The sequence below is a fragment of the Streptomyces sp. NPDC057002 genome (assembly GCF_042673825.1).
Taxonomy (GTDB): domain Bacteria; phylum Actinomycetota; class Actinomycetes; order Streptomycetales; family Streptomycetaceae; genus Streptomyces.
In genome coordinates this window covers 1-56,452 of record NZ_JBHURZ010000006.1, presented here as the reverse complement: position 1 = coordinate 56,452, position 56,452 = coordinate 1, and the positions used below count along the sequence as shown (strand labels likewise).

Here is a 56,452-nt window from a genome sequence, read left to right as displayed (position 1 = left end):
CTCCACCGGGGAGAGGGGGACCGGGTCCCAGTCCCGGTGGTGGATGCGCGTACCGAAGCCGTACCGGCTCACCGCCCGCCCCTCGGGCCGTGTCACCAGCCAGTGCAGCCGGCGCATGGGCGCCGTCCCCCGGTAGTACCAGCGGGCGGGCGCGCTGACGGACACCACCGCGTCCGTGCCCGCCTCGTACAGCGCCGCGTACCGCAGCACCACCGACCCGCCCATGGAGAACCCCACCGTCGCCACGCGCGCGTGCCCGAGTTCCCGGGCCCACCGCACGGCCACCGCCAGGTCGAGCACCTCCCGGTCCCCGACCGTGGACCGCCCGCCGGACGCCCCGTGACCCCGGAAGGAGAAGGTGACGACGGCCCCGTACCGGGCGAAAACCTCGGCCACCCGCCGCACGTGCGGCCGGTCCACGGCACCCGTGAAGCCGTGCGCGACGACGAACACGGGATGAGCGGAAGGCGTCCCGGAGACGTCGTATACAGCGGTACCCGGGTCGTATACGGCGTCGATCGTCACGCCGTCGGCAGTGCGCAAAAAAGTCCGCGCCGGAGTCCGCACGGGCGTTCTGCCGCTCGTCTCGGAGTTCGGACGAACGGTGGAACGCGCCACATGACCTGCCCGACCAGAGCTCATGTGGGCTATTCTGCTGGGCAGAGGACTCGGGCAGCGACGCCCCCGGGTCCTTTTGTGCTTTCGGAAGCGTTGTATACGAAGCGGGAAACCGCAGGTGTACGGGCCTTCGGGATCGCAGAGCTGTGCTGTGCCAACAAACGTCCTCGCAGGGACCGAGGAGGAACCAGACATATGAGTTCTCTGCTGCTCCTGACCAACGCCCTCCAGCCGTCGACGGAGGTGCTCCCCGCCCTCGGCCTGCTCCTGCACAACGTGCGAGTGGCCCCCGCGGAGGGCCCCGCCCTCGTCGACACCCCGGGTGCCGATGTCATCCTCGTCGACGGCAGGCGCGACCTGCCGCAGGTCCGCAGCCTGTGCCAGCTGCTGCGCTCGACCGGACCGGGCTGTCCGCTGATCCTCGTCGTCACGGAGGGCGGCCTGGCAGCCGTCACCGCGGACTGGGGCATCGACGACGTCCTGCTCGACACCGCCGGCCCGGCGGAGGTCGAGGCCAGGCTGCGGCTGTCCATGGGACGGCAGCAGATCGTCAGCGACGACTCCCCGATGGAGATCCGCAACGGCGACCTGTCCGTCGACGAGGCGACATACTCCGCCAAGCTCAAGGGCCGGGTCCTCGACCTCACCTTCAAGGAGTTCGAGCTCCTGAAATACCTCGCCCAGCACCCCGGCCGCGTCTTCACCCGCGCCCAGCTGCTGCAGGAGGTCTGGGGCTACGACTACTTCGGCGGTACGCGCACGGTCGACGTCCACGTACGACGGCTGCGCGCCAAGCTCGGGCCCGAGCACGAGTCGCTGATCGGCACCGTCCGGAACGTCGGTTATCGATTCGTTACGCCGGAGAAGGTGGAGCGCGCCGCCGAGGAAGCGAAGGCGAAGGCGGCCAAGGCAAAGCAGGACACCGCGGACAAGTCGGCCGCCCTGGATGCCGTCGAGGCCCGCGCGAAGGCGTAAAGAGGCGTATTGCGGTGCCCACCTGGGCATCGCTTTCCGCGAGGGTGTCTCCGGACGGCGATCGGGATATCGTACGGAACCTCCTTTACGCCCTGCCCAGAGCCGGTATATCCGCGTAGACTCCGCGCGTGGCCAAGGTGACTCGGGATGATGTGGCGCGGCTGGCAGGGACTTCCACTGCCGTGGTCAGCTATGTCATCAACAACGGACCCCGGCCGGTCGCCCCGGCCACGCGCGAGCGTGTACTCGCCGCGATCAAGGAACTGGGGTACCGGCCCGACCGCGTGGCCCAGGCCATGGCGTCCCGGCGTACGGATCTCATAGGCCTGATCGTGCCGGACGCGCGCCAGCCCTTCTTCGGGGAGATGGCGCACGCGGTCGAACAGGCCGCGTCCGAGCGCGGAAAGATGGTGCTCGTCGGGAACTCCGACTACATCGGCGAGCGCGAGGTCCACTATCTGCGGGCCTTCCTGGGCATGCGCGTCTCGGGGCTCATCCTCGTCAGCCACGCGCTCAACGACCTGGCGGCCGCCGAGATCGAGGCCTGGGACGCCCGGGTCGTACTGCTGCACGAGCGGCCCGAGGCCATAGACGACGTCGCCGTCGTCACGGACGACCTGGGCGGCGCCCAGCTCGCCGTACGCCACCTGCTGGAGCACGGCTACGAGTACGTGGCCTGTATGGGCGGCATAGCGGAGACCCCCGCGGTCGGCGACCCGGTCTCCGACCACGTCGAGGGCTGGCGCCGCGCGATGGACGAGGCCGGCATCTCCACGGAAGGCCGCCTCTTCGAGGCCCTCTACAACCGCTACGACGCCTACCAGGCCGCCCTGAAGATCCTCTCCGGCCCCGAGCGCCCGCCCGCGATCTTCTGCTCCACCGACGACCAGGCGATCGGCCTGCTGCGGGCGGCGCGCGAGCTGCGGATCGACGTCCCCGGCGAGCTGGCGGTGGCCGGGTTCGACGACATCAAGGAGGCGGCGCTCACCGACCCGCCCATGACGACGATCGCCTCCGACCGTTCGGCGATGGCCCGCGCGGCGGTGGACCTCGTCCTCGACGACGGCCTGCGGGTCGCGGGGGCGCGGCGGGAGCGGCTGAAGGTGTTCCCGTCCAGGTTGGTGACGCGGCGGTCCTGCGGCTGCGCGTAGCCTCCGGCGACCGGCGGCAGGGCGTCTTTATATCGGGCATACGAGGTTCTGTCGGGCTTCTCAGGGAGCACTCAGGCAGCTCTCATGGTCGGGCGACAAGCTCAGTTCCATGACCGAGAGCTTCCGCAGTGGCGAGTACCAGAACCCTTACGAGGGTCAGCAGCAGGCCCCGGTGAACCCCGAGTGGCCGCCCCCGCCGGCGCACGCCCCGGCTCCTGCTCCGCACGCTCCGAACGCTTCGATGAAGCGCCGCCGTGGCCCCGTCGCCCTGCTCGCCGCAGTGGCGATCGTCGCCGCGGCGATAGGCGGCGGCACCGCCTACGGCATCCAGGAGCTGACCGGCAACGACACCGTCGCCTCCAGCTCCACCAGCACCAACGTGGTGCCGTCCAGCCAGAAGGGCACGGTCTCCGGGGTCGCCAAGGCGGTCAGCCCGAGCATCGTCGAGATCAGCGCCGACTCCAACGCCGGGTCCTCCACCGGCTCCGGCGTGATCATCACGGGCGACGGCGAGATCATCACCAACAACCACGTCGTCGCCGGTGCCTCGCAGATCAAGGTGACGACCGACGACGGCAAGTCCTACACCGCCAAGGTCGTCGGCACCGACAGCAAGAAGGACCTGGCGCTGATCAAGCTGGAGAACGCCTCCGGTCTGAAGACCGCGACACTCGGCGACTCGGCCGGGGTGGGTGTCGGCGACCAGGTCGTGGCGATCGGCTCCCCCGAGGGCCTGACCGGCACCGTCACCAGCGGCATCATCTCCGCCCTCGACCGGGACGTCACGGTCTCCACGGACGAGAGCCAGGGCCAGGAGCAGGGGCAGGGGCAGCAGGGCGGCGAGTGGCCGTTCGAGTTCGGCGGCCGGGAGTTCAACGGCGACACCGGCTCGGACACGACGACGTACAAGGCGCTCCAGACCGACGCGTCCCTCAACCCGGGCAACTCCGGCGGTGCGCTGATCGACATGAACGGCAACATCATCGGGATCAACTCCGCGATGTACTCGGCGGCGGGCGCGTCCTCCTCCGCGGCGGCGGGCAGCGTGGGCCTGGGCTTCGCCATCCCGATCAACACCGTCAAGGCCGACCTCGCCACGCTGCGGGCCGGCTCCACCGAATGAGCTCGTCGAGCGAGTAGACCGAGTAAGGAGTACGGCGATGATCCAGCAGATCGCGCACACGGAGTCCGGCGGCGATCCGGCAGCGGTCGGACTGGCCCTGTCGGTGGCGTACGAGCTGCACGCGCCGACGGGCCGGGCACCGGAGGTGGCGGCGGCGACGGCCAAGGCGGCCCGGCGGGCGGGCCGGGCAGCCGCCCGACGCCGCACCGCACGGGCCTGACGCTCCTCCCGGCACCGCCCGTGCTCGTGCGAGGCTGAGAGCGTCAGACCGCCCCGCCCCTCCCCTTCACACCCGAGGACCCCGAGCCCATGAGCCCCGCAGACGGCGACCGTGACCCCCAGCGCATCCTGATCGTCGACGACGAGCCGGCGGTACGCGAAGCACTTCAGCGCAGTCTCGCCTTCGAGGGGTACGGAACCGAGGTCGCCGTCGACGGCGCGGACGCGCTGGTGAAGGCCGAGGCGTACCGGCCCGACCTGGTCGTCCTCGACATCCAGATGCCCCGAATGGACGGCCTGACCGCCGCGCGCCGCATCCGCTCCACCGGCGACACGACGCCCATCCTGATGCTCACGGCCCGCGACACGGTCGGCGACCGGGTCACGGGCCTCGACGCGGGCGCCGACGACTACCTGGTCAAGCCCTTCGAACTGGACGAACTCTTCGCCCGCATCCGTGCCCTGCTCCGCCGCAGCTCCTACGCGGCGGCCGTGGGCGCGGGCAACCCGGCCGACGAGGACGCTCTCACCTTCGCCGATCTGCGCATGGACCTCGCGACGCGCGAGGTCACCCGGGCCGGCCGCCATGTGGAGCTGACCCGCACGGAGTTCACGCTGCTGGAGATGTTCATGGCACACCCGCGCCAGGTCCTCACGCGGGAGCAGATCCTGAAGGCGGTCTGGGGCTTCGACTTCGAGCCGTCGTCGAACTCCCTCGACGTCTACGTCATGTACCTGCGCCGCAAGACCGAGGCGGGCGGCGAACCGCGCCTCGTGCACACGGTGCGCGGTGTCGGATACGTACTGCGGCCGGGCGGCGCGGAGTGAACAAGGTCGTACGCCGGTTCCGCTCCCTGCCGATCCGGTCCCGACTGGCGCTGCTGGTGGCGGCGGCGGTGGCGTTCGCGGTGGCGGCGGTGTCGGTGACGTGCTGGTTCATCGTGCAGGGGAAGTTGTACGACCAGGTGGACGGGGACTTGAGGTCGTCGTTCCGGACCATCCAGGCCGACGACTTCGACGCGTTGACGAAGACGTGTCCCCAGAAGCCGTCCAGCACACTCGGCGGGGCACCTCGGCCGCAGACCTACGCGCAGGTGGTCAGGTCCGACGGCAAGGTCTGTCTCTTCAGCAACCTGATGCCCCAGGTCAAGGTCACGAACACGGACAAGGACGTGGCCAAGAACCCGGACCCGGAGGTTGCCAAGCTGCGCAACGGCACCGACAGCGACGGCAATTCGGTACGTGTGCTGACCACGGCCGTGGTCGTGAAGAACGGCCCGTTCCAGCAGGGCGTGGCCGCCGACTACGCCCTGGTCATCGCGGTCCCCCTCAAGGGAACAGAGTCCACGCTCAACGAACTGGCGCTGATCCTGCTGCTGGTCTCGGGCGTAGGGGTGTTCGGCGCGGGAGCGGCCGGCCTCACGGTCGCCAGGGCGGGCCTCCGCCCGGTGGACAAACTCACGGAGGCCGTCGAGCACGTGGCCCGCACGGAGGACCTGGACATCCGCATCCCGGTCGACGACGCGAGCGACGACGAGGTGGCCCGCCTGTCCCGCTCCTTCAACTCGATGACGTCGGCCCTGGCCAGCTCCCGAGAACTCCAGCAACAGCTCATCGCGGACGCGGGCCACGAGTTGCGCACACCGCTCACCTCATTGCGTACCAACATCGAACTGCTCACCCGCAGCGAGGAGACGGGCCGCCCCATCCCCGAGGCGGACCGCAAGGCACTCCTGGCGTCGGTGAAGGCACAGATGACGGAACTGGCCGCACTCATCGGCGACCTACAGGAACTCTCCCGCCCGGACACGGGCCAGCACTCGGGCCGTACCCAGATCGTGGCCTGGCACGACACGGTCGAGTCGGCGCTACGGCGAGCGCGGCTACGCGGCAGCCCCGAGCTGACGATCACGGCGGACGTCCGGCCCTGGTTCGTCCGCGCGGAACCCTCCTCCCTGGAACGGGCGGTGGTCAACATCCTCGACAACGCGGTGAAGTTCAGCCCGGAGGCCGGCACGGTCGAGGTGCGGCTGGTGGCCGGTGTGCTGTCGGTCCGCGACCACGGCCCGGGCATCCCCGCCGACGAACTCCCCCACGTCTTCGACCGTTTCTGGCGCTCCCCGAGCGCACGGGCGCTGCCGGGCTCGGGCCTGGGCCTGTCGATCGTGGCCCGTACGGTGCAGCAGGCGGGCGGCGAGGTGTCCCTGTCCCACGCGGAGGGGGGCGGCACGGTGGCGACGGTACGACTGCCGGGGGCGGCTGTGCCCCCACCAGAGGACCTGCCCTCGTCCTGAGGTCGGGGGTGGGTCGGCTACAGCACATCGAACGAAACGGTCGGGGCCGCCCGCTTCTTCGCCAGTGTCGTGCTTCCACGAGCCGAGTAAAGGGCGCTCCGCGTCGCCTTCGGCGATGGCCCTCCGGGCCACCCTTGACTCACCTCGCTCCAGCACGAGTGAGAAACGAGCGAACGGCCCGAAAAGGCGGGTGGCCAGGGCAGACGGCCCCTTCGGTCCGCCAGTCGGCCGCTCGGCGATGCGGGGCGCATCGGGCGGAGTGGCGGCACGCCGGGTGGGCTCGGCGGCTTGCGGTGGTGTGATGCGAGGAAGTGGAGCATTTGCGCCACGGCTAACCCTGCCCACCTGTGCTCATGCGCTCCCCAGTGGTCCGAAACGCTCCACTCACTGCCTCGAGCCCCCTCCCAGCGCTCACCCACCCACTCACCGATCGCCGCTAAGCCCACCCGGCGTGCCTGCGAGGCGCGACCGCGCACGTCAACGCCGGTCAGCGAGGCAACGGGCCGAAGACCGCAAACGGGCCTGGCCACCCGCCTTTCCAGCACGACACTGCCAAAGAAGCGGGCGGCCCCGGCAGTTACTTGGTGACGTGCGTACGGATCAACGCCTAAAGGCTGTCCGCAACTGCGGGAGCGTGAGGAACGGCCCCGGCTTCGTGGACATCAGAGGAAGAGAAATTCGACGTCCTTCGCGACGCAGAGGTCTGATCTGCTGGAGACACCTCACAAGGGCCGGATCATGATCCTAGAAGCCGCCGCAAGGCGAGCAGAGTCGTTCACCCTCCTATTCAATGCCTGCAACACCACAAATAGGCAACTTCGCTGGAAAATGAGGCGAATGCAACCAAGATACCGTGACCCAAAAATCGTGACGCGCTTCACATCCCATACGGAGCGTGAGCGGAATATATCACTCCGTCGCCCGACTTGCCCCCTTAATCCCATTCTTAGATAACCGCGAATACATCAGAGAGTCGCCAGCGGTAAGCGAGGCTTGACCGGCGAAGTGCCGAAAACACTGGCCGAGAATGAACTCCCGGTATACAGTTCTGATCACCGCCGGGAATTGTCCATCGCATTGCATGTCTGTGCGACGACAGGATTCGCGCGCCATGGATAGGGGGTTCCTGCGCATAGCGAGATCCAACGGTTTTGTGTTCTGTGAGACCCAATGACTCAATGACCCAATGGGGGAAAAATGTTTCGCAAGCTGCGCATGCGCCATCTCGCCACTGTGGCAATCGCCATTCCCACCGCAATGATATTCGCTTCCGGTAGTGCGCAAGCCGCCGGAAACACGACCCTTGTCTATACAGCCGATGGGGGCAGCATTATGGGAGGAAAGGCGATCCTGTTTGGCAAAGCAAGCCCGGAAAGACTTCAGGCCTGCGATACAGAGACGGACGGCCACAGCGTCTACGCCCTAGTGACGTGGAACGATAACGGTCCTCACGGTGCGGAAATCGTAGACTCCGATGGATCGTCAGATTTCTGCGATAACAAGCCCGGGAACATAAAGGCGGTCAACATACCGGAGGGAACTGGGGTCCGAGTTACGGCGTGCCTTTATGAGTCGGCATCCAAGCAAAAGTGGGCCTGCAACACCAAGACAGGCGAGGCGTGATCAGAAGCCTATCCGCCGGCGCTAACTCAGACCCGTCCAACTGAAGCACATATTCGCCACTGAAACGGAAAAGGAACGGCTATGGCTAAATCGTTCACCCGGATTGCAGTTGCCGGCGCATCCCTCGCCTTGGTCTACGCTGGATCTACGCCGGCCTGGGCTGCGGATGTGTCAGTTCAGTGGGAAAATAAGGTGATATCCCTTTCTGCTGGGCGAGGCGACATGGCCTTCCACGACGATGGTGACGTTTTCGAGGTCTGTGACACCAAAGCGGATGGCGCGGGTGTCACTGGCTCTGTGTACGAGAGGGACCCCGTAACGCTGAATGTCAAGAAGGTCCGGTCCGTCAGTGATGGTGGAGACGCTGGCTGCGGCAAGATCAGCGACTACGACGTCGGCAGATGGCAGGTTTACATGCTCCTTGACAGCCATGCTGCTGGTGTACCCTCCGTAAAATCAGGGTGGTTCACCGAGTAAGCCACAGCGTCAAGGCTCTCTTCAGCGGTCGGCCGCCAGTGGAATGATCCGCGAGGGTGCGGATCCGATACGGCGGGGCCGGCCGTGGGGACTGTCCCTGGAAGACCGGGGGTTGCTGGTCGCGGCGTACTGGCGCACCAACCTCACCCTGCGCCAACTCGCCCCGCTGTTCGGCATCTCGAAGTCAGCGGCCGACCGGATCGTCGATCACCTCGGACCAGCTCTCGCCCTCCAGCCCCGGCGACGGTTCCGCAAGAACACCGTGCTCATCGTGGACGGCACGCTGGTCCCTACCCGCGACCGAACCGTGGCCGCCTCCAGCAAGAACTACCGCTACTCCACCAACCACCAGGTCGTCATCGACGCCGACACCCGCCTCGTCGTCGCCGTCGGCAAGCCGCTGCCCGGCAACCGCAGCGACTGCCAGGCCTCCGGAGCCAAGGCCACGCCTCCCACCGCACGGTCCGCGCTCGCACCGATCATGCCTTCGCCCGCCTGCCGTTTGGCGGGTTGGGACTCGGCAACTGTTCCGCAGCATACGGGGCAGGGGGAGATGTGACTGAAGACCCAGAGCGTCGACAGAGGTCCGAACGGGCATCGGCCATCGGATGTGTGATGGGGTTCGCAATCCTGGTGGCAGCGGTCGCATGGACGATGATCTTTGGTCGCTAGCGTGTGTTCGGTGAACTCGCTTTAATCGAGGGCGCTTTGAGCGCGAGTCCGGTCATGGCAACTCAGGCTGAAGCCACTGCCGCCTAAGGGATGACCCGGCAAATCCGCCAGCTGTTGATCAGTGACACCAGCCCGGACGGACCGCTATTCGGGCCACAGGAATCCGAGCATGCCTGACGAGTCGATGTCCCCAGCCGTCACGGTCATGGAACCCACCGTTGCCGCCGCTGTCTGATGGAGCGGGTCGACCATGACTTCCGGAAGCGCGATCACATCGCCGGCGGTCCCCTTCTCCATCGACTCCGCTGGCATCAGACACAGCGCAGGCATGTGCAGCCAGTCCCCAGGTGTGTGAGCGACGTTGTCGACGAGGCGGTGGATGGCTTGCCGCCCTTGCGCCAGTGCGACTACCGCGCTGGTGTCGAGAATGATCACGCTGCCTTGGCCCGCGGGGTGTGCATCTTCTCAGCGGCCATGGCATACACATTGGCCAGGACGTTCGGCCCTTGGTCGAAAGGCTGCTCCCCTGGACCGGCGACGACGGCAAGGCCTGCTACCTCTCCACCGACGACCCCCACAGCCACCTCTCGCAGCTCGCCGATGACGTCGAGGCCGCTCAACTCGCCTCCGCCGAGCAGGTGCTCGGCACCCGATAAAGCAGGACAAGCCCGCCCGCCAGCTGTCAATGTCCTGTCGTACCCACCAGTACCGCAAACACCCGCACCCGTTCTGACATCTTCACTGCCGTCACAGAACGACAAGCAGGAGTGAGCGACCCCCATGCGTCTCATTCGTAAGTCAACTCTCAAGAAATGCGGCCTTGTTGCCGCTTCCACCGCCCTCGCGATGACCGGTCTGCTGGCCGGCGCGGGGACCGCCTCCGCCGGGCCCGCCGGGGCGACCAACATCCGGGGTGTCGACCCCGGTGACACCGACCGGATGATCGAGCGGCTGTGCGGTCAGGAGACGAGCCTGACGGGCGTCTACGGCGCCCTCAACGTCGACACCGGCGAGTTCAAGACCCAGGACGAGTATCTGCGGGACGTCTTCGGGCTGTGGAAGCCCGCCGGGCCGTGGGAGCTGTTCCGCGGCTGGTGCGGGTACGCCGAGGCCTCGACCTGGTCCATCAAGGGCGACACCGTCCGCACGTCCCGGTGGATCGGCAACAAGGGCTCCGCCGATGACAAGGAGACCTTCGTCAGCAGCTACAGCACCAAGACGTTCGCGAAGAAGAGCGTCGGCGGCACCATCAGCCTCTCCCTCGCCAAGAGCATCTTCAGCGGGAGCGTGGGCGGCAGCGCCGGCTACGAGTGGGGCTGGGAGAAGGAGTCCAAGTTCGAGACCCGGAGCGAGAAGAGCATTCCGCCGTGCCGGCAGGTCGCCGTGACCTGGACGCCGTACCAGCGCGTGGTGCGCGTCAACCCCGTCTTCCACCTCGAGGACTACCAGTGGGACAAGGGGGATGGGGACCGGACCGTGCACAGCTGGCGTGACCGGGGGTACCAGACCATCTACTCGCACGGGTATTACATCGACGGCATCTCCGACAAGCTGCTCCCCAGCGGGCAGCCCGACGGCCGTGAGGACAAGGTCGAGGAGAAGCTCGACCCCACGTCCTGCACCAGCTGACGACTCGGCAGAACCCGGCAACCTTTCCGTGCGGGGCGGCGACCCATCTCCGGATCATCCCCCCGCACGGAACGGATTCGCCGAATGACTGAGCAGCCGCGCAGCAACCCCCCGCTCCGGCCCCGGCACCGGCGCCGCAGAAGCCACACGGCCCTGGCCGTCACGGTCCCCCTGGCCCTGACCGCCGCCGGCACCCTCGCCTACGGCACCGACCTCGGCGTCCTCGGCGGCACCGGCCGGCAGGCCTCCGCCGCCGCCCCGGCCTGGGCCGCCGACACCGCCGACGGCTTCGCGTCCGTCAACTCCCTCGGGCAGAACGGGACGTACGGCGGGCGGGACGGCAAGACCGTCACCGTGAAGACGCAGGCCGAGCTGGAGAAGTACGCCACCGCCGCCGAGCCGTACGTGATCGTCGTCGCCGGGACCATCGCCATGAACCCGGTCGGCAAAGAGATCAAGGTGCGGTCCGACAAGACCATCGTGGGCCAGGGCACCTCCGGGCACATCGTCGGCGGTGGGTTCTTCCTCGGGTCCGGCGTGCACAACGTGATCATCCGGAACCTGACCATCCGGGACGCGTACCAGGGTGTGTGGAACGACAAGGACCATGACTTCGACGCCATCCAGATGGACGGTGCTCATCACGTCTGGATCGATCACAACGATCTGCGGCACATGGCCGACGGGCTCATCGACGTCCGCAAGGACTCGACGAACGTCACCGTCTCCTGGAACAAGCTGAGCGACAACAACAAGACCTTCGGCATCGGCTGGACCGAGAACGTCAAGACCGACATCACGATCCACCACAACTGGATCCGCGAGACCGAGCAGCGCAACCCCTCCACCGACAACGCCGCCCACGCCCACCTCTACAACAACTTCCTCGAGGACGCCGCGGGCACCGACATCAAGTCGTCGTACGGCAACTACTCGCGCGGCGCGACGAAGATGGTCCTGGAGAACTCCTACTTCCAGGGCATCAAGAACCCCGTCATCAAGGACAGCGGCGCCGCGATCGTGCAGCGGGGGAGCGTCTTCTCCGGGACCAGTGGAAGGAACGAGAGCGGCGGGAGCGCCTTCGATCCGAAGGCCTATTACCCGTACAGCCTCGACCAGGCCGCCGACATCCCCTCCATCCTCCGGTCCGGTGTTGGGCCCCGTTCCTCCATCGGTACGACAGCCGCCGCCTCCACCAAGGCCGCCGCCGCTACCACCCTCACCGTCGCCGCCGACGGCAGCGGTCAGTACCGGACCGTACAGGCCGCCGTGAACGCCGTACCGGCGAACAACCCCGCCCGCGTGGTCATCGCCGTGAAGCCGGGGACGTACCGGGAACTCGTCAAGGTGCCGTCCAACAAGCCGCACGTCACCATCCAGGGCACCGGCGGCAGCCGCAAGGACACGACCATCGTCTACAACAACGCGGCCGGCACGCCCAAGCCGGGCGGCGGTACGTACGGCACCGGCGGCAGCGCCACCGTCGCCGTCGAGGCCGACGACTTCCAGGCCCGGAACCTGACCATCTCCAACGACTTCGACGAGAAGGCCAACCAGAGCCTCAGCGGGCATCAGGCCGTCGCCCTGCGGACCGCCGCCGACAAGGTGTTCCTGGACGGGATCATCGTCAGCGGCGACCAGGACACGCTGCTCGTCGACACGGCCGCCAAGGACCGGCTCGGGCGCGTCTACGTCGGCAATTCCTACATCGTCGGCAACGTCGACTTCATCTTCGGGCGGGCCACGGCAGTCGTCGACAAGTCCGTCATCACGCTGAAGAAGCGCTGGGACGGGACCTCGGCCGGTTACGTCACGGCTCCCAGCACGGCCGCCGACCGCAAGGGCATCCTGATCGCCAACTCCACGGTGAACGGCGATGTGTCGAACGGCAGCTTCTTCCTCGGCCGGCCCTGGCACGCGGGCGGGGACGCCTCGCTCGATCCGCAGACCACCGTCCGCAACACCAGCCTCAGTGCCGCCGTGAAGTCCACGCCGTGGACCGACATGAGCGGCTTCTCGTGGAAGGACGACCGGTTCGCCGAGTACAAGAACTCCGGTGCGGGGGCGGGCGGTGCGAGCAGCAACCGGCCGCATCTGAGCGATGCGCAGGCCGCCGGCCAGGAGGTCGCGGACTGGCTCGCGGGCTGGACGCCTTCGGCGTCCTGACGGCTCCCTTCCGGGTCCGGCTGACAAGCGGCGCCGGACCCGGAAGGGTCACCATGCCGATCCATTGAAGGATCCTTACTGCTACTGCTACTCCTACTGCTTCCAGGCGTAGTGCAGCCGGTCCAGGCCGCTCTGGTTGTTCACCGTCAGGCTGAGGTTCGTGCCCGTGCCCTGGAGCGTGGTGAGGGAGTAGGTGTCACCGTTGCGCAGGCCGGGCCAGTAGACCGAGCCCAGGCCCAGCTCCCGGATGGTGTCGGTCGCGGCCTGTATGTACGCGATCTCGTTGGAGGTGCCCACCGGGCCGTTGTAGTCCAGGCCGGTGGTCATGGAAGCGCCGAACTCGTCGAGGATCGTGCGCGAGGCGCAGTCCCCGATGCGCGACTTGAAGTCCGCCTTCCACTGGTCGACGCTGGTCCAGTCGGTGTGCCAGAAGCCGTAGTTGTGCAGGGCCAGGCGGGTGCCCTTGAGGCGCGGGTCGGCGCAGACCGGCTTGACGTCCTCGCTGTACTTGTAGCCGCCGATCAGGATCCGGTCACGGGGCACGTTGCGGTGGGTGTTCACCCACGTCGCGGCGACGTCGGTCCACTCCTGGGCGGTGTAGCCGAACGGCTCGTTCATCGGCTCGAAGTACACCTTGGAGTTGCGGGCGTAGGCGGAGGTGATCCGCGCCCACATCTGGTTCCAGGTGGCCTGGTCGTCGATCTTGCCGTCCTTGGCGTTGTCGGCCTCCCAGTAGCCCAGGATGACCTTGAACCCCTTGGCGGTGGCGGCGTCGATCGCACCCCGGTACGACTTCCAGAAGGGGCCGTTGACCGAGGTCGGGTTCACCGGGAGCCGGACCGTGTTGGCGCCCAGCTTGGAGAACCCGCCGATGATCGCCTTGGACTTGGCGTAGGTGGTGGCGTAGCTGTCGGTGGTGGACAGGCCCGAGGGCACGACCGCGTCGTCGGCGTAGTTGTCGCGCGGGTCGGCCCAGTTGACGCCCTTGAAGTCGCTGACGGGCGGCGGTGTGGCGGGACGGGAGGCTGGCGAGGCGGCAGCGGGGGAAGCGAGCGCTCCGCCGAATGCCGTGACGCAGGCCAGCAGCGCCCCCACGCAAGCTGTCCCGCGATGGTTCTTTTGAGACACGACATCCCCTTCTGAGCATGTGCGAAGGTGAGCAGCCCGCAGTCGGACCGCTCAGTGGAGCACGAAACTAGAAGGAGACTCGAACAGAGGTCAACACATCTGCACACAAAGTTTCACCCAGGGATCGGCTTCGGGCCCCAGGCTTCGGACTTCAGGTGTCAGGAGGACTTCTCCCCGTCCGAGGACGACGAGGACATGTCCTCCAGGTTCTTGCGCGCCTTGTCCGAAAGCTGCTTCTTCCCGGCCAGCACCTCCCGGTAGTACTGCGCGCCCTTCTCCTTGGCCATCGGGAAGTCCTCGTCGAACTCCTCCGCCTCGTGATAGGGGTCGCCCTGCTTGGTCAGGGCACTGCGCATGGCCTTGCCGGCCCCCGGGAACCTGCGCTCCTCGGACTCCGTCATGATCCCGTAGAGCATGGCGGCGGCCCGCTTCTGCGTGGCGCTCATGCCGGCGACGGCGTCCTCGTCCAGCGCCTCACCGCGCGCGGCGGCCGCGACCATGGGCTCGTGCTCGGCGTCCAGCGCCTGGACCAGCTCGTTGTACGTGGTTCCGAGGTCCTCGCTCCCCGGGTGCTGGGCCTTCTTGTTCGACGTGATGTACGGGCCGGCCCCTCGCCCCTTGTTCACCGTGTACGGACCGAAGGGGCTCTGCCCGGGTCCGTAGGTGGGCGCCGCCTGACCGCGCTTCTCCGCCCGCTCGTTGGCCCTGCGCAACCGGCTCAGCCCGTCCATGGGCTTCTCCTCGGCCGGGCCTTCGCCGTTGCCGCCCTGAGGCATGCGCTGAACCGCGACAAAGGCCGCGTTTCCGGCGGTGCGCTGGAGGGACATCGCCGCGTCCGGTGTCAGCTGCCCGCCGGCTGCCAGCCGGGCCGCCTGGGCGCCGTCCTCATGCGGCCGGAGCAGCGGCCGGTGGGGGTGTCCGGCCCGCGCGTCCGCCTCGGATTCCGGGGACCTACCGTGCCTGTGCATCCGCATCATCCTCGCCTCGGTCCGGTACACCGTCATTCTCGGAGGTACGCAAGGTACGGGCAGCGACCGCGCGGACAGACTTTCGGGCACGATCCCCTGCTCGGAAGGGGCCCCGGCGCCGTCAGCCGCCCACCGACAGCCCCGAGCCCGACAGCCGCACCCGGATGCCGTCCTCCTCGACCCGTACGTCCTCCAGCCGCACGTCCCCCTGCTCCGGCTTGGGCAGTTCGAACGCCAGGGCGAGACGGTCGGCCAGGACCGGGCGGGTCAGGCCCGACAGCTCGCCGAGCAGGTCGGGGTCGAGGCCCAGGCGCTTGAGCACCTCGGGGTTGTTCAGGGCCAGGTCGATGAGGTTGAGGCGTTCGGCTTGGCGGGCGAAGCGCGGGGAGCCGGTCAGCTCGGCGAGCTTGCCGTCGTCGGCCAGGGCCTCGTTCACGGTCGCCTCGGGCACGCCCATGCGCTGCACGATGGCCGGGACCGACAGCAGCGCCTTGGCCTTCTGGGTCTCCCGGGCCAGGTCGGCGGAGGCCTTGGGCGTCAGATGCAGTCCCTCCGAGGCCCGCTTGCCGGGGCGGTAGGTGGCGAGGTCGCCGATGTCCAGGCGCATGCCGCCGATCTCCGTGGCGATGCCCCGCTCTCCCTGCCGCTGGATCCGGGCCTCGGCCCGCAGCTTCAGGTTGTGCCCGGCGACCGGCAGGGTGCCGCGCGCCCGCACCCGGTCCCGGCCCTCGCCGGTGAACGTCACCTGGGAGGCGCCGAGTTCGCGGTTGAGGTCCGCGAAGGACAGCATGACGTCCCCGTCGAACCGGGGTACGTCGGCGCCGCGCACTGAGGTCAGGCCGTCGGCGTTCAGCCGTACGTCGTGGGCCGTGGCCGACACCTTCGCCAGGGAGACCCGGTCGGCGGCGACGTCCGGGACGGTCACCTTCACCGACTCCAGCCGCTTGTCGGCGAGTTGGGTGAGGAAGGGGAAGCCGCCGATCTCCACCTCGGGCGCGGCGGCCAGGTCCAGGCGGTCCTTGAGGGTGTCCGCGGCCCGGTGCTCGGCGTACAGCACCGCCCAGCGGTCGCCGAGGGCGGCGAAGGAGGCGAGAACGACCAGGCCCACCACCGCCTTCACCGCGAGCGGCAGCCCGGCGAAACGATTCTTTCGACGTCGGCCGCCGCGGCGGTGGTCGGGCGGCGACCACTCCGGCTCCGGCTCGTCCCGCTGCTCGGCGTCCTCGCCGAGGAAGTCCTGCAGAGGGGTCGCCTCCAGAGGCCCGTCGTCGAGTGCGCCGAGTTCGTCGTAGGGGTTGTGGGGCTGTTCGGAGCGGTCGTCGGGATGATGCGTGTCTATGCGGTGGGGGGTGCGCATCGTCTCATCCGACCATGCGCACCGCCCCACCACGCAACCTGAACCCCACCTATGCGATTTACTTCACGATGGTGATGCGGTCCGCCTTCGGCGGCGCGATCGGGTTCGACGCCGAGGAGTTGGCCGTCAGGTACTGCTCCAGAGCGGCCAGGTCGTCGAGGCCGACGACGTCGTTCGTGCCCTGACCCAGCGTCGGGAAACCGTCCCCGCCGCCCGCGAGGAAGCTGTTCGTCGCGACACGGTAGGTGGCAGCCGGGTCGATGGCCTTGCCGTCCAGCTTGACCGAGTCGGCGACCACCCGGTCGGCACCGGACTTGGTGAGGTCCAGCGTGTAGGTCAGGCCCGACGACACCTGGAGAACCTTCGGCGCCGCCGCGTTCGGGCCGGTCACCTGCTCCTTGAGGATCTGGATCAGCTGGGCGCCCGTGAAGTCCTGGAGGTTCACGGTGTTGGCGAACGGCTGGACCGTGAAGCCCTCCGCGTAGGTCACGACACCGTCGCCCTCACCGGCCTTAGCCGCGTACGTCAGAGGCGCGCGGATACCACCGGGGTTCATCAGGGCCAGGTCGGTCTCCGGGTCGAGCTGCTTGCCGTAGGCGAGCTGGGCGTCGGCGATCAGGTCGCCGAGCGGGGACTCGCTGCCGGTGTTGCCGATGTCGCCGGAGATGTAGCCGATCGGCTTGTTGCCGATGGGCGCGGCCAGCGTGTTCCACTTGCTGATCAGCTGCGTCATGTCGGGCGCCTTGGGGACGTCCCGGGTGACCACGCGGTTCGCCGACTTCACGGCCGTACGGGCGATGTCGCCGGTCTTGCGGTCGTAGGTCAGCGTGGTGTCGGTGTAGAGGCGGCCGAAGGACGCGGCCGAGGTGACCATGCGGGGCTTGCCCGACGGGTCGTCGATCGAGCACACGTAAGCGTTGTGGGTGTGGCCGGTGACCAGCGCGTCCACCTGCGGCGTGACGTTCTTGGCGATGTCGACGATCGGCCCGGAGACGCCGTCGCCGGCGCCCGGGGAGTCACAGTCGTAGTTGTACGACGTCGACGCCGGGAAGCCGCCCTCGTGGATGAGGGCGACGATCGACTTCACGCCCTGCTTCCGCAGCACCTTGGCGTACTTGTTGATCGTCTCGACCTCGTCCTTGAAGGAGAGGCCCTTGACGCCCTCGGCGGAGACGATGTCCGGGGTGCCCTCCAGGGTCACTCCGATGAAGCCGACCTTGACGTCCTTCTTCTTCCACACCCAGTAGGGCTTGAGGATCGGCTTCTTCGTCTTCTCGTCGAGGACGTTGGCGGCCAGGTAGGGGAAGTCGGCGCCCTTGAACTTCTTGTCCGTGTAGCAGCCGTCCTTCGGGTGGCAGCCGCCGTTCTGCAGGCGGGCCAGCTCCTTGGCGCCCTCGTCGAACTCGTGGTTGCCGACGGACGTGACGTCGAGGTCGAGCTTGTTCAGCGCCTCGATGGTCGGCTCGTCGTGGAAGAGCCCGGAGATCAGCGGGGAGGCGCCGACCATGTCGCCGCCGGCGGCGGTGACGGAGTACTTCTCGCCCTTGCGGGCCTCCCGCAGATGCGTGGCCAGGTACTCGACGCCACCCGCGTCGATGGTCTTCGTCGTACCGTCGGCCTGCTGCTCGGTGACCCGCCCGGAGGAACCGGCGGGCGGCTCCAGGTTGCCGTGCAGGTCGTTGAACGACAGCAGCTGGACATCCTGGTAGCGGCCGGGCCAGTGACCGCCCTTGCGTTGGTCCTCGCCGGCGCTCGCCGACCCCGGCAGCCCCGCGGCGGCCAGCGCGCCGACGGTGACGACACCGGCGGCGATTGCGACGAAACGGTTCGTACGACGTCTACGGCGCTCCTGGTGCACCGATGCCGGTGAAGTGGCTGGCATACGCCCCCCTGTGGGTCTGCTGCTGGTTGTTCGGACAGTGATGTAGTCCGGGCGCAGCCTAGAGTCAACGCGCGTAGCGCGACAGGTGTTTCGTGGTTACATCTGCGTTGCTTCTTTGCCGCCGTTTTCCCGGTGGGGCGCCGTACCCTCGTACGCATGACCAGCGACGACACCGTACGGCCCGGACGCCCCCGCTCGATCGAGACCCTTGCCGCGCTCTCCCCCGAGCAGACCGAGGCCGTGCTCGGGCTGCTCGCCGAGGCCGCCCGTACCGACGGGCAGCAGGCGGTGTCCGAACAGGGCCGGTTGCAGTTGCGCGGCGGCGAGCGGGAGGGCGTGGCCCATCTGCTGCTCACCGTCGACGGCGAACTCGTCGGCTATGCCCAGTTGGAGGACACCGACCCGGTGGAGCCGCCGGCCGCCGAGCTGGTCGTCCACCCCGGGCATCGCGGGCACGGGCACGGGCGGGCGCTCGGGTCCGCCCTGCTGGCCGCGTCGGGCAAGCGGCTGCGGGTGTGGGCGCACGGCGGCCACTCCGCCGCCCGGCATCTCGCGCAGGTCCTCGGCCTGACCTTGTTCCGTGAACTGCGCCAGATGCGGCGCCCGTTGGCCGACTTCGACGCGCCCTACCCGAGGCTCCCCGAGGGCGTCAGCGTCCGCGCCTTCGTCCCCGGTCAGGACGACGCGGCCTGGCTCGCCGTGAACGCCGCCGCCTTCGCCCACCACCCCGAGCAGGGCTCCCTCACCCAGCGGGACCTCGACGACCGCAAGTCCGAGCCGTGGTTCGATCCGGCCGGTTTCTTCCTCGCCTTCCGCGGCGACGAACTCGTCGGCTTCCACTGGACCAAGGTCCACGCCGAGGAGGGCCTCGGCGAGGTCTACGTCCTCGGTGTCGGCCCCGGTGCCCAGGGCGGCGGCCTCGGCAAGTCCCTGACCACGATCGGCCTGCGGCATCTGGCGCGGCACGGCCTGCCGACGGCGATGCTCTACGTCGACGCCGACAACAAGGCGGCCGTGACGGTGTACGAGCGGCTGGGCTTCGAGACGCACGAGGTGGATCTGATGTACCGGACGGAGACCTGAGCCGGGCTCGGGCTCAAGGCCGCTGCGCCCACGACGGACGCCAGGTCTCCCCCTCGGTCGGGCGTGGGCGCGTCGCCAGCAGATGGTCGCGGAGGGCGGCGAGGCCGGGATGCGCGTTGTCCGTGTGCCACAGGAGGGAGTGCGGATAGACCGGCATCGGGTCGCGCACGGGCACGAGGCGCAGGTCATGGCCGGTCGGCCAGACGAGCGGGGTGCGTTCGCTGAGGAACGTCGCCAGGGTCGGGGAGCCCGCGATGGTGTCGAGGAGGGCCTCGATGCCGAAGTTGGGGCCGATGGTGTCGATGGTCGGGCCGAAGGTCGCGGCGAGTTCGTCGTAGTACGCCGCCCACTCCGTGCCGGGCTCGTTGCCCGGCATCCAGATCCGGTGCCCGGCCAGTTGCGCGGGTGTCACCGAGGCGGCCCGGGCGAACTCGTGGTCGGGCCCGACGCACAGCCGTAGCGGCTCGTCGAGGACCGGGACGGCTTCGACGCCCTCGGGGAGTCGGCGCCCGGGCATGGTGACGGCCCGGAACGTGGCGTCGAGGGCCCCGTCCCGCACCGCGGTCAGCGCCGTGTCCGCGCCGAACAGCGTGACCACGTCCAAGGCGATCTCCGGATGCGCCAGGTGGAAGTCCCGTACCAGTCCGGCCGTGGCGACCCGGCGCCCCACGACGTCCACCCGTAGCGCACGATCCCCGGGGCTCACCGCGGCCACCGCCCGCTCCTCGGCCCGGAGCAGGGCCCGGGCGTGCGACAGGAGCGCCTGCCCGTCGATGGTGAGCTCCGCTCCCCGGGCCGTGCGCACCAGCAGCCGCACCCCGAGGTCCTTTTCCAGCGCGGCGATCCGCTTGGAGACGGCCTGCTGGGTGAGGGCCAGATCGACGGCGGCCTTCTGGAACTGCCCGGAGTCGGCGATCGCCACGAAGGCTCGTACGGCTTTGAGGTCCACGCCGACAGCCTAGATGTACAACTTGCGGTTGTCCCGGTGGGCGGGTCCGTTGTTTGATCCGGCGCCACAGCACCCGTTTTCATGCGGAGATGCCGAACTCCTTCGTTCATCTGCACAACCTTACGGAGTACTCGATGCTCGAGGTGCGCAGAAGCTGAGGCCTATGTTCGCCGAAGTGGCATTGTTCGGAGCCCATGAGTTCGCGCAGACCGCGAAGGGCTTCGGGACGGTCAAGCCCGTCATCGGCAGCGAGGCGTATGTGGCGCCCTCCTCCCGGTTCTCGCGCGTTCCCGGCCGGGAAGCCGCGGATGGACCGTGAGCTGATCGCCGAGCGGCCGGACGGCATCATCGCCACCACGGGCTGTCCCTCCAGGGAGGTCCAGACGCGGCTGCGGCTCGGGAAGTACGATCACCCCCGCCCCAGCGACACCGGCCACGCCCACCGCCGCAACGGCTCCCTCACCCCCAGCACCCCCACCAGCACGGCCCCGGCCAACACCACCACCCACCGGTCATGCGCCGCCGCCCACCGCTCGTCCTGCACCGGCACGAGAAGCGCCCACCGCTCGGGCCAGAACAGCAGAACCAGCACCGCCGAGGTCAGCAGGCCGGCCGCGAGGCGCGCCCCGGGCCGTGCGATGTCGCTGCGGCGCACCGCGATCACCGCGGCGGTCACCGCCAGGGCGAAGGCCGACCCGGCCTCCAGCGTGATGTCGGCGACCGGCGGCCGTATGTCCTCCGGCACCAGCAGCAGCGCCACCGTCCACCAGGCCGCCACGACCGGGAGGACGAGTGCGGCCCGCAGTCCGATGCGGACCGGGCGCGGGGTAGGCAGCGTGGACGTGGTGTGCCGGGCCGGGTCGTCCAGCAGGAACACCAGGCCCATCGCGAAGGCCAGGATCGCCGCCCGGAGCAGAGGCAGCGTCAGCCACTCCCCCGCCTCGCGGGTGGTCCGGGTCAGCGCTGCCATCAGCAGCCCCGCCGCACCGGCCGCCCCCACCAGACCCAGCGGCAGGGTCCGGCAGACGGCGACGACCAACTCCCCGCTCAGTCGGAGCACTTGTCCTCCTCCTCGGGTGCGGCCACGCCCAGCAGTTCAGCGGCCCGGGCCGCCGTCAGCTTCGGAGCGGTCAGTTCGGCCCAGTGGGACTTCACCCTCGCCGTGACCTCGCCCCGGGGCCGCGCCAGCAGCTCCCGCAGTACCTCCGTCTGGGCCGCGTTCATGGACAGCCCGTTCGTCGGCTGGAGCACGAGGGCCGAGCCGGTGTCGCTGTCGTCGAGGCGGACGCGCCGCAGCGCGGCCATCGGGTCGGACTCCCAGCCCAGGGCCAGCCACATCATGGTGACGATGCGGCCGTCGCACATCGAGGTCGAGGCCTTCTCGTTCCCCGCGACCAGCACCCCGGCGACGGCGGCCGAGAACTCGGGGACGCGGTTGCCGCCCCACTCGGTGCCCACCGTCACCTCGTGCGGACGCTCCAGCGGCGTCAGCGCACTGTCGCTGGTGATGTCGTAACGGGCCTCGATCTGCTGCCGTACGACGATCTTCTGGTCCTGCGCGCCGCCCCCGGCCAGGGACCGCACCCGGTCCACCACTGCGGCCCAGTCCCCGACCCGCGGCCCCCATTCGGGGAACACGCAGTACGTCGACCCGTCCCGCCGGACGCAGGACTGCACCTGCTCAGGGTGGGCCGAGGCCCGTTCGCGGGCCCGCAGCAGCTCGGGCGAATCGCCGCCCGCCTGGGCCACCCCGCCCACCAGCGTCATGGCCAGCGCCCCGGCGACACCGGCCACCAGCACCGGCTTGCGGCCACCGGCGGCCAGCACCGCCACCAGACCCACGCACAGCGCCAGCCCGGCCAGGTACAGGGCGTGCCAGGCGGCGGGCCGGCCCAGCAGGTCGGACGGCAGGGTGTTGGGGGTCGCATCGACGACCACCGGCAGCAGCCACCGGCTCCCGCCGTAGCTCATGCCCGAGAAGAAGAGGAACAGGAACAGGAGGAACACGACCAGCAGCGGCGCCGCGAGAGCGGACCGCACCAGCCCTGCCATGAGCAGCCCGATCATCCCGAACAACAGCACGGTCAGCGGTCCCACGAGCAGTTCGCCCACCGACCCGTGCCCGATCGCCCCGGGCCTGAGCGCCTCCCGGCCGAACTGCGCGGCCACGCACCCGGCGGTGATCAGGGCCGCGGCGACGACCGACAGCGCATGGGCGACCGTACGCCGCCACGGCGGGAGGACCAGCACCGTGAAGTGCGGCTCCGTCCCGTGCCGCCGGGAGCGCAGCGCGGCACGGTTGACGGCGAGCAGGACCGCGAGGCCGACGAGCATCGGCGCGCCCTGGGTGGCGCGGTCGGCGTCCTGGAGGGCCGGATAGCCGCCCCAGTCCTTCCCGGAGCGCCACACGGTCCAGCCGGCGTACACGAGGAAGGCGACGATCACCGGCAGCCTCGTCAGCAGCAGGCGCGTCTCGAACACGGTCAGGGCGACCACGGCGGACCACGACGCACCCGGTTCGGCCCGCTCATTGGACTCGACCGGCTTTTCCATCACCGCGGTCATGCCGCCACCTCCGCACCGTCACCGTCGAGGGTGAGCAGGTAACCGTCCTCGAGGGTGGGTTCGAGAAGCTCGGCCCCGTCCGGCGGATCCCCGACATTCCGGAAGGTCCCGGTCCCGGTGCGCCATCCCGCCTTCGCGCCCGGGTCCCGCTCCGTGCTGCTCCACACCCGTCCCGCGGCCCGCGCGGTCAGCTCGGCCGGAGTGCCCTCGAACCGCACCCTGCCACCGGCCATGACCAGCACACGGTGACAGAGCATCGCCACGTCCTCCGTCTGGTGGGTGGACAGCAGGACCGTGCGCCCCTCCCCGGCTCCGGCGATCAACTCCCGGAACCGCATGCGCTGTTCGGGGTCGAGCCCGACGGTGGGCTCGTCGAGGACCAGGAACCCCGGATCGCCGACCAGGGCGGCCCCGAGGGCGACCCGCTGCCGCATCCCGCCGGACAGCTTCCGGATCCGCTTCCCGCGTACGTCGGCGAGTCCCACCTCGTCCAGGACCCGCCGCACCTCCCGGTGCCGGGCGGACCGGCCGGTCATCTCCTTCAGGATCGCCACGTAGTCGACGAACTCGAAGGCCGTGAAGTCCGGGTGGAACCCCGGGGTCTGCGGCAGATAACCCAGCCGGCGCCGCACCTCCTGCCGGCCCCGCGCGGTGCCCGGGTCATGCCCGAGCACGGTGAAGGCGCCCTGGTCGGCGGGCAGGGCCGTGGCGAGGACCCGCAGCAGCGTGGTCTTGCCTGCGCCGTTGGGCCCGAGGAGCCCGGTGACGCCGGCGGACAGCCGCAGCGACACGTCGTCGAGGGCGCGGGTTCCTCCGTAGCGGAGGCTGAGCCCGGAGGCGGACACGGTCGGGGTCATGCGGCACGTCCCTGAAAGAGGTCGAATCGGTCACGGAGCAGAAAGAGCAGCCCGGCGGCGAGCGCGGCGACCACCGCCGCCACGCCCTGCCCGGCCGCGGTGAACGGTGCGAGCGGCCCCTCGGACCCCTCCCGCAGGCGGTCGGCCAGCAACAGCAGCCCGACCCAGGCCCCGCCGACCAGCGACGGCGCGAGCACCGGCCCCAGCCGGGGTGTCAGCGCGAGCCCCGTCGCGGTGAGCGCCAGCGCGGGCAGCAGCCAGGCCAGCGCACGCAGGCCGTACGCGGGCAGCGCGAGGGTCGCCAGCCCGTTCAGCCCCAGCACCACGCCCAGCACGGCCACCGTCCGGATCATCAGCAGCCGGAACCCGTGCATCGGCGCGACGACGGCCATCTCGTACGTCGGATCCAGCGCGGGCCCGTACGCCAATGCCACCCCGGCCAGCGGCAGCAGCGGCGCGAGGGCGAGGAACAGCGTGAGGGACTCTCCGCCCCGCACGAGGTGCCCCGCCGCCACGCTCAGCATCAGCACCGCGACGACGGCTCCCAGCCAGGACCGCCGCAGCACGGGCGCCGCCGCCAGCAGCCGCGCGATGTGCCCGGGCACCCCGAGCCGCACGAGCAGCGACTCCAGCACCCCTGTCCGGGGCGCGTCCAGCTCGGCGTCGAGCCGCTCCCACCCCACGTCGAGGGCGACCGGGTCACTGACCTCGCCCAGCACCTCCCGGCACCGGGCACAGGCCTCCAGGTGCGCATCGGCGGACCACAGAGCCGGCGCCGCCAACTCCCCCCGCGCATAGGCGCGCAGGTCCTCTTCCGGCACGTGCCAACTCATGCCAACGCCTCCCGCAACTGCTTGCGGGCCCGCATCGCCCGCGTCTTGACCGTCCCCGGCGGAATGCCGAGCAGTACGGCCGCCTCCCGGGTCGTGAGCCCGTCGATGACCGTCGCCTGCAGCACCGCCCGCAACTCCGGCGACAGCCGGACGAGGGCCCCGGCGAGGTCCCCGTGCTCCACCCCCGCGAGCACGCGCTCCTCCGCCGACGCCTCGTCCCGGTGCCGCAGCCGCGCCAGGGCCTGGCGCAACCGCCCCCGTGCCCCGTCACCGCGCAGCGCGTCCACCAGCCGTCGCGACCCGATGCGCCACAGCCACCCGGCCACGTCCGCGGAGCGGCCCTCCTCCCGGTAGCGGGCCTTGCCCCGCCACACCGCGAGGAACGTCTCCTGTACGACGTCGTCGACGACCCCTTGATCGGCGCACCGCCCCCGCAACCGGGCCCGGAGCCACGGCGCGTACCGCCGGTACAGCTCCTCGAAGGCACGCCGGTCGGCATCCGCGGCGATGGCCCGCAGCAGCTCCCCGTCGCTTCTCGTTTCGCTCACATCTCCTCATCGGACCGGCCGGTGCGAACGGTTCACGAAAGCACGCACGACTTTTCCGGCCCCCCTCCGCACTCACCCCCGGCCGCACTCGCCCCCGCCGCACTCGCCCCCCACGCACCGGCCGGGCTACGGTGGCCCCGGTCCCGGCCCGGCCCCGGCCCCAGCCCCGGCCGTCCCCCGTCTGGCCCCTTCCGTACGCGGGAGACACTCCGGTCACCCCGGGACACCCCAGGACACCAGGGACCATCCACAGCCTGTGGGCAAACTCCGGACCCCCGCGAGCCGCCCCCCGCTATCCCGCACGTCATGTCTCCGTAACCATCGATTCAGACGAGCTTGCGACAGTCGGCCAATGAATCCCGCCGTGCCAGAGCCTTCGCCACCCCGAGAGGGGCCTGCGGGGAACGGGAACACTCATGTGACGCCCCCGCTCCCTCCCGCGCTGTCCGACGCGCCCGTGATGCTCGCGGCGCGGAAGAATGGGTCCATGAGCCAGCCGAACACCCAGGCACAGGTCCAGCACGCGCAGCCCTCCGTGGGCTCCATCGCGGCCCACCGCCCGCACACCATCGCGGCGGCCGTCTCCGACCTCGAACCCGACATCGATGCCGACCTCGACGCATACGAGGAGTCGCAGGTCGACGGCGTCCAGCTGCCGCAGGGCCGGTTCCTCGACCGGGAACGCAGCTGGCTCGCGTTCAACGAGCGCGTCCTCGAACTCGCCGAGGACCCGAACACCCCCCTGCTGGAGCGGGCCAACTTCCTCGCGATCTTCGCCAGCAACCTGGACGAGTTCTTCATGGTCCGGGTGGCCGGTCTGAAGCGCCGTATCGCCACCGGCGTGGCCACCCGCTCCGCCTCCGGCCTCCAGCCCCGCGAGGTACTGGAGATGATCTGGGCCCGCTCCCGCGAGCTCATGGCCCGGCACGCCGCCTGCTACCACGAGGACGTCGCCCCCGCCCTCGCTGAGGAGGGCGTCCACCTGGTCCGCTGGAACGAGCTGCAGGAGAAGGAGCAGGCCCGCCTGTTCACCCTGTTCCGGCACCAGATCTTCCCCGTGCTGACCCCGCTGGCGGTCGACCCGGCGCACCCCTTCCCGTACATCTCCGGCCTGTCCCTGAACCTGGCCGTCGTCGTACGGAACCCGGTCACGGGCCACAAGCACTTCGCCCGTGTGAAGGTGCCGCCGCTGCTGTCGAGGTTCCTGGAGAGCTCCCCGGGCCGCTACGTCCCCATCGAGGACGTCATCGCCGCCCACCTGGAGGAGCTGTTCCCGGGCATGGAGGTCCTGGAGCACCATGCCTTCCGCCTGACCAGGAACGAGGACCTGGAGGTCGAGGAGGACGACGCGGAGAACCTGCTCCAGGCCCTGGAGAAGGAGCTCATGCGGCGCCGCTTCGGGCCCCCGGTGCGCCTGGAGGTCGAGGAGTCCATCGACCGCGAGGTCCTGGACCTGCTGGTGCGCGAGCTGAAGATCAGCGAGGCCGAGGTGTACCCGCTGCCGGGCCCCCTGGACCTCACGGGCCTGTTCCGGATCGCCTCCCTGGACCGGCCGGAGCTGAAGTACCGGAAGTTCGTCGCCGGCACGCACCGCGACCTCGCCGAGGTCGAGTCGGCGTCCGCGCCGGACATCTTCGCCGCGCTCCGGGAGCGGGACGTCCTGCTGCACCACCCGTACGACTCGTTCTCCACCTCCGTGCAGGCCTTCCTGGAGCAGGCGGCCGGCGACCCGGACGTCCTCGCGATCAAGCAGACCCTGTACCGGACATCGGGCGACTCCCCCATAGTCGACGCCCTCATCGAGGCCGCCGAGTCCGGCAAGCAGGTCCTGGTCCTGGTCGAGATCAAGGCCCGCTTCGACGAGCACGCCAACATCAAGTGGGCGCGCAAGCTGGAGGAGTCCGGCTGTCACGTGGTCTACGGCCTGGTCGGCCTGAAGACCCACTGCAAGCTGTCGCTGGTGGTCCGCCAGGAGGGCGACACGCTCCGCCGCTACAGCCACGTCGGCACCGGCAACTACCACCCGAAGACGGCCCGCCTCTACGAGGACCTCGGTCTGCTCACGGCCGACCCCCAGGTCGGCGCGGACCTCTCGGACCTCTTCAACCGTCTCTCCGGCTACTCCCGCCGCGAGACCTACCGCCGTCTCCTGGTCGCCCCCAAGTCGCTGCGCGACGGCCTGATCGCGCGGATCACCAAGGAGATACAGCACCACCGCGCGGGACGCCCCGCGCACGTCCGTATCAAGGTCAACTCGATGGTCGACGAGGCCGTCATCGACGCCTGCTACCGCGCGGCCCAGGCGGGCGTGCCGGTGGACGTGTGGGTGCGCGGCATCTGCGCGCTGCGCCCGGGCGTGGCGGGCCTGTCGGAGAACATCCGGGTCCGCTCGATCCTCGGCCGCTTCCTGGAGCACTCCCGGGTGTTCGGCTTCGGCAACGGCGGCGAGCCCGAGGTGTGGATCGGCAGCGCCGACATGATGCACCGCAACCTCGACCGCCGGATAGAGGCCCTGGTCAGGGTCACCGACCCGGCCCACCGGGCAGCGCTGAACCGGCTGTTGGAGACCGGCATGTCCGACGGCACCGCCTCCTGGCACCTCGGCCCGGACGGCGACTGGACCCGGCATGCGACCGACGCGGACGGCCAGCCGCTGCGCAACGTCCAGGAGATGCTCATAGACGCGCGGAGGCGCCGGCGTGGCACAGCGACACCTTGACCCGACGGATCCCAGGTACGGGCACGCCGCCCCCGCCCCCACCGGGGACGCCCTCGCGGGCTATCTGCGGGCCCAGGCCACGGAGTTCCTCCGGGCGCTGCGTCTGCACCGTGAGACGGGGTCGGGCGCGGGCGGCTCGGAGGGGTCCGCCGACGCGGCGCGGGCACTGCGCCGCTCGGCCCGGCGTATCAGCTCCAGCCTGCACACGTTCCAGTCCCTCCTGGACACGGACTGGTGCGAGGGCATGCGCCCGGAACTGGCCTGGGTCTCGGGAACCCTGGCCATGGAACACGCGTACACCGCCCGCCTGGAGCGCCTGCTGAACGCGCTGCACCGCCTGTCGGGCTCCACGGCGTTCCCGGCCCAGGCGGCAGGCGCGGCGGCACCCGCCAAGGCCGGTGCCGCGGCCCACCCGGCCCCGGCTCCGGAGCGCGGCAACCTCACCGTGGGCGCGGCGAAAGCGGGCGCCCTTCTCGACCGCCAGCTCAACCTCGCCCGCACCCGGGCCCACTCCACGGCCCTGCAGGCCCTGGGAAGCAGCCGCTTCCACGCCATCGCGGACAAGGTCGCGGTCCTGGCCAGCGAGGTCCCCCTGACCAAGACCGCCGGCACCACCGACCTCCGCCCCCTCGCCCAGGCGGCCGAGGGCCGCCTCACGGACGCCGTGGCCGCCCTTCCCCTCATCACCGCGGGAAGCCCGTACAACGCCGCGGCCCTCATCCACGGTCTGTCCCCGGACACGGTCCCGCACCCGCAGGACGCCCCGTGGCACCAGGTCCGTCTGCTTCTGCGCCTGCACCGCTACGCCCGTGAGGCCCTGCGCGGCGAGCCCAACGGCAACGGCGTCGTCGACCTGCGCCTGCTCTCCGCCGGCCAGGCCCTGAACCGCCACCGCGACGCCTCGGAGGCGGCGGCAGCGGCGGCCCAGGCGGCCCGTACCCCCCGCATCGCCCCCGCGACGGCGTACGCCCTCGGTGTGCTCCACGCCGACCAGCGCCACGAGGTCGAGGCGGCCCGTTTCGCGTTCCAGCAGTCCTGGCAGAAGGAATCCGTCAGCACGTCATGACCGGCCACGCCACGAGGAGGCGGTCAGGTGAGCTCCCCCGACGACACCACGGTTCAGGCGGCCGGCTGCGTTCTGTGGCGCCGCTCCCCCGTCACGGGCGAGCTGGAGGTCTGCCTCGTCCACCGGCCGAAATACGACGACTGGTCATGGCCGAAGGGCAAGCTCAAGCGCGACGAGGAGGCACTCGCCGGTGCCCTGCGCGAGGTGGCGGAGGAGACGGGCTGCCGGGCCGTGCCGGGCACCGAGCTGCCCACCCAGCACTACTTCGCGAACGGCCGCCCCAAGCAGGTCCGCTACTGGGCGGCCGAGGCGGTATCCTGCGAGTTTTCCCCGACGGACGAGGTGGACCGGGTCCTGTGGCTGACCCCCGCCGCCGCCCGGGCCCGACTCACGCAGCCCCACGACCGCCCCTACGTCGACGCGCTGCTGTCCTTGGCCGGTGCATGAAGCGGAACCCGCACGTGCTCTCCCCGTAAGCGTTCCGTGACCTAACCACACCTTCGGCAGGGGTTCACCCCTCGTTCATTTATGGCCATAGGCGGCTTCACCTGATCTGCCTAATTTCAGCCTTACCCGACGCGAACCGCGCCAGCCGCGTGTCAGCGTCGCGCGTCACCCGGACTCTCCGCACGCCGCCGATTCAGGACGGCGGCCTCTGGAAGGAATTCAAGTGAAGCTTCAGCGCATGAACCGGCGGGCCCTCGCTCTCGGTGCTCTCGCCGTCTCCGGCGCCCTGGCCCTCACGGCGTGCGGCTCCGACGACACGAGCACCGGCAGCGGCGGCTCGTCCGCGGCCGCCAAGCCCGGCAGCATCAAGTGTGACGACGCCAAGGGCCAGCTGCTGGCCGACGGCTCCTCGGCGCAGAAGAACGCGATCGACGCCTGGGTCAAGCAGTTCGCCGTCGCCTGCCAGGGCGTGCAGATCAACTACAAGGGCGGCGGCTCCGGCGCCGGCGTCACCGCGTTCACCCAGGGCCGCGTCGCCTTCGCCGGCTCCGACTCGGCGCTGAAGCCCGAAGAGGTCACGGCCTCCAAGAAGGTCTGCTCCGGCGGCCAGGGCATCAACCTTCCGATGGTCGGCGGCCCGATCGCGGTCGGTTACAACGTCAACGGCGTGGACAACCTCGTCCTGGACGCCTCGACGCTGGCGAAGATCTTCAACAACGAGATCACCAACTGGAACGACCCGGCGATCAAGAAGCTGAACCCCGACGCGAAGCTTCCGGACCTCAAGATCCAGGCGTTCCACCGCTCGGACGACTCCGGCACCACGGACAACTTCACCAAGTACCTGATGGCCACCGCCAAGAAGGACTGGCCCTACGACGGCGGCAAGACCTGGCAGGCCAAGGGCGGCCAGTCCGCCTCCGGCTCCTCCGGTCTCGCCCAGCAGGTGAAGCAGACCAACGGCGCCATCAGCTACTTCGAGCTGTCGTACGCCAAGGACGGCATGAAGACCGTCGACCTCGACACGGGCGCCGCCCAGCCGGTCAAGGCCTCCGTGGAGAACGCCACCAAGGCCATCTCCGAGGCCAAGGTCGTCGGCACGGGCAAGGACCTCGCCCTGGAGCTGAACTACGGCACCAAGGCCGAGGGCGCGTACCCGATGGTCCTCGTCACGTACGAGATCGTCTGCGACAAGGGCAACAAGTCCGACACGCTGCCCGCCACCAAGGCGTTCCTGCGCTACATCGCCTCGGAGGAGGGCCAGAAGGTCCTCGCCGAGAACGACTACGCGCCGATCCCCGCCGACATCATCTCCCAGGTCCGCACCACCGTCGATGGCCTGAGCTGACCCGAGTGCGGCCCGGTCCCCTCCCAGGGACCGGGCCGCGCCGTCCGGTGCACCGCCGCCAGTGGCCGTACGTCCCGTACGGCTCCGCAGAGCCGCCGCACAGCGCGCACGGCTCCGCAGACCGGAGAACCTGATGGACACATCAACGCAGATAACCGACGCACCTCCCCCCGCACCACAGCCCACCGCCGACAAGCGCACCGCGCGCGGGGTCACCCGGCCCGGAGACCGGATCTTCCTCGGTCTCTCCCGCGGCTCCGGCATCCTGCTGCTGGTGATCATGGCCGCGATCGCGGCCTTCCTCACCTACCGCGCCTCCCTCGCGATCAGCGAGGACGAGGGCAACTTCCTCACCACCTTCCAGTGGGACACCAACGCCACTCCGCCGGTCTTCGGCATCGCCGTACTGGCCTTCGGCACGGTGGTCTCCTCGATCATCGCCATGGTCATCGCGGTCCCGATCGCGGTCGCCATCGCGCTGTTCCTCACGCACTACGCCCCGCGCAAGCTGAGCGGCGTGATCGCCTATGTGATCGACCTGCTCGCCGCCGTGCCGTCCATCGTCTACGGCCTGTGGGGCGCCCTGATCCTCGTGCCGCAGATGAACGGCCTCTTCGGCTGGCTGAACAACTACCTCGGCTGGACCGGCCTCTTCTCCTGGGAGGGCGGCCCCGCCCGCTCGATGCTGACCGTCGGCATCCTGCTCGCGATCATGATCCTGCCGATCATCACCAACGTGAGCCGCGAGGTCTTCCGCCAGGTCCCGCAGATGCACGAGGAAGCGGCCCTGGCGCTCGGCGCCACCCGCTGGGAAGTGATCCGCATGGCGGTCATCCCCTTCGGCCGCTCCGGCGTCATCTCCGCCTCGATGCTCGGCCTCGGCCGCGCCCTCGGCGAGACGATGGCCGTCGCCACCGTGCTCTCCCCGACCTTCGACATCCAGGCCAGCCTGCTCAACCCGGGCGGCGGCACGTTCGCGCAGAACATCGCCAGCAAGTTCGGTGAGGCCAGTGTCTTCGGCCAGGACGCGCTGATCGCCTCCGGTCTGGTCCTGTTCGTCATCACCCTGGTGGTCAACGGCGCGGCCCGCGCGATCATCGCCCGCCGCAAGGAGTACTCGGGGGCCAACGCATGAGCACCGCATCCATCACCCCGAAGGGCCCCGGCACCCTGCGCGGCGCCCGCCTGCCCAAGTGGTCCCCCTACGCCATCGCCGCCGGCTCCGTCGCCGTCGCGATCGGCATCGGCCTCGGCGCCGGCCTGGACAGCCGCGTCCAGTGGGGCCTGATCGCCGCGATCCTCTACGTCGTCGGCACATACGCCATCGCCACGGCCGTCGAGGGCAAGCGACAGGCCAAGGACCGCATCGCGACCTCCCTCGTCTGGGTCGCCTTCCTGCTCGCCGTCATCCCGCTGGCCTCGCTGGTGTGGTCGACGATCACGCGCGGTGTGAAGGTCCTCGACGTCTACTTCCTGACGCACTCCATGGGCATCGTCGCCGACACCGAGCCCGGCGGCGGCATCTACCACGCCATCCTCGGCACCCTGGAGCAGGTCGGTCTCGCCACGCTGATCGCCGCGCCGATCGGCGTGCTCACCGCGATCTACCTCGTGGAGTACGGCCAGGGCAAGCTCTCCAAGGCCATCACGTTTTTCGTCGACGTCATGACCGGCATCCCGTCGATCGTCGCGGGTCTGTTCATCCTCAGCCTCATGCTGATCTTCGAGATGCAGCCCTTCGGCTTCGCCGGCTCGCTGGCCCTGGCCATCCTGATGATGCCGGTCGTCGTCCGCTCCACGGAGGAGATGCTCAAGCTCGTCCCGAACGAGCTGCGCGAGGCCTCCCTGGCGCTCGGCGTCCCGAAGTGGCGCACCATCCTGAAGGTGGTCCTGCCGACCTCTATCGGCGGCATCACCACGGGCATCATGCTGTCGATCGCCCGCATCGCCGGCGAGACCGCCCCGGTCCTGCTGCTGGTGTGGGGCAACCCCTTGATCAACCCGAACCCGTTCGAGGGTGCGCAGGCCTCACTGCCGCTGTACATCTACCAGCAGTGGGCCAACAGCGCGGGCTCCGGTGCGGCGTACGACCGTGCCTGGGCGGCGTCGCTCACCCTGATCGCCTTCGTGATGATCCTGAACCTGGTGGCCCGCGGGATCGCCCGCTGGAAGGCCCCGAAGACCGGTCGCTGACGCGGCCATACAGCGACTGTCTGAGTCTGGAAGTGAAGTAGTGATGGCCAAGCGAATCGACGTAAGCGGACTGACCGCCTACTACGGCTCCCACAAGGCGATCGAGGACATCTCGATGACCGTCGAGCCGCGCTCGGTGACGGCGTTCATCGGCCCCTCCGGCTGCGGCAAGTCGACGTTCCTGCGCACGCTGAACCGCATGCACGAGGTGACGTCCGGCGGCCGGGTCGAGGGCAAGGTGCTCCTGGACGACGAGGACCTCTACGGCACGGGCATCGACCCGGTGTCCGTGCGCCGTGAGGTCGGCATGGTGTTCCAGCGGCCGAACCCGTTCCCCACGATGTCGATCTTCGACAACGTGGCGGCGGGCCTGCGGCTGAACGGCAGCTACCGCAAGAACGAGCTCGCCGACATCGTCGAGCGCTCCCTCAAGGGCGCGAACCTCTGGAACGAGGTCAAGGACCGCCTGAACAAGCCCGGCTCGGGCCTCTCCGGCGGTCAGCAGCAGCGTCTGTGCATCGCGCGGGCGATCGCGGTCGAGCCGAACGTGCTCCTCATGGACGAGCCCTGCTCGGCGCTCGACCCGATCTCCACCCTCGCCATCGAGGACCTGATCGGCGAGCTCAAGGAGCGCTTCACGATCGTCATCGTGACGCACAACATGCAGCAGGCGGCGCGCGTCTCCGACCGCACGGCGTTCTTCAACCTCTCGGCCGTCGGCCAGCCCGGCAAGCTCATCGAGATCGACGAGACGGAGCGCATCTTCTCCAACCCGTCGGTCCAGGCCACCGAGGACTACATCTCCGGCCGCTTCGGCTGATCCGGCTCGGCCGCCGAGACTCCTCGCGGTGCTGCATGGCGGTGCCACCGCGAGGCCGAAAAGGGCCCGCCCCTACTCCCAGGGGCGGGCCTTTCGCGTACTCGCTCAGCTGTCTACAGGAATGCCGGGTTCACGTTTCTACAGGAACGCCAGGTTCACGATCCCGAACGACGCCGCGGCGACCAGCGCGGCCGCCGGCATCGTGATGAACCAGCCGAGAATGATGTTCTTGGCGACGCCCCACCGCACGGCGTTCACGCGCTTCGTCGCGCCCACGCCCATGATCGCGGAAGTGATCACATGCGTCGTGGAGATCGGCGCCTTGAACAGGAACGCCGTGGTGAACATGATCGACGCGCCCGTGGTCTCCGCCGCGAACCCCTGCGGCGGGTCCAGCTCGATGATCTTCCGCCCCAGCGTCCGCATGATCCGCCAGCCACCGGCGTACGTGCCCAGCGACAGCATCACCGCACAGGCGATCTTCACCCACACCGGAATCGGATCGCCGTAGTCCTCGACATCCGCGATGACGAGCGCCATCACCACGATGCCCATCGTCTTCTGCGCGTCCTGCAGACCGTGCCCCAGCGCCATACCGGCGGCCGAGACGGTCTGGGCTATGCGGAAACCCCTCTTGGCCTTGTGGGGGTTGGCCTTGCGGAAGATCCACATGATCGCGGTCATCACCAGATAGCCGGCCAGCAGACCGACCACGGGAGAGATGAACATCGGGATGACGACCTTCTCCAGCACCCCGCTCCAGTAGACCGTCGTCCCGCCGGCCAGCGCCGCGCCCACCATGCCGCCGAAGAGCGCGTGCGAGGAGGACGAGGGCAGTCCGAAGTACCAGGTGATGAGGTTCCAGACGATCGCGCCCACCAGCGCGGCGAAGAGGATCCCCATCCCCTTCGACCCGACGGGCGTCTGGATCAGCCCCTCGCTGACGGTCTTGGCGACCCCGGAGCCCATGAACGCGCCGGCGAGGTTCATCACCGCGGCCATGGCCAGCGCGGCCCGCGGCGTCAGCGCCCGCGTGGACACGGACGTGGCGATCGCGTTCGCCGAGTCGTGGAAGCCGTTGGTGTACGTGAAGAAGAGCGCGACCGCGATGGTCACGACCAGAGCGAAGGTGTCCATGTAGGGCTCAGGACTCCTTGACGGCGATGGTCTCCACCGTGTTCGCCACGTGCTCGAACGCGTCCGCCGCCTCTTCCAGCACGTCCACGATCTGCTTCAGCTTGAGGACCTCCATGGCGTCGTACTTGCCGTTGAAGAGGTGCGCGAGCAGCTTGCGGTGGATCTGGTCGGCCTGGTTCTCCAGCCGGTTGACCTCGATCCAGTACTCGGTGAGGTTCTCCATCGTGCGCAGATGCGGCATCGCTTCGGCCGTCAGTTCGGCAGCGCGCGCCAGTACCTCGATCTGCTGGTCGACGCCCTTGGGCAGTTCCTCGACGTTGTAGAGGACGACCAGGTCGACGGCCTCCTCCATGAAGTCCATGATGTCGTCGAGGGACGAGGCGAGGGAGTAGATGTCCTCGCGGTCGAAGGGCGTGATGAACGAGGAGTTCAGCTGGTGGAAGATCGCGTGCGTGGCGTCGTCACCTGCGTGTTCCGCTGCCCGCATACGCTCTGCGATCTCGGCCCGGGCGGATGCGTCCGCCCCGAGCAGTTCCATCAGGAGCTTGGAGCCCGTGACGATGTTGTCCGCGGAGGCGGCGAACATGTCGTAGAAGCTCGTCTCCCTGGGGGTCAGACGAAAGCGCACGTTGGGGTCCTCGGGGTGCTTCGGTTTCGGTCTGGCTGATGCTAGGCGCATCATCCGGCCACGGCTATCGGGCCGCCCCCCAGTGTCGCCCATCGGGCACAGTGGTGAGCACGGGGGCGGTCCGAGGGGCCGTATACCCAGCAAAGTTCGGTACCATATACCCACTAGGGGTATATGTCGGCTCACTGCCCACCAGGAGGACCCGATGACGGACGTGACCGACGCCACCGATGTCGGAAATGTCACCGACACCGGCGTTCACGGGTACCACAAGCAGAAGGACGAACACCTCAAGCGCCTGCGCCGCATCGAGGGCCAGATCCGCGGCCTGCAGCGCATGGTCGACGAGGACGTCTACTGCATCGACATACTCACGCAGGTCTCCGCCTCCACCAAGGCCCTGCAGTCCTTCGCCCTGCAGCTGCTGGAGGAGCACCTGCGCCACTGCGTCGCCGACGCGGCCCTCAAGGGCGGCGACGAGATCGACGCGAAGGTGAAGGAGGCGACCCAGGCGATCGCCCGCATGCTGCGGACGTGAGCCGGTTACCTCCGGGCGGCCGAGGCGTCCCGCTCCTCGGCCACTTTCAGCACCTCGTCGATGCTCTGCATGCTGAGCCGCTCCTCGTGCGCGGCCGAGGCCGCGATGATCAGCTCTCCGCACAGCTCGATCTCGGCGAGGGCCACGTAGTCCTGAACTGCCGTACCGCCGACCGGAGCCACGTGCATCACCTCGTCTCTGCCGTTACCGACTTCCTAGAGTAGGGAGCGGCCTACACACCGCGCATGGCACGGACGGGCTAGTTCACGCCGGTCAGTTCTCGGCGATCTTGCCCGCGTAGATGTCGTCGTCGTCCGGCAACCGTACGCGCACCGAAGCCCCGAAAGCGTAGAGCAGCGTGGTCGAGGCGACGGCGACGGGGCTCTTCTGCTGCCCGCCCACGAAGCTGAACCGGTGCCGGACCTTGCGGAGGCGGCCCTCGTCGTCGAGGTAGGCGTCGAACGGCACCTCGGCCGTGGCGAACCCTTTCGCCGCCGCGGCCAGGGCTTCTTCGTTGGCGCCGGAGGCCCGCTTCGCGGCGACACCGAGATCGGCCGTCCCCCGGTAGTGCCGCACCCCGGTGCCCGCGACCTCGGTCCTGCCCACGTATGTCGCCGTCCGCGTCCCGCGCAGCACCTCGGCCGCCGCGAACGGATCGGTGACCCCGCCCGTGACGAGGTTCCCGTCGGACAGGGTCCGCGTGTCCACCCGCACCCACTTGTCCGGCGGCACACCGGCGCCCCGGTTCTTCATGAACAACGCCCCGGGCGCGAGCAGTTCGGTGATGGGCCGATGCTCCATGGCCCCCGCGGGATCCTGCGGCAGCAGCACCTTCAGCCGCCCCATCCGCTTGCGGTAGTCGTAGACCCCGGCGCCCCGGATGGTCACCCGGGTGCCGCCGGCCGCCATCTCCATCGACGTACGGGCCTTCGAACTCCCCGCCGCCACCAGCCGGTCGGCGGCCCGGTGCAGCACGACGACCGCGTCCCCGCCGCGGGAGTCACCGGCGGCCGCGTCACCGCCCGAACACCCGCCGGCCCCCAGCCCCGCCCCGGCCACGATCGCGGCCGCGACGACCGCCGCACCCGTCCGCCTGTGCCACCGTTCCCGCTGCCGCCCAGTCATCGCCTGCCTACCCCCAGCCGGTACGTCCGTCACGGGCCCCCTCGTTGCTCCGGATAACGACGGGTATGTGCCCCCCGTCACGCGAGTACGCGGCTGTGACCATGCAAGCCCTTTACCTGCGATGGGTAACGTGGTCCCCGTGGCGCAGCGGGACGGGCCGGAACACCTCACGACGACAACGGAGAAGGGCCGCTTCTGCATGGCCCACTGCACCTGCGGCTGGCGCGGCCCGGCCAGAAGAGCGAGAAGCCAGGCGCGCACGGACGCGGAGAAGCACGCGGCGGGCTGACAAGGCCGGACACCATGGAACCCCCACCTCCACGGCCCCGTCTCCCACGACGGAACCACCGGGAGGCCCCATGGAACGGCGTACATTCCTCGCAGCCGGCACGGCAGGCATAGCCGCAGCCGCGACACCCTTCACCACCGCCTGCACGAAGTCGGACACGGGCGCCGGGGCCAGAGCCACCGCCAGGACCGCGACCACCACCACGAAGTCGAACGTCACCGCGGCCAACTGGTCCGCCCTCGCCCGCGACCTCAACGGCCCCCTCGTCCGCCCGGGCGACTCCGCCTGGACCACGGCCCGGCAGCTGTACAACACCCGCTTCGACACCCTCAAGCCCGCCGCGGTCGCGTACGTGGACCACCCGGACGACATCCGCACGGCCCTGGCCTACGCCCGCGCCCACTCCTTGCGCGTGGCGATCCGCAACGGCGGCCACTCCTACGCCGGCTGGTCCTCGGGCGACGGCCGCCTGATCATCGACGTCTCGAAGCTCAACCGCGTCCGTTCCTCCGGCAGTACCGCGGTGGTCGGCGCCGGCGCCAAGCTCATCGACGTCTACCGCGCCCTCACCGCGAAGGGCGTCACGATCCCCGCCGGCTCCTGCCCCACCGTCGGCGTCTCCGGCCTCACCCTCGGCGGCGGACACGGCGTGGTCTCCCGCGCGTACGGCCTGACCTGCGACAGCCTCACCCAGGCCACGCTGATCACCGCGGACGGCAAGCAGCTCACCGCCAACGCCCGCGAGAACAAGGACCTCTTCTGGGCCCTGCGCGGAGCCGGCAACGGCAACTTCGGCGTCGTGACGGAACTGCACTTCAAGACCCACCCGGCACCGCAGGGCGTCTCGGCGTATCTGTCCTGGCCCTCGTCGAAGGCGGCCGCGGTAGTGAAGGCCTGGCAGGAGTGGGGCCCGTCACAGCCGGACGAGATCTGGTCGTCCCTCCATCTGGCGAGCGCCGCCGGCGGCAGGCCGACCGTCTCCGTCGCGGCGTTCTCCCTCGGGACCTACGGCGAGCTCAAGAACGCGGTCGACCGCCTCGCCGACCGCGTCGGCGCCCCGGCGAGCAGCGTCTCCCTGAAGCGGCGCTCCTACGAGGAGTCGATGGAGGTGTACGCCGGCTGCTCCTCGTTCCCGACGGACGCCCAGTGCCATCTGCCGGGCTCGACCCCGGGCCGTTCCCCGAAGGGCGCGCTGGGCCGCGAGACCTACGCCGCGGCATCGGACTTCTTCGACCGCTCCCTCTCCGCCGCCGGCATCCGCACGCTGCTGTCCCAGATCAGCTCGGTACGCGGCGGCACGGGCAGCATCGCGCTCACCGCGCTGGGCGGAGCGGTGAACCGCGTCTCCCCGACGTCCACGGCCTTCGTCCACCGCCGCTCGCGCATGCTGGCCCAGTACATCGCCGCCTGGCGCCCGGGCACGACGGGCGCCACGGCCCGCGACTGGCTGGCCTCGGCCCACAAGTCCATGCGCCCCCACGCCTCGGGCGCGGCCTACCAGAACTACACGGACCCGACCCTGACGAACTGGCGCAAGGCGTACTACGGAGACGCGGCAAGCCGCCTGACAAAACTGAAGAACGAGTACGACCCGAACCGCTTCTTCACGTACCCACAGGCGCTATAGGCGCCCAGCTGACCCAGCTGACCCAGCTGCGGGCAATCGTGCCGCCAAGGGCGGCACGGGTGGGCGGTGGGGGTCCCCCCGCTCGAGCGAAGCCGAGAGTGGGGGAGGCACCCCGCTCCGCCGGGCTGCGCACCCATCCGCCCTCAGCAGCGACGCCGGTCACTACGCAGCAAGGTCCCGCTCAGAAGCCGACTCCCGCCGCGCCCCGGGAATCACCGCACCCTCCCCGTCAACGCCCCCACGCCCACGAGCCCGCACAAGCCACCCCGCCCGAGGCGACCGCTCAACCGCCCGAGTCACCGGCGTCAGCAACGCCATCGCCACCGGCGACAACAGCAACGCCACAGCCGTACCCAGCGCGAACCCGCCCACGACATCCGTCGGGTAGTGCACACCCATGTAGACACGGATGAACCCGCCGAACACCGCCAGCACCAACGCGACGAGCCCGAACTTCCGGTTGGCGACAAACAGCCCCACCGCCAGCGCCATGACGAGCGTCGCGTGGTCGCTCACGAACGAGTAGTCGGTCTTGCCACTGACGAGCACCTCGAGCCCCTGATGGTCGAGGAACGGCCTCGGCCGCTCCACGAACCCCCGTATCGGGACGTTCACCAGCACGGCGATCCCCGCCGCCAGCGGCGCCCAGATCAGCGCCGCGACGGAGGACGCCGCGTCCTCGTCCCCCCGGCGCCGCACGGTCCACCAGCACCAGACCACGAGCAGGACGATGGCGAGCAGCAGCCCGTACTCGCCCACGAACTCCATGACCCGGTCGAACCACCCTGGCGCGTCCTTGGCCAGGCCATTGATGTCGTACAGCAGGTCGACGTCAGGGTTCGACCCGGATTCGGCGAGTCCAGCCATGGTGCTGCGGCCCCTTCGTCGTCTCTCCCGGCGCACCTGTGCGTACGCCGCTCCTGCCACCCCCGTGGTTGTAGATCCGCTTCCGCACTGACGTCCGCTCGGCTACGTCATCAGGAACGCACGGTCCCCGTTGATACGTTCCACACTCCACCGAATGATCACGCAGACGTTATCGAAGAGAGATACGTCTTCGCAGCTCAGGGGGTGGGTTCACGCTCGGCTCACACCGTGGTGGGCAGTGCTTTCGCGCCATCTTCGGTGACTCGCGTGGCTCCGAAGTAATCGGGGGTGTCGATCGGGTCGAACCGGATCACAGCACCTGTACGCGGCGCGTCGATCATGTACCCGCCTCCGACATAAATACCGACATGCCGGATGGCCCGTGAATTGGTGGGGTCGTCCGAGAAGAACACGAGGTCGCCGGGGAGCAGTTCGTCCCGGCTCGGGTGCGGGCCCGCGTTGTACTGGTCGTTGGCGACGCGCGGGAGCTTGATGCCCACGGTCTCGTAGGCGGCCTGGGTCAGTCCCGAGCAGTCGAAGCGTCCGCCCTGCTCAGCGGTACCGGTGCCGCCCCACAGATAGGGCGTGCCGAGCTTCTTCTGCGCGTACTCGATCGCGCCGGCGGCCTGCTCGGAGGGGTCGACCCGTCCGACGGGCGCCGCGAAGCTCTCCGAGAGCGTCGTGATCCTCTTCACGTAGTTCCGGGTCTCGGTGTACGGCGGAACGCCCCCGTACTTGATCACCGCGTACGCCCCGGCGTTGTACGCGGCCAGCATGTTTTCAGTCAGATTCCCGCCGACCTTCTTCACGTACGAGGCGAGTTCGCAGTCGTACGAGGCGGCGGAGGGAATCGCGTCCTTGGGGTCCCAGACGTCCCGGTCCCCGTCCTTGTCCCCGTCGATGCCGTGCGAGGCCCAGGTGCCGGGAATGAACTGCGCTATCCCCTGCGCGGCGGCGTGGCTCTGCGCCCTCGGGTTGAACCCGCTCTCCTGGTAGAGCTGGGCGGCGAGCAGGGCCGGGCTGATGGCGGGGCAGAGGTTGCCCCACTTCTGCACAAGGCCCGAGTACGCGGCGGGCACCGCCCCCTTGGCCAGTGCCTTCGCCCCACCGCCCACGCCGTTGGCCAGGTTCCCGGCGACGATGTAGACCCCGACGACGAGCAGCATCACGAAGGCCAGGGCGGAGCTGATCGCAACACCCGCCACGATCCATGCCTTACGCACCGTCAACCGCCCCTCACCGCACGCGAGTCCGTCGCCTGGTCAGTGTAGAGGGGGCTGCCGCACTCAGGAATGATCACGAAGAGGAGAGTCGGGGGCGGAAAGAAGAACCGGCCACGGCACGTGCGGCACGGCGGAAGCACGCCCGGGGGAACCGGCGCACGGGGTCGTCACAGGAGCGGGTCGCTCGGGTCGCTCGCCCCTCTTACGCCGGTTCGCCCACGGTCAGCGGGAACAGCGTGCCCGTCAGCTCCTCCGACACCCGCCACAGCCGGCGGGCCGTCAACGGGTCGCTGGCCGCGCGGGAGCGGCCCACCAGGGTCGGGCCGCCACGCATCTCGCCCAGGCCGTCGGGTCCCACGTAGCTCGCGCCGGGCAGGTCCTGGGTGGCGGCGTAGAGGGTGGGGAGGGCGCCCGCCCGGTCGTCCTGCGCGAGGAACCTGTTGCCGAGGCGCATGAAGGCGCGCGCCGCCAGGCTGGCCGCGTGGCTCTGGAGGTTGGTGGCCGAGTAGCCGGGGTGGGCGGCCAGGGCGCGGACGGGGGAGCCCGACTCCGCCAGCCGGCGCTGGAGTTCCAGGGTGAACAGGAGGTTCGCCAGCTTGGACTGGGCGTAGGCGCGCTGCGGGGTGTAGCCCGTCGTCAGGTCCAGGTCGTCGAAGCCGATCCGCGCGCCGCCCCAGCGGTGGGCGCCGGAGGAGACCGTGACGACGCGGTCGGTGATGTGCGGGAGCAGCAGGTTGGTCAGGGCGAAGTGACCGAGATGGTTCGTGCCGAACTGCATCTCGAAGCCGTCCTTGGTGTGCTGCCTGGGGAGCATCATCACGCCGGCGTTGTTGATCAGCGCGTGCAGCGGCTCCCGCCAGGCCTCGGCGAACTCCCGCACGGAGGAGAGGTCCGCCAGGTCCAGGCGCCGCACCTCGGCGCTGCCGTGCACCCTTGCCGCCGCGGCGCGCCCCCGCTCCGGATCCCGTACGGCGAGGACGACATGCGCCCCGGCCCGGGCCAGCGCGTCGGCCGCGGTGAGACCGATGCCGCTGTTGGCGCCGGTGACGACGACGGTCCGGCCGGCGAGGTCGGGCAGGCGGCGCGCGTTCCATGTCTCGTTGCTCTTCTTCTCAGCCATACCCACGAATGTAGGCGCCGACAACAATGCTGTCAATGACAACAATGATGTCGGTATCAACATCGGGATACGATGGTGCCCATGCCCGAGAGCCGCCCCTACCACCACGGAGACCTGCGCTCCACCCTGCTCGCCGGCGCCGAGCGCACCCTGCGGGAGAAGGGGGCCGGCGCGCTCTCGCTGCGCGAACTGGCCCGCGAGGCCGGTGTCAGCCATGCCGCGCCCGGCCGCCACTTCAAGGACAAGCAGGCCCTGCTCAACGCCCTGGCACTCGCCGGATACGACCGGCTGGGCCAGGCCCTGACCGGCGCCGACGACTCCGCCCTCCCGCTGGAGCGGCGGCTGACCGCCCTCGCCCGGGCCTATCTCGCCTTCGCGATCGACAACGCCGAGCTGCTGGAGCTCATGTACGCCCGCAAGCACGAGCCGGACGCCTCGGAGCAGATGGCCGCGGCCGTCGACCGGACGGTGGGCTCCCTGGAGCGGGTCATCGCCGACGCCCAGGAGCGCGGCGAGATCATCGCGGGCGACCCGCGGCACCTCACCCTGCTGACCGGCGCCACCCTCCAGGGCATCGCCTCCTTCGCTGCGGGCGGCATGCTCGCCCCCGAGGCGGCCCTGGACGGCATCGAGGAGCTCGTCCACCTCCTCCTGCACGGCCTCAAGCCCCGCTGATCCCGGGCCCCTTGGTCAAGCCGCGCCCAACCCCCGGCCATCGAGCCGCCATCGACCGGTAAGCCCGGTCTCCCCTTCAGTAAGGCGGAAGTCAGGATTCCGAAAGCCGTCTTGTTGTCACGTACTCAACAAGCGATCGTCGTCGCGGGTCGCCGCCCCCGCCGGGAACCGCACCGGCGGACCCCCCGCCCGCAGGCCTCTGTCCACCACTGCCAGGAGGCTGTACCTTGCGCACGACATCGCCCAACACCCCCTCCACCCGCCGCAGACGGCTCCGCACCGCCTCCGCCGTCACCGCCACCGCCGCACTCCTGCTCACCGGCCTCACCACCGCCGCCACCACCGCCCAGGCCCAGGCCCAGACCCAGATCCAGGCCCAGGAGAACTCCTCCAAGGTCACCTGGACGCGGTCCTGCGCTCTCCCTCAGCACAAGAACGAGATGGCCTGCAACGCCCTGCGCGTCACGGGCGGCCGCACCGCCTTCCAGCAGCAGCACGGCATCTCGGCCAAGGCCGCCGAGGCCTCCTCCCCCTCCGGCTACGGCCCCTCCGACCTCCAGGACGCCTACGGCCTGGCCTCCGCCGCCGCCGGCAACGGCTCCGGCCGCACCATCGCCATCGTCGACGCCTACGACGACCCCAACGCCGAGTCGGACCTCGCCACCTACCGCTCGCACTACGGCCTGCCCGCCTGCACCACCGCGAACGGCTGCTTCAAGAAGGTGAGCCAGACCGGCTCCACGACCTCCCTCCCCACCGCCGACAGCGGCTGGGCCGGCGAGATCTCCCTCGACCTCGACATGGCGAGCGCCGTCTGCCCGAACTGCCACATCACGCTCGTCGAGGCCAAGTCCGCCTCCATGACCAACCTGGGCACCGCCGTCAACGAGGCCGTCGGCCTGGGCGCCAAGTACGTCTCCAACAGCTACGGCGGCGGCGAATCCTCCTCCGACCCGACGTACGACTCCTCGTACTTCGACCACCCTGGTGTCGCCATCACCGTCAGCGCGGGCGACGCGGGCTACGGCGCCGAGTACCCGGCGGCCTCCAAGTACGTGACGGCCGTCGGCGGCACCAAGCTCACCACCTCCTCCACCACCCGCGGCTGGACCGAGAGCGTCTGGAAGACCAGCAGCACCGAAGGCACCGGCTCCGGCTGCTCCGCCTACGACGCCAAGCCCGCCTGGCAGACCGACACCGGCTGCGCCAAGCGCATGATCGCCGACGTCTCGGCCGTAGCCGACCCGGCGACCGGTGTCTCCGTCTACGACACCTACGGCGCCGACGGCCAGGGCTGGGCCACCTACGGCGGCACCAGCGCCTCCGCCCCGATCATCGCGAGCGTCTACGCCCTGGCCGGCACCCCCTCCAGCGGCTCCTACCCGGCGAAGTTCCCCTACGCGAACACCTCCGCCCTGAACGACGTCACCAGCGGCTCCAACGGCAGCTGCACCACCGGCTACTTCTGCACCGCCCGGACGGGCTACGACGGCCCGACCGGCTGGGGCACTCCCGAGGGACTCGGCGCCTTCACCGGCTGACCCCTCCCCTCCCGTGACAGAACGTCACCGGGGAACGGGCCGCAGCATCCCAGCCGCGGCCCGTTCCCCGCGTTAGGTAGCCTTCACCCGGAGAACACGGGCGCGACCTTTCACCCGACCGACCGTCAAAAACGGTCCGTAAAGGTGACACAGGACGTAAAAAGGCACAACGACGGAACCTCACGACAGGTTTCGCTCAGGCCTCATTGCCCGTCGTGACCTGCCGTGATACACAGAGTGACCATACGATCCTTCGCACACAGTCCGTCGCCTCCCCTAGGGGCCGGCGCGAAACGGTGGCAAGGTATTCGTACGAAACCCGCCAATCAATGACGCCAAGTCGACATCCGACAGCGTCATTGTCGGCGAGAATGAGGCCTGACCTCTGCACGACCGCAGAGGGTGCGGAACTACCCAACAGGGGCGGTGACTTACATGCTCTTTGCGGCCGATAAGGGAGACATCAACACGATCATCGGCGGGATCGCTCCGGACTGGGGCCCCTTCGGCAGCCTGGGCAACGAGGCCAAGGTGATGATCGAGGTCGTGATGGCGGTCGCCATTCTGCTCTGCCTCGGCATCGCCATCTGGGGCGCGGCGAAGCAACGCATCGGCGCGACGGCCCTCCGGGACACCTTCAGCGCCGAACAGGGCAAGGGCCTCATCATCGCCGGCCTCACCGGAGTCTTCATCATCGGCTCCCTCGGCACGCTGTTCACCATCGTGTACGGCATGGCCGTGTAGCCCGGGCACCGTCCGCCCGGCCGGGCACGCCCGGCTCCCTCTCCATCCCACCCGCCCGTCGTGCCCACCGGCTGAGGTTGCGTTTCCCTGATGTCGAGTCACCACACCGCGCCCGCGCGGGAACCAGCACGGCTACCGTCGTACGAGGAGTATGAGAAGTACGACCGGTACCAAGTGTTTCCGCACGACGTCGAGGGGGCGTACGCGGCATGAGTCTCGGTGACGAGCACGAGGCCTCCGGCGGCTACGGCGGCACGGGCCAGACCCGCACCCGCCTGCCCGACACCGGCCCCGACGCCTACGGCACCCCCCGCCGCGGCCCCCGCTCCTCGTCCCGCAGCCTGGTCACGGTGGTCGGCGTAGTGGTCCTCCTCCTCGCGGCAATCGCCTTCGCGAACCGCGGGGGTGGGGATTCCGACAAGAGCGACACGACCGGCAACAAACCGGAGACATCGGCCACGGCGCCCTCGGGCCAACGCCCCGTCCAGTCCAAGTCGGGCGGCATCCCGTCGGGCTTCGCACAGAGCCAGGAGGGGGCGGAGAGCGCGGCGGCCAACTACGCCGTGGTGCTGGTCTCGGCCGACATCCTCAAGCCCGCGCGGCGCACCGATATCGTCCGCCAGGTGTTCGACGCCGGCCGAGTCTCCGAGCTGGAGAAGAATCTCGACCAGGTGTACGACAAGGCGTTCCTCGACAAGGTCGGCCTGAACGAGAACGGCGAAGCGCCTCAGGGCAGCACGTACGTCTCCCGCACCATGCCGGTCGGCACCAGAACCACCGAATACTCGGGCAGCGCCGCCACCGTCGAGGTCTGGTGCACGGGCGTGTTCGGGATGACGGGGGAGAGCTCGCAGAACCCGGTCACCAACGACTGGTTCACAATGACCCTGCGGTTGCGCTGGACCGACGGCGACTGGAAGGTCGACAGCTTCTCCCAGAAGGAAGGCCCCGCGCCGGTCAACGGCGACAACAAGGTGTCGACGTCGGACGACATCTCGAAGGCCGTCGAGGAGTTCGGAGGGTTCACGTATGCCCGGTAGCCCGCGCCGCGCAGTCAAGCTCGCCGCCACCCTCACAGCCGTACAGACCACCGTGGTCCTGCTCGCCGGCCGAGCGGTCGCGGCGCCCACGCCCTCGCCCACGCCCAGCGACGACAACTGCTCCCTGCTCTCCGGCAGGGCCAGAGAGATCTGCGAAGGCGACACCGGCAGCGGCGGAGGGGGCGGCGGCGGCACCTCCCGCCTCGACCCCACCTCCACCCTCGACCCCCTCTCCTCCCTCGCCAAGGGCTGCGCCGAAGCCGCCTCCTGGACCGTCGACAAGCTCAGCGACGCCGTGAAGGAGACGGCCAACGTCGACTTCACCAACCCCAAGTTCCTCCAGCAATACGCCGTCGTCTTCGCCGCCTCGACGATCCTCACGCTCCTGCTCTGGCTCCTCGCCGTGGCCAAGCGAGCCGTCCGCGGCGTCCCCCTCGCCACCGCCATCGGCGAAGCCATCGGCTTCCTCTGGCTGACCGTCCTGGCCTCCGCCTTCACCCCCCTGATCCTCTACACCGTCGTATCCGCCACGGACGGCATCACCGAGGTCCTCGCGAAAGCCACCGGCGACCAGACCGACGCCTTCTTCGGCACGTTCTCCGAGGCCCTCAAGAAGGGCGAGGACATCGGCGGCGGCCCGATCATGCTGATCGTCGTCTCCCTGGTCAGCATCCTCGCCGCGGGCGTCCTCTGGCTGGAGCTCGTCATCCGCGCCGCCCTGCTCTACGTCGGCGCCCTCCTCGGCACCGTCGTCTACGCCGGCCTCGTCGACAAGAACCTGTGGGGCCACGTCCGCCGCTGGGCGGGCATCATGATCGCGGTGATCCTGATCAAGCCCGTCATCGTCATCGTGCTCGGCCTCGCCGGCGCGCTCTCCGCCGACGACGGCCCGGACGCCTTCTCCGCCGTCGTCTCCGGCCTCGCCATCATCCTGCTCGCCATCTTCGCCAGCGCGATGATCTACCGCTTCGTCCCCGGCTTCGGCGACGAGATCGCCGGCTCCCGCAACAACCGCCTCATGCAGGGCGCCGAGAGCAAGGCCGCCGCGGTCATCAGCTCCCCCGCGACCCTGGTCGCCCAGGGCATCAAGACCCACAGCTCCCGCGCGGACAACAAGGGCGGCTCAGGCGGCCAGTCCTCCGCCCCCCGCCCGAACAACCCCGCCTCCGGCGGAGTCGCCGCGCACAGCTCGCGCCCCTCGAACGGCGGCGGCGGATCTGTCCCCTCCGCCGCACCCGCACCCCGTTCGAGCAGCCCCGTCAACACTCCCCACGCCAGCAACACCCGCAACAGCAGCAGCAATCGCACGGGAGGTGAAGGGCGTTGACGACCGAGTCCCACGTGTCCCATCCGGTCACGCCCCGCCGTACATATCTGATCGGCCGCGCCCGGCCGAACGCGATCATCGGCCGCAACCGCGAGACCGGCGAGATCGCCCTGATCGTCGTGGGCGCGTTCCTCGGCATGATGTGCGGACTTCTCGTCCCCGTGCTGTCCCTGCGCATCGTGCTGCTGGCCGGGTTCCCGATGCTGGCGCTGGCCGCGGTGTACGTGCCGTTCAAGCACCGCACGTTCTACAAGTGGTTCGAGATCAACCGCAGCTACAAGCGGACCCTCAAGCAGGGCACCACCTACCGCTCGAACGCCGTCGAGGCCGGCACCCGGCTGGACGGCCGTGAGGTCGAGGTCGGACCGCCCCCGGGCATCGGCCGCGTCACCTGGCTGGCCGCCCCCTTCGGGCCCGACGAGATCGCCGTACTGCTGCACGCCGACCGCAAGACCGTCACCGCCGCCATCGAGATCGAGGGCCCCGGCGTCGGCCTGCGCGACTCCGAGGACCAGGAAGCCCTGGTCGACCGCTTCGGCACCCTGCTCAAGCACGTGGCCAACGGCGACGGCTTCGTCACCCGCCTCCAGATGCTCGCCCGCACCCTCCCCGCCGACCCGGACGCACACGCCAAGGACGTCTCCATCCGCGGCGACGAGAAGGCACCCCCGTGGCTGCAGCAGTCCTACGACCAGCTCCAGTCGATGGTGTCGACCAGCAGTGAGCAGCACCGCGCCTACCTTGTCGCCTGCATGCACTACACGCGCGAGCTCGCCGCCGAGGCCAACGCCATGGCCCGCGCGGCCCGCAGCCGCGGCGGCAAGGTCGACCGGGACGCCGGACTCGCCGTCGTCATGGCCCGCGAGCTGACCGACATCTGCTCGCGCCTTCAGGAGGCCGACATCCGCGTACGGCAGCCGCTCGGTCAGGGGCGGCTGTCCTCGCTGGTCCACTCCATGTACGACCCGGACCACCCGATCGACCACATCCAGGCGATGTCCAAGCGCAATGCCTGGCCGGCCGAGCTGGACGCCATGGAGCCCACGTATCTCCAGGCCAAGACCCGGGAGTCCAGCACCCGCGCCCCCTGGTGCCACGCCACCGCCTGGGTGAAGGAGTGGCCGATGACCCCCGTCGGCGTCAACTTCCTCGCCCCGCTACTCGTCCACACCCCGGACGTCATCCGCACGGTCGCCGTCACGATGGACCTCGAACCCACCGAGATCGCCATCGAGCGCATGCTCACCGAGAAGACCAACGACGAGGCCGAGGCGTCCCGCGCCGCCAAGATGAACCGCACCGTCGACCCGCGCGACGTGGCCGCGAACTCCCGGCTCGACCAGCGCGGAGAGGACCTCGCCAGCGGCGCGGCCGGCGTCAACCTCGTCGGCTACATCACCGTCTCCTCCCGCTCCCCCGACGCCCTCGCCCGCGACAAGCGGACGATAAGGGCCTCGGCCGGAAAGTCGTACCTGAAGCTGGAATGGTGCGACCGCGAGCACCACCGCGCCTTCGTGAACACCCTTCCCTTCGCCACCGGCATTCGGAGGTAGGACCTGATGCGGGACCCGCTGTCCGTCCTCACCGACGCCTTCACGTCCTTCCTCTTCGGGAAGGTCGAGACCACCAGGCTCCCGGTGCGCACGTCCACGGGCCAGGCCCAGGCGGTCTACCTGCCGACGGCGGCCCCGGGCCTCGGCGACTCCGGCGTCATCATCGGCCGCGAGGTGTACTCCGGAAAGGGCTACATCTACGACCCCTTCCAGCTGTACGGGCAGCAGCTCCCCGCCCCCCACTGGCTGGTCCTCGGCGAGTCCGGCAACGGCAAGTCGGCGCTGGAGAAGACGTACGTCCTGCGCCAGCTGCGCTTCCGCGACCGCCAGGTCGTCGTCCTGGACGCCCAGGGCGAGGACGGGGTGGGTGAATGGAACCTCATCGCCCAGGAGCTGGGGATAACCCCCATCCGCCTGGACCCCATGGCCGCTCTGGACATGGGCATCCGCCTGAACCCCCTCGACCCGGCGATCACGACGACGGGCCAGCTCGCGCTGCTCCGGACGATCATCGAGGTCGCGATGGGCCACGGCCTGGACGAACGCTCCGGCTTCGCCCTGAAGGTCGCGCACGCCTACGTCAACGAGACCATCGTCGACCGCCAGCCGGTCCTCACCGACATCGTCGAGCAGCTACGGCACCCCGAGCCGGAGTCCGCGGAGGCGATGAACGTCGCCATAGACGACGTACGGGCCTGGGGCCTGGACGTCGCCCTGGTCCTGGACCGCCTGGTCGACGGCGACCTCCGAGGCATGTTCGACGGCCCGACGACGGTCGGCATCGACCTCGACGCGCCCCTCATCGTCTTCGACCTCTCCCACATCGACCGCAACTCCATCGCCATGCCCATCCTCATGGCGATCGTCGGCGTATGGCTGGAGCACACCTGGATCCGCCCCGACCGGAAGAAGCGCATCTTCCTGGTCGAGGAGGCCTGGCACATCATCAACAGCCCCTTCGTGGCGCAGCTCTTCCAGCGCCTGCTGAAGTTCGGCCGACGCCTCGGCCTGTCCTTCGTCGCGGTCGTCCACCACCTCTCGGACGTCGTCGACGGCGCGGCGGCGAGAGAAGCGGCAGCCATCCTGAAGATGGCGTCGACCAGGACGATCTACGCCCAGAAAGCGGACGAGGCGCGGGCGACGGGCAGAGTGCTGGGCCTCCCCCGCTGGGCTGTCGAGATCATCCCGACCCTCACCCCCGGCATCGCCGTCTGGGACGTCAACGGCAATGTCCAGGTCGTCAAACACCTGGTCACGGAGACGGAACGCCCACTGGTCTTCACCGACCGCGCGATGACCGAGTCCTCCGCCGACCTCGCGGACGACGACGCCCTGCGCGCCGCCGAACTGGAGGCGGAGGAACGGGCAGCGGCCTTCGTGGAACACCACCTGGGCGACTCCGAATCGACGGTGGCGTAGAGGGAGAACGCGTGAGACCGGACGACCGCCGCACCCAGCGGGACAGCCAGGGAGGCATCCCCGACGGCCTGCTGATCGGCATACTCGCGTTCCTCCTCGGCATGACCGTGCTGGCGTGGACGGCCACCGGCCTCGCCGCACTGTTCGCGCACGGCTCCTGGCCGTCCGGCGTCACCTTCGCCCGCACCCCCCTCGCCATGCGCGGCCTCATCGCCCAGCCCCACGACATCCCCGGCGCCTGGCCGGACACACCCCCCGCCGAGCTCTCCGGCTACGGCCTCTTCTGGGGCCTGTTCATCGGCCAGTTGATGATCCTGGTCGTCCTGACGGTCTTCGTGATGGGCACACTGGCCCGGTGGCGGGCGGTCCGTGCGAGGCGCCGGGAGGAAAGGCTCCTGGCAGCGGAGGAACGGCCGGCGCCGACGCAGCACGAGGTGCCGCAACCGGCGCAGGAACCCGTGTCCACCGCGGTGCAGCACGAGGTACCGACACCCCGCTCCCAGCCCCTGGAGCCGGCACCAGGCCCGACGGCACCGCCCGCCCCGGCCCCGACGGCAACCGCCCCCGCGCCCCCGGCACCTCTGTTCGCCCAGGAACAGGTGGGCGGGTGGGAAAAGATCCTCGTAGCCCCAAGGGAAACCCGCCGAACCACCGCAGCCCAAGCGGTACGCGACGCGGAAGGCCCCTCCCTCGTCGTCACGTCGAACCCCACCCTCTGGCACGACACGAAAGACGCCAGATCCAAACTCGGCCCCACCCACCTCTACGACCCCGCCCACCTCTGCGACACCCCGTCCCGCCTCCACTGGTCCCCCACCGCCGGCTGCGAGGACAAGGCAACGGCAACCCGACGAGCCGCCGCACTCCTCACCCCCGTCCGCCCCACCGCCAAACTGGACCAAGCCCTCAGCGACACCGCCGAGATACTCCTGCGGAGCTACCTGCACGCCGCAGCCATCGACGGCCGCACCATCCGCCACGTCCACCGCTGGTCCCAGGGCACCCAGATCCAGGACGCCGTACGCATCCTCCGCACCAGCCCCAAGGCCGCCCCCGGCGCCGCGGGCGAACTCGAAGGCGCCCTCACCGCCCACCCCGAACGCCGGGACATGGCCCAGCAGTTGACCACCCGAGCCCTCACGGCCCTCTCCACGGTCAACATCCGCGAGGCCTGCACTCCCAACCGAAGTGATGCCCTCGCCTTGGATTCCTTCGTCCACGAAGGGGGCACGCTTTATGTGGTGGGGGAATCCATCGAGGACCCCAGGACGAATCCGGGCGCGATGCCCCTCCTGACGGCCCTCGTCTCCAGCGTGGTCGAGCGCGGCCGGCACATGGCCGAACGGTCATCCTCCGGTCGCCTCGACCCACCAATGACGCTCGTCCTGGACGACGTCGCGGCCGTGGCTCCGCTTCCCCAACTGCCGGAGCTCCTGGCCACCGGAGCGGACCGGGGCATGCCGACCCTGGCCCTGCTCCGGTCCCGCGAACAGGGCCGCGCCCGCTGGCCGCACGACGAACTACCCGTCTAGGCCCCGTCACTCCCGCTCGAGCACGAACTCCAACTCCCGCTCTCCCGCGTCCCCCAGAGGCACGGTCACCCCACTCGGCAGGAACCCGGCCCGGCGATAGAACCGCTGCGCCCGCCCGTTCTCCTCGTGCACGATGAGCCGCACCCGCTCGAGACCCTGCGCCCACGACCACTCCAGGGCCGCGTCGAACAGCACCTCGGTCAGCCCGCTCCCGCGCTCCTCGGGCCGTACGAACACCGCGACGACATGCCCCTGCTTCCGCTCCACCTCGAACCCGGCCCAGTCCGTCGTCCCTGGCTCCTCCACGAGCACGGTCAGCGTCCCCACCCACTGCCCGTCCGGCCCCTCGGCGATGATCTGCTGCGCCGCGTCCGCCCCTTCGGACGCCCGCGCGGTCCGCTCCTGCCAGAGGGAGTCCGGCTTGGCCACGGCCTCCTCGTACGTCTCCAGAAAGGCCAGGTGCGCCACCGGGTCCCGCAACGCCGCGAGCCGCAGCTCCTTCGCCGCGGGCCACTCATCAGCACGGACGGACCGGATCACATAGCTCATGCGGCCCACGGTAGTACCCGGGTACGACACCCCTCACCCCGATTCCCCCCGCCGGTCCGACGCCCGCCGCCCCCGCACGCACGAGCATCGAAGCATGCTGACGGCACACGAACTGACCAAACGCTACGGCGACCGGACAGTCGTCACGGACCTGTCCTTCACCGTCCGCCCCGGCACCGTCACCGGCTTCCTCGGACCGAACGGCGCCGGCAAGTCCACGACCATGCGGATGATCCTCGGCCTCGACGCCCCCACCCGCGGCCACGCGACCGTGGGCCAACGCTCCTACGCCGCCCACCCCGCGCCCCTCACCGAGGTCGGCGCCCTGTTGGAGGCCCGCTCGGTCCACCCCGGCCGCACCGCCTACCACCACCTGCGCGCCCTCGCCCACACCCACGGCATCCCCCGCACCCGCGTCGACCAGGTCCTCGCCCTCACGGACGTCGCCCACCGCCGCGTCAAGGGCTTCTCCCTCGGCATGGGCCAACGCCTCGGCATCGCCGCCGCCCTCCTCGGCGACCCGGCCACCGTCGTCCTCGACGAACCGGTCAACGGCCTGGACCCCGAGGGGGTCCTGTGGATCCGCACCCTCCTCAAGTCCCTCGCCGCCGAGGGCCGTACGGTCTTCGTCTCCTCCCACCTGATGAGTGAGATGGCCCTCACCGCCGAGCACCTGGTCATCATCGGCCGCGGCCGCCTCCTCGCCGACACCACGGTCACCGACTTCGTACGCGACTCCGGCGCGGGCACCACCAAGGTCGTCACCCCGGAGGCCGGCCCCCTCGTGGACCTCCTCACCGCCCCCGGAATCGACATCACCGCCGACACCCCCGGCACCCTCCAGGTCCGCGGCACGGACGCCGAACACATCGGCCGCACAGCAGCCGCCCACGGCATCCCCCTCTACGAACTGACCCCGAGCACCGCCTCCCTGGAGGAGGCCTTCATGGACCTCACCCGCGACGCGGTCGAGTACACAGCGACCCTGGAAGGAGCGGCAGCATGACCACGACGACCCTCACCTACCGCGTGACCCCGGCCCGCGTGCTGCGCTCCGAGTGGCACAAGCTCTGGACCCTGCGCTCCACCTGGATCACCCTCGTCGCCACCAGCGCCCTCACCGCCGCCATGGGCGCGGGCCTGGGCGCCGCCTACGACGGCACCGGCGAAGGCGAGATGGACACGGTCCTCTTCGTCCTCCTCGGCACCCAGTTCGCCCAGATCAACCTCGGCGTCCTGGGCATCCTGGCCACCGCCGGCGAGTACTCCACAGGCCAGATCCGCGCCACGATGACCGCCGTCCCCCGCCGCCTGCCCGTCCTGTGGTCCAAGGCCGCCGTCCTGGCCGCGGTGGCGTTCCCCCTCACCCTGGCGACGAACCTCCTCACCTTCCCCCTCGCCCAGTCCTTCCTCTCCGGCACCGACCAGTCCGCCTCCCTGGGCGACCCGGGCGTCCTGCGCGCCCTCGCCGGCAACGCGGCCGGTCTCACCCTGCTCGCCGTCCTCGCCCTCGCCATCGGCGCCCTGCTCCGCTCGGTCCCGACGGCCATCGGCGCCTTCATCGGGCTCGTCATGATCCTCCCGGAGATCCTGGCCATGCTCCCGTACGAGTTCGTCGGCGACGCCGTCCGCCACTTCCCCGGCAAGGCCCTGGAGGCCCTCACCACCGCCCAGCCCATGCCCGGCGCGATCTCCCCGAGCGGGGCCCTGCTGGCCATGCTCCTGTGGACGGCGGCGACCCTCGCGGTAGCGGCGACGGTCCTACGTCGCCGAGACGTCTGACACGCGGTACCGAGAGCCATCACGATGGACCCCGTGACGGAAGACAGGGCGCCGGAGCCCCTCACCGACTACGCCCACCGCATCACCCACAAGGTGCGCGCCTTCGACCTACGCCACCCGCTGCTGTGGGACCTGCACTTCACCGGCTTCTGGGTGACGGCGGCCCTGATCGACTACGGCGGTGGCTGGCGCCACAACGCGCACAACCTGGACGTCCCCAACTGGCTTCTGTTCACCATGAGCCTCGGCCTCTCAGCACCCCTGCTCCGACGCCGCACCCACCCCGGCACCGTCCTGGCCGTGATGGCGCCCTTCGCCCTCGTCAACGCATGGACCGGCGCCGCGCTCCAGGCAGCCCTGCTCCAGCTGGCCGTGATCTACCACATCGCTCTGCGCCGTTCCCTGCGCGACCTGTGGTGGGCCACGGCCCTGGTGATGGCCCCGGTCCTCGTCTCGGTCACCCGCTACGGCGAGGGCAGCTGGGACCAGCAGATCGGCTCACAGCTGATGTCCATCACCGTGGCCGTCCTCATCGGCATCACGGTCCGCACCCGCCGCAACTACACCGAGGCCCTGGAGGACCGCGCCCGCCGTCTGGAGACCGAGCGCGACCAGCAGGCCCAGCTGGCCACCGCCGCCGAACGCGCCCGCATCGCCCGCGAGATGCACGACATCATCGGCCACAACCTCTCCGTCATCACCGGCCTCGCCGACGGCGGCAGATACGCCGCCGCCAAGTCCCCCGAGCGTGCCGGCCAGGCCCTGGACGCCATCGCCACCACCAGCCGCCAGGCCCTGACCGAACTCCGCCGCCTCCTCGACGTCCTACGGGAGGAGGAGAAGAACCAAGCCGAACTCACACCCCAACCCGGCCTCACCGACCTCGACCAACTCCTCGACGGCGTACGCTCCGCGGGCCTCCCCGTCCGCACCACCACCCACGGCACCCCCACACTCCCCCCGGGCCGCCAGCTCACCGTCTACCGCGTCATCCAGGAAGCCCTCACCAACACCCTCAAACACGCCGGCCCCGGCGCCACCGCGGAGATAGAGCTGTCCTACGAGGAGAAGGCCGCCGTCACCGTGCAGATCACTGACACCGGCACCGCCCGCGGGACGGACGTTCCTCCCCGAGCCGGCCGTGGACTCCCCGGAATGCGCGAGCGAACCGCCTTGTACGGCGGCACACTTGAGGCCGGCCCTCGCCCGCACCCGGACCAGGGCTGGCACGTCCGTCTCCATCTCCCGGAGGAAACCCCGCAGTGACCACGGTCCTCATCGCCGACGACCAGCCCCTCCAGCGCTTCGGCTCCCGCATGCTTCTGGAGAGCCAGGACGACATGACGGTCGTCGGCGAGGCCGCGAACGGCAGCGAAGCGGTCCGCATGACGGCGGAACTCCACCCCGACGTCGTCCTCATGGACATCCGCATGCCCGGCCTGGACGGCATCGAGGCGACCCGCCGCATCGCCGCCGCCGGCGACCGCACCCGCATCCTGATCGTCACCACCTTCGACCTGGACGAATACGCCTACGCCGGCCTCCGCGCCGGCGCCTCCGGATTCCTGGTCAAGGACGCCCAGCCTGAGGAACTACTCTCCGGTATCCGCGCGGTGGCCACCGGCGACGCGGTCGTCGCCCCCAGCCTGACCCGCCGCCTCCTGGACGCCTACGTCCACCACCTGCCGACCGACTCCTCGACGGAGGACCTGCCCCAAGAGGACGCACGCCTCACGTCCCTAACCGACCGGGAACGCGAAATCCTCACGGTCATCGGCAGGGGCTGGACGAACACGGAGATAGCCACACGCCTCCACCTGGCCGAGTCGACGGTGAAAACCCACGTGGGCCGCATCCTCGCGAAAACGGGCTCTCGAGACCGCATTCAGGCGGTCATCCTGGCGTACGACACGAAGCTGGTAGAGCCGTCATAAACGCAGAAAACCCCCGCATCCGAAGATGCGGGGGTTTTCTCAATATTTGTTCGGCGGCGTCCTACTCTCCCACAGGGTCCCCCCTGCAGTAC

The 56,452-nt window shown here is 69.8% G+C and carries 54 protein-coding genes and 2 pseudogenes (1 of these 56 cut by a window edge); 36 read left to right on the top strand and 20 right to left on the bottom strand.

Annotated features, from left to right (window positions below):
* Positions 1–642, bottom strand: partial view of an alpha/beta hydrolase gene (locus tag ACFT32_RS28365; protein WP_382494836.1) — the 5' portion only. 210 nt of this gene lie to the left of the window's left edge; the window shows 642 of its 852 coding nt (coding positions 1–642); its start codon is at positions 640–642; the stop codon falls past the left edge of the window.
* Positions 643–813: 171 nt separating this feature from the next.
* On the opposite strand from ACFT32_RS28365, the gene ACFT32_RS28360 reads away from it, so the two are divergent.
* The 9 genes and pseudogenes from ACFT32_RS28360 to ACFT32_RS28320 all read left to right on the top strand — a co-directional run.
* A complete protein-coding gene (locus ACFT32_RS28360; protein WP_382494833.1) occupies positions 814–1,593 on the top strand; it encodes a winged-helix domain-containing protein in 780 nt (259 codons plus the stop codon).
* Positions 1,594–1,721: 128 nt separating this feature from the next.
* Complete coding sequence (locus ACFT32_RS28355; protein WP_189729498.1) at positions 1,722–2,744, top strand: LacI family DNA-binding transcriptional regulator; 1,023 nt, start codon at positions 1,722–1,724, stop codon at positions 2,742–2,744.
* A 109-nt stretch (positions 2,745–2,853) separates the two neighbouring features.
* Entirely contained in the window at positions 2,854–3,867 is a 1,014-nt protein-coding gene (locus ACFT32_RS28350; RefSeq protein ID WP_382494830.1) for a S1C family serine protease, read from the top strand.
* A gap of 37 nt (positions 3,868–3,904) precedes the next feature.
* Complete coding sequence (locus tag ACFT32_RS28345) at positions 3,905–4,087, top strand: hypothetical protein (protein ID WP_382494827.1); 183 nt, start codon at positions 3,905–3,907, stop codon at positions 4,085–4,087.
* 89 nt (positions 4,088–4,176) lie between these two features.
* A complete protein-coding gene (locus ACFT32_RS28340) occupies positions 4,177–4,914 on the top strand; it encodes a response regulator transcription factor (protein ID WP_382494824.1) in 738 nt (245 codons plus the stop codon).
* Positions 4,911–6,380 carry a sensor histidine kinase gene (locus tag ACFT32_RS28335; protein ID WP_382494822.1) on the top strand — a complete coding sequence of 490 codons (1,470 nt, stop codon included), beginning with the start codon at positions 4,911–4,913 and terminating at the stop codon, positions 6,378–6,380. The genes ACFT32_RS28340 and ACFT32_RS28335 overlap by 4 nt, the downstream gene beginning before the upstream one ends.
* A 1,197-nt stretch (positions 6,381–7,577) precedes the next feature.
* Positions 7,578–8,003: a hypothetical protein gene (locus ACFT32_RS28330; RefSeq protein ID WP_382494819.1), complete on the top strand. Its 426-nt coding sequence runs from the start codon at positions 7,578–7,580 to the stop codon at positions 8,001–8,003.
* 81 nt (positions 8,004–8,084) lie between these two features.
* Complete coding sequence (locus tag ACFT32_RS28325) at positions 8,085–8,480, top strand: hypothetical protein (RefSeq protein ID WP_382494817.1); 396 nt, start codon at positions 8,085–8,087, stop codon at positions 8,478–8,480.
* A 49-nt stretch (positions 8,481–8,529) separates the two neighbouring features.
* Positions 8,530–8,925: pseudogene (locus ACFT32_RS28320) on the top strand (transposase family protein); the annotation flags it as partial.
* Between the two features lie 371 nt (positions 8,926–9,296).
* On the opposite strand, the gene ACFT32_RS28315 reads toward ACFT32_RS28320, so the two are convergent.
* Positions 9,297–9,587: a hypothetical protein gene (locus tag ACFT32_RS28315; RefSeq protein ID WP_382494814.1), complete on the bottom strand. Its 291-nt coding sequence runs from the start codon at positions 9,585–9,587 to the stop codon at positions 9,297–9,299.
* A 71-nt stretch (positions 9,588–9,658) separates the two neighbouring features.
* Between ACFT32_RS28315 and ACFT32_RS28310 the strand changes: the two genes are divergently transcribed.
* The 3 genes from ACFT32_RS28310 (at position 9,659) to ACFT32_RS28300 (ending at position 12,947) form a co-directional block, all read left to right on the top strand.
* Positions 9,659–9,808 (top strand): hypothetical protein, encoded by a 150-nt coding sequence (locus tag ACFT32_RS28310; protein ID WP_382494812.1) that lies wholly within the window; start codon positions 9,659–9,661, stop codon positions 9,806–9,808.
* 190 nt (positions 9,809–9,998) lie between these two features.
* Positions 9,999–10,781 carry a hypothetical protein gene (locus tag ACFT32_RS28305; protein ID WP_382494809.1) on the top strand — a complete coding sequence of 261 codons (783 nt, stop codon included), beginning with the start codon at positions 9,999–10,001 and terminating at the stop codon, positions 10,779–10,781.
* A gap of 84 nt (positions 10,782–10,865) precedes the next feature.
* Entirely contained in the window at positions 10,866–12,947 is a 2,082-nt protein-coding gene (locus tag ACFT32_RS28300) for a pectinesterase family protein (RefSeq protein WP_382494806.1), read from the top strand.
* 93 nt (positions 12,948–13,040) lie between these two features.
* On the opposite strand, the gene ACFT32_RS28295 is transcribed toward ACFT32_RS28300, so the two are convergent.
* The 4 genes from ACFT32_RS28295 to ACFT32_RS28280 all read right to left on the bottom strand — a co-directional run bounded on the left by ACFT32_RS28295 (position 13,041) and on the right by ACFT32_RS28280 (position 18,282).
* Complete coding sequence (locus tag ACFT32_RS28295) at positions 13,041–14,075, bottom strand: glycoside hydrolase family 5 protein (protein WP_382494803.1); 1,035 nt, start codon at positions 14,073–14,075, stop codon at positions 13,041–13,043.
* Positions 14,076–14,233: 158 nt separating this feature from the next.
* A complete protein-coding gene (locus ACFT32_RS28290) occupies positions 14,234–15,043 on the bottom strand; it encodes a hypothetical protein (RefSeq protein WP_382494801.1) in 810 nt (269 codons plus the stop codon).
* Positions 15,044–15,164: 121 nt separating this feature from the next.
* The gene (locus ACFT32_RS28285; protein ID WP_382494798.1) at positions 15,165–16,400 is read right to left on the bottom strand and encodes a DUF2993 domain-containing protein; all 1,236 of its coding nucleotides are present in this window, start codon (positions 16,398–16,400) and stop codon (positions 15,165–15,167) included.
* 58 nt (positions 16,401–16,458) lie between these two features.
* Positions 16,459–18,282: a bifunctional metallophosphatase/5'-nucleotidase gene (locus tag ACFT32_RS28280; protein ID WP_382494796.1), complete on the bottom strand. Its 1,824-nt coding sequence runs from the start codon at positions 18,280–18,282 to the stop codon at positions 16,459–16,461.
* A 156-nt stretch (positions 18,283–18,438) separates the two neighbouring features.
* Between ACFT32_RS28280 and mshD the strand changes: the two genes are divergently transcribed.
* Complete coding sequence (gene mshD, locus ACFT32_RS28275; RefSeq protein WP_382494795.1) at positions 18,439–19,365, top strand: mycothiol synthase; 927 nt, start codon at positions 18,439–18,441, stop codon at positions 19,363–19,365.
* Between the two features lie 13 nt (positions 19,366–19,378).
* Here the strand turns inward: mshD and ACFT32_RS28270 are convergent, their stop codons facing one another.
* A complete protein-coding gene (locus tag ACFT32_RS28270) occupies positions 19,379–20,314 on the bottom strand; it encodes a LysR family transcriptional regulator (protein WP_382494793.1) in 936 nt (311 codons plus the stop codon).
* Between the two features lie 89 nt (positions 20,315–20,403).
* On the opposite strand from ACFT32_RS28270, the pseudogene ACFT32_RS28265 reads away from it, so the two are divergent.
* Positions 20,404–20,733, top strand: a pseudogene (locus ACFT32_RS28265) (hypothetical protein); the annotation flags it as partial.
* Here ACFT32_RS28265 and ACFT32_RS28260 read toward each other — a convergent pair.
* The 5 genes from ACFT32_RS28260 to ACFT32_RS28240 are packed head-to-tail and all read right to left on the bottom strand — an operon-like array spanning position 20,724 to position 25,117.
* A complete protein-coding gene (locus tag ACFT32_RS28260) occupies positions 20,724–21,374 on the bottom strand; it encodes an ABC transporter (RefSeq protein ID WP_382494790.1) in 651 nt (216 codons plus the stop codon). The pseudogene ACFT32_RS28265 and the gene ACFT32_RS28260 sit on opposite strands and share 10 nt — an antisense overlap.
* On the bottom strand, positions 21,362–22,879 hold the full coding sequence (locus ACFT32_RS28255; protein WP_382494788.1) for an ABC transporter permease: 1,518 nt from the start codon (positions 22,877–22,879) through the stop codon (positions 21,362–21,364). The genes ACFT32_RS28260 and ACFT32_RS28255 overlap by 13 nt, the downstream gene beginning before the upstream one ends.
* Positions 22,876–23,736 carry an ABC transporter ATP-binding protein gene (locus ACFT32_RS28250; RefSeq protein WP_382494785.1) on the bottom strand — a complete coding sequence of 287 codons (861 nt, stop codon included), beginning with the start codon at positions 23,734–23,736 and terminating at the stop codon, positions 22,876–22,878. The genes ACFT32_RS28255 and ACFT32_RS28250 overlap by 4 nt, the downstream gene beginning before the upstream one ends.
* Positions 23,733–24,569, bottom strand: coding sequence for a zf-HC2 domain-containing protein (locus ACFT32_RS28245; protein WP_382494782.1), 837 nt, complete (start codon positions 24,567–24,569; stop codon positions 23,733–23,735). The genes ACFT32_RS28250 and ACFT32_RS28245 overlap by 4 nt, the downstream gene beginning before the upstream one ends.
* The gene (locus tag ACFT32_RS28240) at positions 24,566–25,117 is read right to left on the bottom strand and encodes an RNA polymerase sigma factor (RefSeq protein WP_382494778.1); all 552 of its coding nucleotides are present in this window, start codon (positions 25,115–25,117) and stop codon (positions 24,566–24,568) included. The genes ACFT32_RS28245 and ACFT32_RS28240 overlap by 4 nt, the downstream gene beginning before the upstream one ends.
* Before the next feature lie 352 nt (positions 25,118–25,469).
* On the opposite strand from ACFT32_RS28240, the gene ACFT32_RS28235 reads away from it, so the two are divergent.
* From ACFT32_RS28235 to pstB, 7 genes are all read left to right on the top strand, one after another.
* Positions 25,470–27,836 (top strand): RNA degradosome polyphosphate kinase, encoded by a 2,367-nt coding sequence (locus ACFT32_RS28235; RefSeq protein WP_382494775.1) that lies wholly within the window; start codon positions 25,470–25,472, stop codon positions 27,834–27,836.
* A complete protein-coding gene (locus ACFT32_RS28230) occupies positions 27,817–28,902 on the top strand; it encodes a CHAD domain-containing protein (RefSeq protein WP_382494773.1) in 1,086 nt (361 codons plus the stop codon). The genes ACFT32_RS28235 and ACFT32_RS28230 overlap by 20 nt, the downstream gene beginning before the upstream one ends.
* Positions 28,903–28,929: 27 nt before the next feature.
* Positions 28,930–29,349, top strand: a complete 420-nt coding sequence (locus ACFT32_RS28225; protein ID WP_382494770.1) for an NUDIX hydrolase — start codon at positions 28,930–28,932, stop codon at positions 29,347–29,349.
* 223 nt (positions 29,350–29,572) lie between these two features.
* Positions 29,573–30,697, top strand: coding sequence for a phosphate ABC transporter substrate-binding protein PstS (gene pstS, locus ACFT32_RS28220; protein ID WP_382494767.1), 1,125 nt, complete (start codon positions 29,573–29,575; stop codon positions 30,695–30,697).
* A 133-nt stretch (positions 30,698–30,830) separates the two neighbouring features.
* Positions 30,831–31,832 carry a phosphate ABC transporter permease subunit PstC gene (gene pstC / locus ACFT32_RS28215; protein WP_382494764.1) on the top strand — a complete coding sequence of 334 codons (1,002 nt, stop codon included), beginning with the start codon at positions 30,831–30,833 and terminating at the stop codon, positions 31,830–31,832.
* Positions 31,829–32,890: a phosphate ABC transporter permease PstA gene (gene pstA, locus ACFT32_RS28210; RefSeq protein WP_382494761.1), complete on the top strand. Its 1,062-nt coding sequence runs from the start codon at positions 31,829–31,831 to the stop codon at positions 32,888–32,890. The genes pstC and pstA overlap by 4 nt, the downstream gene beginning before the upstream one ends.
* A 43-nt stretch (positions 32,891–32,933) precedes the next feature.
* Positions 32,934–33,710: a phosphate ABC transporter ATP-binding protein PstB gene (gene pstB, locus ACFT32_RS28205; RefSeq protein WP_382494758.1), complete on the top strand. Its 777-nt coding sequence runs from the start codon at positions 32,934–32,936 to the stop codon at positions 33,708–33,710.
* Positions 33,711–33,848: 138 nt separating this feature from the next.
* On the opposite strand, the gene ACFT32_RS28200 is transcribed toward pstB, so the two are convergent.
* On the bottom strand, positions 33,849–34,847 hold the full coding sequence (locus ACFT32_RS28200; RefSeq protein ID WP_382494755.1) for an anion permease: 999 nt from the start codon (positions 34,845–34,847) through the stop codon (positions 33,849–33,851).
* A gap of 7 nt (positions 34,848–34,854) precedes the next feature.
* Positions 34,855–35,475, bottom strand: a complete 621-nt coding sequence (locus ACFT32_RS28195) for a DUF47 domain-containing protein (RefSeq protein WP_059418711.1) — start codon at positions 35,473–35,475, stop codon at positions 34,855–34,857.
* A 205-nt stretch (positions 35,476–35,680) separates the two neighbouring features.
* Here ACFT32_RS28195 and ACFT32_RS28190 point away from each other — a divergent pair, with 205 nt between their 5' ends.
* Complete coding sequence (locus ACFT32_RS28190; RefSeq protein ID WP_382494753.1) at positions 35,681–36,013, top strand: metal-sensitive transcriptional regulator; 333 nt, start codon at positions 35,681–35,683, stop codon at positions 36,011–36,013.
* A 5-nt stretch (positions 36,014–36,018) separates the two neighbouring features.
* On the opposite strand, the gene ACFT32_RS28185 is transcribed toward ACFT32_RS28190, so the two are convergent.
* Both ACFT32_RS28185 and ACFT32_RS28180 read right to left on the bottom strand, forming a co-directional pair.
* Positions 36,019–36,201, bottom strand: coding sequence for a hypothetical protein (locus ACFT32_RS28185; protein ID WP_382494751.1), 183 nt, complete (start codon positions 36,199–36,201; stop codon positions 36,019–36,021).
* Between the two features lie 85 nt (positions 36,202–36,286).
* Positions 36,287–37,138, bottom strand: a complete 852-nt coding sequence (locus ACFT32_RS28180) for a hypothetical protein (protein WP_382494750.1) — start codon at positions 37,136–37,138, stop codon at positions 36,287–36,289.
* A 139-nt stretch (positions 37,139–37,277) separates the two neighbouring features.
* On the opposite strand from ACFT32_RS28180, the gene ACFT32_RS28175 reads away from it, so the two are divergent.
* Together ACFT32_RS28175 and ACFT32_RS28170 are read left to right on the top strand one after the other, a co-directional pair.
* Positions 37,278–37,427 (top strand): hypothetical protein, encoded by a 150-nt coding sequence (locus ACFT32_RS28175; protein WP_382494748.1) that lies wholly within the window; start codon positions 37,278–37,280, stop codon positions 37,425–37,427.
* A 70-nt stretch (positions 37,428–37,497) separates the two neighbouring features.
* Positions 37,498–39,054 carry an FAD-binding oxidoreductase gene (locus ACFT32_RS28170; RefSeq protein ID WP_382494745.1) on the top strand — a complete coding sequence of 519 codons (1,557 nt, stop codon included), beginning with the start codon at positions 37,498–37,500 and terminating at the stop codon, positions 39,052–39,054.
* 162 nt (positions 39,055–39,216) lie between these two features.
* Here ACFT32_RS28170 and ACFT32_RS28165 read toward each other — a convergent pair whose 3' ends face one another.
* The 3 genes from ACFT32_RS28165 to ACFT32_RS28155 all read right to left on the bottom strand — a co-directional run bounded on the left by ACFT32_RS28165 (position 39,217) and on the right by ACFT32_RS28155 (position 42,264).
* Positions 39,217–39,921 carry a phosphatase PAP2 family protein gene (locus ACFT32_RS28165; RefSeq protein WP_382494742.1) on the bottom strand — a complete coding sequence of 235 codons (705 nt, stop codon included), beginning with the start codon at positions 39,919–39,921 and terminating at the stop codon, positions 39,217–39,219.
* Positions 39,922–40,142: 221 nt separating this feature from the next.
* On the bottom strand, positions 40,143–41,150 hold the full coding sequence (locus ACFT32_RS28160; RefSeq protein WP_382494739.1) for an NlpC/P60 family protein: 1,008 nt from the start codon (positions 41,148–41,150) through the stop codon (positions 40,143–40,145).
* Positions 41,151–41,346: 196 nt separating this feature from the next.
* Positions 41,347–42,264, bottom strand: coding sequence for an oxidoreductase (locus ACFT32_RS28155; RefSeq protein WP_382494736.1), 918 nt, complete (start codon positions 42,262–42,264; stop codon positions 41,347–41,349).
* A 72-nt stretch (positions 42,265–42,336) separates the two neighbouring features.
* Between ACFT32_RS28155 and ACFT32_RS28150 the strand changes: the two genes are divergently transcribed.
* The 8 genes from ACFT32_RS28150 to ACFT32_RS28115 all read left to right on the top strand — a co-directional run bounded on the left by ACFT32_RS28150 (position 42,337) and on the right by ACFT32_RS28115 (position 52,095).
* On the top strand, positions 42,337–42,939 hold the full coding sequence (locus ACFT32_RS28150) for a TetR/AcrR family transcriptional regulator (protein WP_382494734.1): 603 nt from the start codon (positions 42,337–42,339) through the stop codon (positions 42,937–42,939).
* Positions 42,940–43,166: 227 nt separating this feature from the next.
* On the top strand, positions 43,167–44,480 hold the full coding sequence (locus ACFT32_RS28145) for a peptidase S8 (protein WP_382494731.1): 1,314 nt from the start codon (positions 43,167–43,169) through the stop codon (positions 44,478–44,480).
* 435 nt (positions 44,481–44,915) lie between these two features.
* Positions 44,916–45,224: a hypothetical protein gene (locus ACFT32_RS28140; protein WP_003991275.1), complete on the top strand. Its 309-nt coding sequence runs from the start codon at positions 44,916–44,918 to the stop codon at positions 45,222–45,224.
* Positions 45,225–45,433: 209 nt separating this feature from the next.
* Entirely contained in the window at positions 45,434–46,264 is an 831-nt protein-coding gene (locus tag ACFT32_RS28135; RefSeq protein WP_382494728.1) for a hypothetical protein, read from the top strand.
* Positions 46,254–47,591, top strand: coding sequence for a hypothetical protein (locus ACFT32_RS28130; protein WP_382494725.1), 1,338 nt, complete (start codon positions 46,254–46,256; stop codon positions 47,589–47,591). Before ACFT32_RS28135 ends, ACFT32_RS28130 begins: the two co-directional genes overlap by 11 nt.
* Positions 47,588–49,144, top strand: coding sequence for an SCO6880 family protein (locus tag ACFT32_RS28125; RefSeq protein WP_382494722.1), 1,557 nt, complete (start codon positions 47,588–47,590; stop codon positions 49,142–49,144). The genes ACFT32_RS28130 and ACFT32_RS28125 overlap by 4 nt, the downstream gene beginning before the upstream one ends.
* Positions 49,145–49,150: 6 nt before the next feature.
* Positions 49,151–50,563 (top strand): ATP-binding protein, encoded by a 1,413-nt coding sequence (locus ACFT32_RS28120; RefSeq protein WP_382494720.1) that lies wholly within the window; start codon positions 49,151–49,153, stop codon positions 50,561–50,563.
* Positions 50,564–50,574: 11 nt separating this feature from the next.
* Positions 50,575–52,095: a type IV secretory system conjugative DNA transfer family protein gene (locus ACFT32_RS28115; protein WP_382494717.1), complete on the top strand. Its 1,521-nt coding sequence runs from the start codon at positions 50,575–50,577 to the stop codon at positions 52,093–52,095.
* A gap of 6 nt (positions 52,096–52,101) precedes the next feature.
* Here the strand turns inward: ACFT32_RS28115 and ACFT32_RS28110 are convergent, their stop codons facing one another.
* Entirely contained in the window at positions 52,102–52,644 is a 543-nt protein-coding gene (locus tag ACFT32_RS28110) for a GNAT family N-acetyltransferase (protein ID WP_382494715.1), read from the bottom strand.
* A 94-nt stretch (positions 52,645–52,738) separates the two neighbouring features.
* Here ACFT32_RS28110 and ACFT32_RS28105 point away from each other — a divergent pair, with 94 nt between their 5' ends.
* Genes ACFT32_RS28105 through ACFT32_RS28090 form a run of 4 tightly spaced genes read left to right on the top strand, consistent with a single transcriptional unit; the run spans position 52,739 to position 56,360 of the window.
* Positions 52,739–53,650: an ATP-binding cassette domain-containing protein gene (locus ACFT32_RS28105; protein WP_382494712.1), complete on the top strand. Its 912-nt coding sequence runs from the start codon at positions 52,739–52,741 to the stop codon at positions 53,648–53,650.
* Positions 53,647–54,426, top strand: coding sequence for an ABC transporter permease (locus ACFT32_RS28100; RefSeq protein WP_382494709.1), 780 nt, complete (start codon positions 53,647–53,649; stop codon positions 54,424–54,426). Before ACFT32_RS28105 ends, ACFT32_RS28100 begins: the two co-directional genes overlap by 4 nt.
* Before the next feature lie 24 nt (positions 54,427–54,450).
* On the top strand, positions 54,451–55,692 hold the full coding sequence (locus ACFT32_RS28095; RefSeq protein ID WP_382494706.1) for a sensor histidine kinase: 1,242 nt from the start codon (positions 54,451–54,453) through the stop codon (positions 55,690–55,692).
* A complete protein-coding gene (locus ACFT32_RS28090; RefSeq protein WP_382494703.1) occupies positions 55,689–56,360 on the top strand; it encodes a response regulator in 672 nt (223 codons plus the stop codon). The genes ACFT32_RS28095 and ACFT32_RS28090 overlap by 4 nt, the downstream gene beginning before the upstream one ends.
* The last annotated feature ends 92 nt before the right edge of the window (positions 56,361–56,452 follow it).

Bases quoted from the DNA above. Each gene is read 5' to 3' on its own strand.
- ACFT32_RS28360 (WP_382494833.1), top strand. From the start codon at position 814: ATGAGTTCTCTGCTGCTCCTGACCAACGCCCTCCAGCCGTCGACGGAG.
- ACFT32_RS28350 (WP_382494830.1), top strand. From the start codon at position 2,854: ATGACCGAGAGCTTCCGCAGTGGCGAGTACCAGAACCCTTACGAGGGT.
- ACFT32_RS28345 (WP_382494827.1), top strand. From the start codon at position 3,905: ATGATCCAGCAGATCGCGCACACGGAGTCCGGCGGCGATCCGGCAGCG.
- ACFT32_RS28340 (WP_382494824.1), top strand. From the start codon at position 4,177: ATGAGCCCCGCAGACGGCGACCGTGACCCCCAGCGCATCCTGATCGTC.
- ACFT32_RS28330 (WP_382494819.1), top strand. From the start codon at position 7,578: ATGTTTCGCAAGCTGCGCATGCGCCATCTCGCCACTGTGGCAATCGCC.
- ACFT32_RS28325 (WP_382494817.1), top strand. From the start codon at position 8,085: ATGGCTAAATCGTTCACCCGGATTGCAGTTGCCGGCGCATCCCTCGCC.
- ACFT32_RS28305 (WP_382494809.1), top strand. From the start codon at position 9,999: ATGACCGGTCTGCTGGCCGGCGCGGGGACCGCCTCCGCCGGGCCCGCC.
- ACFT32_RS28300 (WP_382494806.1), top strand. From the start codon at position 10,866: ATGACTGAGCAGCCGCGCAGCAACCCCCCGCTCCGGCCCCGGCACCGG.
- ACFT32_RS28290 (WP_382494801.1), bottom strand. From the start codon at position 15,043: ATGCACAGGCACGGTAGGTCCCCGGAATCCGAGGCGGACGCGCGGGCC.
- ACFT32_RS28285 (WP_382494798.1), bottom strand. From the start codon at position 16,400: ATGCGCACCCCCCACCGCATAGACACGCATCATCCCGACGACCGCTCC.
- ACFT32_RS28280 (WP_382494796.1), bottom strand. From the start codon at position 18,282: ATGCCAGCCACTTCACCGGCATCGGTGCACCAGGAGCGCCGTAGACGT.
- mshD (WP_382494795.1), top strand. From the start codon at position 18,439: ATGACCAGCGACGACACCGTACGGCCCGGACGCCCCCGCTCGATCGAG.
- ACFT32_RS28255 (WP_382494788.1), bottom strand. From the start codon at position 22,879: ATGACCGCGGTGATGGAAAAGCCGGTCGAGTCCAATGAGCGGGCCGAA.
- ACFT32_RS28250 (WP_382494785.1), bottom strand. From the start codon at position 23,736: ATGACCCCGACCGTGTCCGCCTCCGGGCTCAGCCTCCGCTACGGAGGA.
- ACFT32_RS28245 (WP_382494782.1), bottom strand. From the start codon at position 24,569: ATGAGTTGGCACGTGCCGGAAGAGGACCTGCGCGCCTATGCGCGGGGG.
- ACFT32_RS28235 (WP_382494775.1), top strand. From the start codon at position 25,470: ATGAATCCCGCCGTGCCAGAGCCTTCGCCACCCCGAGAGGGGCCTGCG.
- pstC (WP_382494764.1), top strand. From the start codon at position 30,831: ATGGACACATCAACGCAGATAACCGACGCACCTCCCCCCGCACCACAG.
- pstA (WP_382494761.1), top strand. From the start codon at position 31,829: ATGAGCACCGCATCCATCACCCCGAAGGGCCCCGGCACCCTGCGCGGC.
- pstB (WP_382494758.1), top strand. From the start codon at position 32,934: ATGGCCAAGCGAATCGACGTAAGCGGACTGACCGCCTACTACGGCTCC.
- ACFT32_RS28200 (WP_382494755.1), bottom strand. From the start codon at position 34,847: ATGGACACCTTCGCTCTGGTCGTGACCATCGCGGTCGCGCTCTTCTTC.
- ACFT32_RS28190 (WP_382494753.1), top strand. From the start codon at position 35,681: ATGACGGACGTGACCGACGCCACCGATGTCGGAAATGTCACCGACACC.
- ACFT32_RS28185 (WP_382494751.1), bottom strand. From the start codon at position 36,201: ATGCACGTGGCTCCGGTCGGCGGTACGGCAGTTCAGGACTACGTGGCC.
- ACFT32_RS28180 (WP_382494750.1), bottom strand. From the start codon at position 37,138: ATGACTGGGCGGCAGCGGGAACGGTGGCACAGGCGGACGGGTGCGGCG.
- ACFT32_RS28170 (WP_382494745.1), top strand. From the start codon at position 37,498: ATGGAACGGCGTACATTCCTCGCAGCCGGCACGGCAGGCATAGCCGCA.
- ACFT32_RS28165 (WP_382494742.1), bottom strand. From the start codon at position 39,921: ATGGCTGGACTCGCCGAATCCGGGTCGAACCCTGACGTCGACCTGCTG.
- ACFT32_RS28155 (WP_382494736.1), bottom strand. From the start codon at position 42,264: ATGGCTGAGAAGAAGAGCAACGAGACATGGAACGCGCGCCGCCTGCCC.
- ACFT32_RS28150 (WP_382494734.1), top strand. From the start codon at position 42,337: ATGGTGCCCATGCCCGAGAGCCGCCCCTACCACCACGGAGACCTGCGC.
- ACFT32_RS28140 (WP_003991275.1), top strand. From the start codon at position 44,916: ATGCTCTTTGCGGCCGATAAGGGAGACATCAACACGATCATCGGCGGG.
- ACFT32_RS28135 (WP_382494728.1), top strand. From the start codon at position 45,434: ATGAGTCTCGGTGACGAGCACGAGGCCTCCGGCGGCTACGGCGGCACG.
- ACFT32_RS28130 (WP_382494725.1), top strand. From the start codon at position 46,254: ATGCCCGGTAGCCCGCGCCGCGCAGTCAAGCTCGCCGCCACCCTCACA.
- ACFT32_RS28120 (WP_382494720.1), top strand. From the start codon at position 49,151: ATGCGGGACCCGCTGTCCGTCCTCACCGACGCCTTCACGTCCTTCCTC.
- ACFT32_RS28110 (WP_382494715.1), bottom strand. From the start codon at position 52,644: ATGAGCTATGTGATCCGGTCCGTCCGTGCTGATGAGTGGCCCGCGGCG.
- ACFT32_RS28105 (WP_382494712.1), top strand. From the start codon at position 52,739: ATGCTGACGGCACACGAACTGACCAAACGCTACGGCGACCGGACAGTC.
- ACFT32_RS28100 (WP_382494709.1), top strand. From the start codon at position 53,647: ATGACCACGACGACCCTCACCTACCGCGTGACCCCGGCCCGCGTGCTG.
- ACFT32_RS28095 (WP_382494706.1), top strand. From the start codon at position 54,451: ATGGACCCCGTGACGGAAGACAGGGCGCCGGAGCCCCTCACCGACTAC.